Source organism: Streptomyces sp. NPDC127092, assembly GCF_042722475.1.
GTDB lineage: Bacteria > Actinomycetota > Actinomycetes > Streptomycetales > Streptomycetaceae > Streptomyces.
The window spans coordinates 311,169-366,888 of record NZ_JBHXFE010000001.1; the positions used below are offsets into that span (position 1 = coordinate 311,169).

51 protein-coding genes (1 of these 51 running past the window's edge) are annotated in these 55,720 nt (G+C 73.2%); 24 read left to right on the forward strand and 27 right to left on the reverse strand.

The annotated features are described in order from the left end of the window. Positions 1-121: 121 nt before the first annotated feature. From ACFWJO_RS01295 to ACFWJO_RS01315, 5 genes are all read right to left on the reverse strand, one after another. Positions 122-292: a hypothetical protein gene (locus ACFWJO_RS01295; RefSeq protein ID WP_386862752.1), complete on the reverse strand. Its 171-nt coding sequence runs from the start codon at positions 290-292 to the stop codon at positions 122-124. Between the two features lie 51 nt (positions 293-343). Further along, positions 344-652 carry a hypothetical protein gene (locus ACFWJO_RS01300; RefSeq protein ID WP_386862753.1) on the reverse strand — a complete coding sequence of 103 codons (309 nt, stop codon included), beginning with the start codon at positions 650-652 and terminating at the stop codon, positions 344-346. A 101-nt stretch (positions 653-753) separates the two neighbouring features. Next, positions 754-2,175: an amino acid permease gene (locus ACFWJO_RS01305; protein WP_386862754.1), complete on the reverse strand. Its 1,422-nt coding sequence runs from the start codon at positions 2,173-2,175 to the stop codon at positions 754-756. A gap of 66 nt (positions 2,176-2,241) precedes the next feature. Continuing rightward, positions 2,242-4,461 (reverse strand): phage holin family protein, encoded by a 2,220-nt coding sequence (locus ACFWJO_RS01310; protein WP_386862755.1) that lies wholly within the window; start codon positions 4,459-4,461, stop codon positions 2,242-2,244. Positions 4,462-4,662: 201 nt separating this feature from the next. Beyond that, the gene (locus tag ACFWJO_RS01315; protein ID WP_386862756.1) at positions 4,663-5,067 is read right to left on the reverse strand and encodes a hypothetical protein; all 405 of its coding nucleotides are present in this window, start codon (positions 5,065-5,067) and stop codon (positions 4,663-4,665) included. A gap of 227 nt (positions 5,068-5,294) precedes the next feature. Between ACFWJO_RS01315 and ACFWJO_RS01320 the strand changes: the two genes are divergently transcribed. Then, positions 5,295-6,068 (forward strand): MBL fold metallo-hydrolase, encoded by a 774-nt coding sequence (locus ACFWJO_RS01320; RefSeq protein ID WP_386862847.1) that lies wholly within the window; start codon positions 5,295-5,297, stop codon positions 6,066-6,068. 34 nt (positions 6,069-6,102) lie between these two features. Then, entirely contained in the window at positions 6,103-6,723 is a 621-nt protein-coding gene (locus ACFWJO_RS01325; protein ID WP_386862757.1) for a DedA family protein, read from the forward strand. A 94-nt stretch (positions 6,724-6,817) separates the two neighbouring features. Here the strand turns inward: ACFWJO_RS01325 and ACFWJO_RS01330 are convergent, their stop codons facing one another. The 3 genes from ACFWJO_RS01330 to ACFWJO_RS01340 all read right to left on the reverse strand — a co-directional run bounded on the left by ACFWJO_RS01330 (position 6,818) and on the right by ACFWJO_RS01340 (position 10,600). Continuing rightward, the gene (locus tag ACFWJO_RS01330; protein WP_386862758.1) at positions 6,818-7,855 is read right to left on the reverse strand and encodes an MBL fold metallo-hydrolase; all 1,038 of its coding nucleotides are present in this window, start codon (positions 7,853-7,855) and stop codon (positions 6,818-6,820) included. 206 nt (positions 7,856-8,061) lie between these two features. Next, positions 8,062-9,297: an aminotransferase class I/II-fold pyridoxal phosphate-dependent enzyme gene (locus ACFWJO_RS01335; RefSeq protein WP_386862759.1), complete on the reverse strand. Its 1,236-nt coding sequence runs from the start codon at positions 9,295-9,297 to the stop codon at positions 8,062-8,064. A 94-nt stretch (positions 9,298-9,391) separates the two neighbouring features. After that, complete coding sequence (locus ACFWJO_RS01340; RefSeq protein WP_386862760.1) at positions 9,392-10,600, reverse strand: sulfite oxidase; 1,209 nt, start codon at positions 10,598-10,600, stop codon at positions 9,392-9,394. Between the two features lie 263 nt (positions 10,601-10,863). Between ACFWJO_RS01340 and ACFWJO_RS01345 the strand changes: the two genes are divergently transcribed. Further along, positions 10,864-11,688 (forward strand): methyltransferase domain-containing protein, encoded by an 825-nt coding sequence (locus ACFWJO_RS01345; protein ID WP_386862761.1) that lies wholly within the window; start codon positions 10,864-10,866, stop codon positions 11,686-11,688. A 91-nt stretch (positions 11,689-11,779) separates the two neighbouring features. Here the strand turns inward: ACFWJO_RS01345 and ACFWJO_RS01350 are convergent, their stop codons facing one another. Next, positions 11,780-13,753 (reverse strand): DUF5107 domain-containing protein, encoded by a 1,974-nt coding sequence (locus ACFWJO_RS01350; RefSeq protein ID WP_386862762.1) that lies wholly within the window; start codon positions 13,751-13,753, stop codon positions 11,780-11,782. 136 nt (positions 13,754-13,889) lie between these two features. On the opposite strand from ACFWJO_RS01350, the gene ACFWJO_RS01355 reads away from it, so the two are divergent. Beyond that, positions 13,890-14,222, forward strand: coding sequence for a DUF6204 family protein (locus ACFWJO_RS01355; RefSeq protein WP_386862763.1), 333 nt, complete (start codon positions 13,890-13,892; stop codon positions 14,220-14,222). On the opposite strand, the gene ACFWJO_RS01360 is transcribed toward ACFWJO_RS01355, so the two are convergent. The 3 genes from ACFWJO_RS01360 to ACFWJO_RS01370 all read right to left on the reverse strand — a co-directional run bounded on the left by ACFWJO_RS01360 (position 14,210) and on the right by ACFWJO_RS01370 (position 15,737). Beyond that, positions 14,210-14,779: a GNAT family N-acetyltransferase gene (locus ACFWJO_RS01360; protein WP_386862764.1), complete on the reverse strand. Its 570-nt coding sequence runs from the start codon at positions 14,777-14,779 to the stop codon at positions 14,210-14,212. The two genes, ACFWJO_RS01355 and ACFWJO_RS01360, sit on opposite strands and share 13 nt — an antisense overlap. Before the next feature lie 356 nt (positions 14,780-15,135). Then, on the reverse strand, positions 15,136-15,498 hold the full coding sequence (locus ACFWJO_RS01365) for a hypothetical protein (protein ID WP_386862765.1): 363 nt from the start codon (positions 15,496-15,498) through the stop codon (positions 15,136-15,138). Then, a complete protein-coding gene (locus ACFWJO_RS01370; protein WP_386862766.1) occupies positions 15,495-15,737 on the reverse strand; it encodes a DUF1049 domain-containing protein in 243 nt (80 codons plus the stop codon). The genes ACFWJO_RS01365 and ACFWJO_RS01370 overlap by 4 nt, the downstream gene beginning before the upstream one ends. Before the next feature lie 177 nt (positions 15,738-15,914). On the opposite strand from ACFWJO_RS01370, the gene ACFWJO_RS01375 reads away from it, so the two are divergent. Next, entirely contained in the window at positions 15,915-16,664 is a 750-nt protein-coding gene (locus ACFWJO_RS01375) for a GntR family transcriptional regulator (protein ID WP_386862767.1), read from the forward strand. Between the two features lie 125 nt (positions 16,665-16,789). Next, complete coding sequence (locus tag ACFWJO_RS01380) at positions 16,790-17,869, forward strand: adenosine deaminase (protein WP_386862768.1); 1,080 nt, start codon at positions 16,790-16,792, stop codon at positions 17,867-17,869. A gap of 8 nt (positions 17,870-17,877) precedes the next feature. On the opposite strand, the gene ACFWJO_RS01385 is transcribed toward ACFWJO_RS01380, so the two are convergent. The 5 genes from ACFWJO_RS01385 to ACFWJO_RS01405 form a co-directional block, all read right to left on the reverse strand. Beyond that, a complete protein-coding gene (locus ACFWJO_RS01385; protein ID WP_386862848.1) occupies positions 17,878-19,641 on the reverse strand; it encodes a CocE/NonD family hydrolase in 1,764 nt (587 codons plus the stop codon). Between the two features lie 211 nt (positions 19,642-19,852). Continuing rightward, positions 19,853-20,812 carry an LD-carboxypeptidase gene (locus tag ACFWJO_RS01390; RefSeq protein ID WP_386862769.1) on the reverse strand — a complete coding sequence of 320 codons (960 nt, stop codon included), beginning with the start codon at positions 20,810-20,812 and terminating at the stop codon, positions 19,853-19,855. Beyond that, positions 20,809-22,809, reverse strand: coding sequence for an LpqB family beta-propeller domain-containing protein (locus tag ACFWJO_RS01395; protein WP_386862770.1), 2,001 nt, complete (start codon positions 22,807-22,809; stop codon positions 20,809-20,811). Before ACFWJO_RS01395 ends, ACFWJO_RS01390 begins: the two co-directional genes overlap by 4 nt. Before the next feature lie 58 nt (positions 22,810-22,867). Beyond that, entirely contained in the window at positions 22,868-24,202 is a 1,335-nt protein-coding gene (locus ACFWJO_RS01400; RefSeq protein ID WP_386862771.1) for a M20/M25/M40 family metallo-hydrolase, read from the reverse strand. Then, entirely contained in the window at positions 24,195-25,028 is an 834-nt protein-coding gene (locus ACFWJO_RS01405) for a M55 family metallopeptidase (RefSeq protein ID WP_386862772.1), read from the reverse strand. The genes ACFWJO_RS01400 and ACFWJO_RS01405 overlap by 8 nt, the downstream gene beginning before the upstream one ends. A 173-nt stretch (positions 25,029-25,201) precedes the next feature. Between ACFWJO_RS01405 and ACFWJO_RS01410 the strand changes: the two genes are divergently transcribed. Continuing rightward, a complete protein-coding gene (locus ACFWJO_RS01410; protein WP_384412167.1) occupies positions 25,202-26,266 on the forward strand; it encodes a hypothetical protein in 1,065 nt (354 codons plus the stop codon). A 61-nt stretch (positions 26,267-26,327) separates the two neighbouring features. On the opposite strand, the gene ACFWJO_RS01415 is transcribed toward ACFWJO_RS01410, so the two are convergent. Further along, a complete protein-coding gene (locus tag ACFWJO_RS01415) occupies positions 26,328-28,778 on the reverse strand; it encodes an MFS transporter (protein WP_386862773.1) in 2,451 nt (816 codons plus the stop codon). 318 nt (positions 28,779-29,096) lie between these two features. Beyond that, the gene (locus ACFWJO_RS01420) at positions 29,097-29,540 is read right to left on the reverse strand and encodes an SRPBCC family protein (RefSeq protein ID WP_384412163.1); all 444 of its coding nucleotides are present in this window, start codon (positions 29,538-29,540) and stop codon (positions 29,097-29,099) included. Positions 29,541-29,676: 136 nt separating this feature from the next. On the opposite strand from ACFWJO_RS01420, the gene ACFWJO_RS01425 reads away from it, so the two are divergent. From ACFWJO_RS01425 to ACFWJO_RS01435, 3 genes are all read left to right on the forward strand, one after another. Further along, positions 29,677-30,735, forward strand: coding sequence for an Rv2578c family radical SAM protein (locus tag ACFWJO_RS01425; RefSeq protein ID WP_386862774.1), 1,059 nt, complete (start codon positions 29,677-29,679; stop codon positions 30,733-30,735). Between the two features lie 94 nt (positions 30,736-30,829). Continuing rightward, positions 30,830-32,437 carry an alpha/beta hydrolase gene (locus ACFWJO_RS01430; protein ID WP_386862775.1) on the forward strand — a complete coding sequence of 536 codons (1,608 nt, stop codon included), beginning with the start codon at positions 30,830-30,832 and terminating at the stop codon, positions 32,435-32,437. A 76-nt stretch (positions 32,438-32,513) separates the two neighbouring features. After that, positions 32,514-32,930: a RidA family protein gene (locus tag ACFWJO_RS01435; RefSeq protein WP_386862776.1), complete on the forward strand. Its 417-nt coding sequence runs from the start codon at positions 32,514-32,516 to the stop codon at positions 32,928-32,930. Here the strand turns inward: ACFWJO_RS01435 and ACFWJO_RS01440 are convergent. After that, positions 32,927-33,496 (reverse strand): HEAT repeat domain-containing protein, encoded by a 570-nt coding sequence (locus tag ACFWJO_RS01440; RefSeq protein ID WP_386862849.1) that lies wholly within the window; start codon positions 33,494-33,496, stop codon positions 32,927-32,929. The genes ACFWJO_RS01435 and ACFWJO_RS01440 overlap by 4 nt on opposite strands. Here ACFWJO_RS01440 and ACFWJO_RS01445 point away from each other — a divergent pair. From ACFWJO_RS01445 to pssA, 10 genes are all read left to right on the forward strand, one after another. Further along, entirely contained in the window at positions 33,398-33,628 is a 231-nt protein-coding gene (locus ACFWJO_RS01445) for a hypothetical protein (RefSeq protein WP_386862852.1), read from the forward strand. The two genes, ACFWJO_RS01440 and ACFWJO_RS01445, sit on opposite strands and share 99 nt — an antisense overlap. Positions 33,629-33,867: 239 nt before the next feature. Further along, a complete protein-coding gene (locus ACFWJO_RS01450) occupies positions 33,868-35,649 on the forward strand; it encodes a 3-hydroxyacyl-CoA dehydrogenase family protein (RefSeq protein ID WP_386862777.1) in 1,782 nt (593 codons plus the stop codon). 124 nt (positions 35,650-35,773) lie between these two features. Then, on the forward strand, positions 35,774-36,646 hold the full coding sequence (locus tag ACFWJO_RS01455; RefSeq protein ID WP_386862778.1) for a TetR family transcriptional regulator: 873 nt from the start codon (positions 35,774-35,776) through the stop codon (positions 36,644-36,646). A 416-nt stretch (positions 36,647-37,062) separates the two neighbouring features. Continuing rightward, positions 37,063-38,400 carry a crotonyl-CoA carboxylase/reductase gene (gene ccrA, locus ACFWJO_RS01460; protein ID WP_386862779.1) on the forward strand — a complete coding sequence of 446 codons (1,338 nt, stop codon included), beginning with the start codon at positions 37,063-37,065 and terminating at the stop codon, positions 38,398-38,400. A 29-nt stretch (positions 38,401-38,429) separates the two neighbouring features. Continuing rightward, the gene (locus ACFWJO_RS01465; protein ID WP_386862780.1) at positions 38,430-40,466 is read left to right on the forward strand and encodes a protein meaA; all 2,037 of its coding nucleotides are present in this window, start codon (positions 38,430-38,432) and stop codon (positions 40,464-40,466) included. Then, positions 40,463-41,428, forward strand: coding sequence for an HpcH/HpaI aldolase/citrate lyase family protein (locus ACFWJO_RS01470; protein WP_384419704.1), 966 nt, complete (start codon positions 40,463-40,465; stop codon positions 41,426-41,428). The genes ACFWJO_RS01465 and ACFWJO_RS01470 overlap by 4 nt, the downstream gene beginning before the upstream one ends. Before the next feature lie 5 nt (positions 41,429-41,433). After that, a complete protein-coding gene (locus tag ACFWJO_RS01475) occupies positions 41,434-41,946 on the forward strand; it encodes a MaoC family dehydratase (RefSeq protein WP_128981445.1) in 513 nt (170 codons plus the stop codon). Positions 41,947-41,948: 2 nt separating this feature from the next. Then, positions 41,949-43,154 (forward strand): acyl-CoA dehydrogenase family protein, encoded by a 1,206-nt coding sequence (locus tag ACFWJO_RS01480; protein WP_384419701.1) that lies wholly within the window; start codon positions 41,949-41,951, stop codon positions 43,152-43,154. A gap of 169 nt (positions 43,155-43,323) precedes the next feature. Continuing rightward, positions 43,324-43,980 carry a phosphatidylserine decarboxylase gene (locus ACFWJO_RS01485; protein ID WP_384419698.1) on the forward strand — a complete coding sequence of 219 codons (657 nt, stop codon included), beginning with the start codon at positions 43,324-43,326 and terminating at the stop codon, positions 43,978-43,980. Next, the gene (gene pssA, locus ACFWJO_RS01490) at positions 43,973-44,851 is read left to right on the forward strand and encodes a CDP-diacylglycerol--serine O-phosphatidyltransferase (RefSeq protein WP_386862850.1); all 879 of its coding nucleotides are present in this window, start codon (positions 43,973-43,975) and stop codon (positions 44,849-44,851) included. The genes ACFWJO_RS01485 and pssA overlap by 8 nt, the downstream gene beginning before the upstream one ends. A 67-nt stretch (positions 44,852-44,918) precedes the next feature. Here pssA and ACFWJO_RS01495 read toward each other — a convergent pair whose 3' ends face one another. From ACFWJO_RS01495 to ACFWJO_RS01510, 4 genes are all read right to left on the reverse strand, one after another. After that, positions 44,919-45,515 carry a GNAT family N-acetyltransferase gene (locus ACFWJO_RS01495; RefSeq protein ID WP_386862781.1) on the reverse strand — a complete coding sequence of 199 codons (597 nt, stop codon included), beginning with the start codon at positions 45,513-45,515 and terminating at the stop codon, positions 44,919-44,921. Between the two features lie 63 nt (positions 45,516-45,578). Next, positions 45,579-46,541: a sigma-70 family RNA polymerase sigma factor gene (locus ACFWJO_RS01500; RefSeq protein ID WP_386862782.1), complete on the reverse strand. Its 963-nt coding sequence runs from the start codon at positions 46,539-46,541 to the stop codon at positions 45,579-45,581. A 21-nt stretch (positions 46,542-46,562) separates the two neighbouring features. After that, entirely contained in the window at positions 46,563-47,774 is a 1,212-nt protein-coding gene (locus tag ACFWJO_RS01505; protein ID WP_386862783.1) for an NAD(P)/FAD-dependent oxidoreductase, read from the reverse strand. Positions 47,775-47,936: 162 nt separating this feature from the next. Continuing rightward, positions 47,937-49,088, reverse strand: a complete 1,152-nt coding sequence (locus ACFWJO_RS01510; protein WP_386862784.1) for a glycerate kinase — start codon at positions 49,086-49,088, stop codon at positions 47,937-47,939. Positions 49,089-49,200: 112 nt separating this feature from the next. Here ACFWJO_RS01510 and ACFWJO_RS01515 point away from each other — a divergent pair, with 112 nt between their 5' ends. The 3 genes from ACFWJO_RS01515 (at position 49,201) to ACFWJO_RS01525 (ending at position 52,651) form a co-directional block, all read left to right on the forward strand. Continuing rightward, the gene (locus ACFWJO_RS01515; RefSeq protein ID WP_386862785.1) at positions 49,201-50,946 is read left to right on the forward strand and encodes a BCCT family transporter; all 1,746 of its coding nucleotides are present in this window, start codon (positions 49,201-49,203) and stop codon (positions 50,944-50,946) included. Between the two features lie 122 nt (positions 50,947-51,068). Next, positions 51,069-52,142, forward strand: coding sequence for an ADP-ribosylglycohydrolase family protein (locus ACFWJO_RS01520; RefSeq protein WP_386862786.1), 1,074 nt, complete (start codon positions 51,069-51,071; stop codon positions 52,140-52,142). Beyond that, the gene (locus ACFWJO_RS01525) at positions 52,139-52,651 is read left to right on the forward strand and encodes an NUDIX domain-containing protein (RefSeq protein ID WP_386862787.1); all 513 of its coding nucleotides are present in this window, start codon (positions 52,139-52,141) and stop codon (positions 52,649-52,651) included. Before ACFWJO_RS01520 ends, ACFWJO_RS01525 begins: the two co-directional genes overlap by 4 nt. Before the next feature lie 14 nt (positions 52,652-52,665). On the opposite strand, the gene ACFWJO_RS01530 is transcribed toward ACFWJO_RS01525, so the two are convergent. Next, entirely contained in the window at positions 52,666-52,869 is a 204-nt protein-coding gene (locus tag ACFWJO_RS01530) for a DUF2191 domain-containing protein (RefSeq protein WP_386862788.1), read from the reverse strand. 65 nt (positions 52,870-52,934) lie between these two features. Between ACFWJO_RS01530 and ACFWJO_RS01535 the strand changes: the two genes are divergently transcribed. Then, positions 52,935-53,651: an NAD-dependent deacetylase gene (locus ACFWJO_RS01535; protein ID WP_386862789.1), complete on the forward strand. Its 717-nt coding sequence runs from the start codon at positions 52,935-52,937 to the stop codon at positions 53,649-53,651. Here ACFWJO_RS01535 and ACFWJO_RS01540 read toward each other — a convergent pair. Together ACFWJO_RS01540 and ACFWJO_RS01545 are read right to left on the reverse strand one after the other, a co-directional pair. After that, entirely contained in the window at positions 53,648-54,151 is a 504-nt protein-coding gene (locus tag ACFWJO_RS01540; protein ID WP_386862790.1) for a methylated-DNA--[protein]-cysteine S-methyltransferase, read from the reverse strand. The genes ACFWJO_RS01535 and ACFWJO_RS01540 overlap by 4 nt on opposite strands. Positions 54,152-54,163: 12 nt before the next feature. Then, positions 54,164-55,720 carry the 3' portion of an AlkA N-terminal domain-containing protein gene (locus tag ACFWJO_RS01545; RefSeq protein WP_386862791.1) on the reverse strand. It continues 15 nt past the right edge of the window, so the window shows 1,557 of its 1,572 coding nt (coding positions 16-1,572); its start codon lies beyond the right edge, outside the window; the stop codon is at positions 54,164-54,166.

The following is a 55,720-nucleotide window of genomic DNA, read 5'->3' on the forward strand; positions in this document are numbered from 1 at the left end:
TGCGTTTGTGTGGGGGGGAAATGGGAGGGGGCGCGGCGTCCAGAAACCTCTCACCGCGCCCCGTCCCCCCCCCCCCCCCTCTCCCCCCCCGCGCCGGTCCACCGGCCCGGTCCGGGTCAGGTCACTCCGTGCGGGGCTCCTGCTCGGTGGTCCTCGGCGGGGTCGCGGGCGTGGCGGACCGTTCCGGTGCGCGTTCCGCGTCGCGGCGCGGGGTGCGGTGTTCTGCGGCGCGGTCGCGGGCGGCCTCGGCGCGCAGCAGGGCGTTGAGCACGGCGAAGTGGTCGACGGGCATGGTGATGCTCCTTGCGGTGGGGGGTGAAGGGGTACGGAGAGGCAGGGCCTCTCAGCACCGCATCACCGCCGACCGGGGAGCCGCGCCGGGTGCCGCCGGCACGGACGCGGGCGCGGGCGCGGGTCCGCCCGCGGGTGGCGCGGGGCGGGTGCGGCGGGGCGGCGCGGGCCGCCGTTCGGCGCGCACGGGTGCGGTCGCCTCGCCCTCGGCCGCCTCGTACGTCTCCGCGCCGAGGTCGGTCGCGGCGGAGACGTACCGGCTCTCGACCTCGGCGGCCGCGAGCTCGCCGCCGGCGCCCACGCCGAGCATCGCGGCGAGCACGAGCAGCACCGCGAGCGCGAACCGGGCGGGGGGCCTCATGGAGATCCGTACTGCCCCGCCGGGACACCGGTGCTCCGGCCCGAGCGGGAGATCCGCCCGCCCGGCCTACGCTCCGGGGCCGCTTTTCACCGCACCGGGTGTCAGGCGGCGGTCCCGGCGGCGCGTCCCTTGCGGGCCGCCATCGCCGCGTACACGAGCACGCCGGCGAAGAGGAAGAGCACACCCTGGTAGACGGCCGCGTAACCGGATCCCGCGACCAGCCACAGCGAGAAGCCGAAGGCGGCGAGGGCGAGGACTCCGTCGCGGGCGAGGCGGGCCCGCGAGACCTGGTCCGACCGGCCGGAGAGCAGGAAGTAGATCTGGGCGGCGGTGGAGAGCAGGTACGGCACGGTGGCGGTGAAGGTGGTGACGAGGACCAGGATCTCGAAGACGCCCTCGGTGCCGACCGTGTAGTTGTAGACCGTCAGGAGCGAGGCGAGCACCACGGTGACGAGCACGCCGACCGTCGGGACGCCGCGCCGCTTGACCGTGAACACCTTCGGGAACAGGCCGTCGCGGGCGGCGGCGTAGGGGGCCTGGGCGCTGAGCAGGGTCCAGCCGTTGAGCGCGCCGACCATGGAGACCAGGGCCATGCAGGCGACCGCGGCCCCGCCCCACGAGCCGCCGAACATGACGTCCACGGCGTCGGAGAAGGGCGCGGTGGAGTCGACGAGCTTGTCGTGGGCGACGGTGCCGAAGACCGCGAGCGTGCCGAGCAGGTAGACCGCGGCGGCGCCGAGGGTGCCGAGGACGGTGGCGCGGCCGACGTTGCGGCGCGGGTCGCGGACCTCGCCGGCGCTGACGGCGGCGGACTCGACGCCGAGGTAGCTGAAGAGCAGGATCGCGGCCGAGGCGGAGACGGCGCCGAGCGCGCTGCCGCCGCTCGCGTGGAAGGGCCCGAGGTTGGCGCTGTCGAAGAAGAACAGGCCGCCGACCGCGACGAGGATCAGCGGGACGAACTTGAGCACGGTGGCGACGATCTGCACCGCGCCGACGTAGCGGGTGCCAGCCAGGTTGGCGAGGGCCGGCAGCCACTGGATGAGCAGGGCGGCGGCGATCGTGGCGGCCTTGGACTCGTGGACCGGGACGAGCACGTCGAGGTAGCCGACGGCGGCGACGGCGAGGGCCGCGTTGGAGACCCAGGCGGTGATCCAGTACGACCAGGCGGCGAGGAAGCCGGCGAAGTCGCCGAAGGCGGCGCGGGCGTAGACGTAGGGTCCGCCGGTCTGCGGCAGGCGGTGGGCGAGCCGGCCGAAGACCAGGGCCAGGGCGATCGCGCCGAGGGTGAGGATGCCGAAGGCGACCAGGCTGATGGTGCCGAACGGAGCGACGGAGGCGGGCAGGAGGAAGATGCCGCCGCCGATGATGTTGCCCATGACGAGGGCGGTGGCGATCGGGAGCCCGAAGCGGCGGGCGTGCCTGGTGGACTGCGGGTCCTGCTCCTGGGCGGGGCCGGGGGCCACGGTGGGTGCGGGGGTGGGTGCGGGAGCCTGCGCGGGGGTCGCGGTGGGGGCCGTGCTCATGGGGGGTGGTGCGCCTCTCGTCGTACAAACGCCACCATGGTCCGGATTCCGAGACGACCTTCCAAATCACCCGTGTTTGTCCCGCATGACGGGCTCGTCGACCGGAAGAAACGCTTCCGCATGGCGCTTCGACGGAGAAATCTCCAGCGGCACCTGCGGCCCCTCGCCCTCCCGCAGCCAGCCGCGCAGCACCTGGTGCACCGCCTCCGCGCCGACCAGCCCGTCGGGCGGCGCCGGCAGGTCGCGCGGCCACAGCAGGAAGGGAAGCGCCTGGTCCCCGCCCAGACCGCCGTGCGAGCCGATCTGCTCCTCGAAGGCGTGGACGGTGCCGGTCTCCGGGTCGTACATCGAGTTGACCATGATGTCGGCGACGTGCGGGAAGCCGTCGGTGCGCCGCACGGCCGCGGCCGCGCCCGGACCGAAGACCGCGAGGGGGTCGCGGGGAGCGGCGACGCCGGTGCGGTCCGGGGCGTCAGGGGCGTCCGGGGCGTCAGCCTGATCGGCAGGTTCGGCGAGTTCGGCGATCGGCACCTCGACCCCGTCGCGGGCCAGCACCACCGAGCCGTGCTCCTCGCTCGCGACCAGCAGGAAGCCGATCCCGGGGTGGTGGGCGAGGGTGCGCAGCAGCGCCGGGTGGAGCCGGTCGATCTCCTCGCGGGTCATCCGGTGCGGCACGCCGGGGAAGGACACCAGGCCGAGGTTTCCCGAGGCCAGGACGACCGGCTCGGGCGCGCGGGCCGCGGCGACCGCCGCCGCCTCCGCGCCGTCCTGCCCGGCCTCCTCCGCCTCGTCCACGGGCCGGTGCAGCGCGCTGCGCAGCGCGTCCCGGGCCGCGTCCCTCGCCTCGGAGCCGCTGCGGGTCCGCCGCACCCGGCGGGACACCGGCAGACCGCAGCCGGCCCGCACCAGATCGCGCAGCGTGAGCCCGTACGCGGACTCGAAGGTCTCCCCCGGGCTCTGCCCGTGGTCGGAGAGCAGCACGATCCGGTACGGGCGGGGCGCGTGCTCGGCGACCTTCGCGATCAGCGCGATCGACCGGTCGAGGCGGGCCAGGACCTGGTCGGTGTCGCGTCCCTGGGGCCCCGAGTGGTGGGCGACCTCGTCGTAGGCGACCAGGTCGGCGTAGACGGCGGTGCGCCCGGCGAGCATGTCGCCCATGACGGCGGCGACCACCACGTCCCGCTCGACGACGGTGGCGAAGGCCCGGACGAAGGGGTAGAGGCCGCCGCGCGAGACCCGTGGGGACTCGCGGCGCAGCCGGGCGCCGGTCGACTGCCGCATCTCGCGCAGGACCTCGGCGACGAAGGACCCCGCGGTGCGGACCGCGTTGGCGGGGTCGGAGAAGTACGCGAAGTAGCCGGAGCGCGAGCGGTTGCGGCGGCCGCGCCGGGCGGCCACCGAGAGGACGAGCGCGAGCTGGTCGGCGCCGCCGCTGAACAGGTTGCCGCGCGAGGCCCCGTCGAGGGTGAGCAGCCCGCCGTCGCCGGTGCGCTCGACGGCGCGGCGCTGGAGTTCCACGGCGCTCGCGGGCCGGTTGGACACCATGAGCCGGCCGGTGTCCTTCTCGTACCAGCGGAAGGCGGGCACGTCCTCGTTGGAACCGTGCAGGATGCCGAGCTGGCTGGCGCCGGTCTGGCTCGACCAGTCGGTGCGCCAAGGGGTCAGCGTGTGGGTGGTGGCGAGCCAGTCGGCGACCGTCGACATCAGTCCGTCCGCGACGGCCTCGGACAGCACCCGGTGGCCGACGCCGTCGAGTTGGAGGAAGACGGTACCGGGTACGGGCTCGGCGCCGGCCCGGGCGGTCCGCGGCCGTGTGCGGTCGGTGAGGCGGTAGAGCCGGCGCCGGTACGCGTCGTCGTCGCGCACGGCGAGCGCGGTGGAGGTGGCGGAGGCGACGGCGGACATCACGGCGGCGACGACCACGGCGGTCTCGGGCGCGGCGGCGCCCCGTCCGTCGGGGATCAGCCAGAGCGCAACAATCAGCAGCGAACCGTTGAGGAAGAACACCAACAGGCCGAGGACGAGGGCCGGTACGAGCAGCAGGGCGCGCACGATCAGCGGCCACACGAGCGCGCTCAGCAGGCCGAAGGCGCCCGCGCCCAGGGCCGCGGTGAAGGCGATCGTGGTGAGGCTGTCCCCGTCGGCGGACTGGAGCTGGAAGTCGGGCAGCAGGCCGGCGAGGAGGAGCAGGGTGAGCGTGGAGACCGCCCAGACCGTGATCACCCGCAGCAGGGCGCGGGCCGCGCTCCGCCAGCGGGCGGGGATCCTTCCTCGCCGTTCGCCCACGCCTGGTTCACCTTTCGCCCGTTTCCTGCCTCAAGCGTGGCACAACGACGCCGGGGCGGGAGGCGGCGACAGGTGTTCGACGCAGGTCCGCCGGACGGTCACACCCGGGAGGCCGGACGGTCTGACCCGAGACGCCGGACGGTCGCACCCGCGAGCAACGGGCGGCCCGGGCCGGGCGTTCAGGAGCCGTCGTATCCGGGTTCAGGAGCCGTCGTATCCGGCGGTCGGCATGGAGAGTCTGCGGTGCACCCCGGCCTTCATCGGCGCGTCGTACGCCGGTTCGTCGAACCCGGCGGTCTCGAGCCGTACGCCGCGCCGCGCGCACTCGGCGTGGAAGGCGGGTACGTCGGTCAGCGCGCGGGCGAGCACCCGGTCGTTCGGCGCGACGAAGAGGTCCACGGCGCCCTCGTCGACGTCGGCCCACAGCGCGTCGTGGTCCGGCCTGATGCCGTAACAGAACAGCTGGCGCGTCACCACGTAGCCCTTGTCCCGGGCCCAGCGGACGCACATCGCGTGCTGGCTGCGGGTGTCGACCAGGAAGGGGTCGTCGTCGAGCTCTTCGAGCGGGGTGAGGCTGGCGATCGCCGCCACCCGAACGTCGTCCATGGACCGACCCTACTGTGTCCGGGGCGCACCGAGGAGGGGTTCGGTATACCAAGGAGGACGGTCCGGTGAAGTCCGGCCACACCCGCGGCCCCGGACATTTACCCTCGTTACGGATGGGGAACGGATGGAAACGGCGCGGACGGCCGTCCGACCGGGCCGGGCCGCCGGTCCGGGCCGCCGGTCCGGGTCATCCGGCCGTGCCACGACAGGAGAGGGGCGGCGGGCCGGTGGAGATCACCTGGTGGGGTCATGCCACGTGTACGGTCGAGGACTCCGGTGTCCGCCTCCTGACCGATCCGCTCTTCGCGCGCCGGCTCGCGCACCTGCGGCGCCGGCGCGGCGCGCTGCCGCCGCCCGAGGCCGCGCGGGCCGAGGCCGTCCTGGTCTCGCACCTGCACGCCGACCACCTCCATCTGCCCTCGCTCGCCGGGCTGGCGCCCGGAACGCTGCTGGTCGTGCCGGCCGGCGCGCCGTCGGCCGTACCGGCGCTGCGCCGCCTCCGCCGGCGGGGGCTGCGGCTCGCGGAGCTCGCGCCCGGCGAGGAGGTGTCCGTGGCCGGCGTGACGGTACGGGCCGTGCCCGCCCTGCACGACGGCCGGCGGCTGCCGCTCGGCCCGCACCGGTCCCCCGCGCTCGGCTACGTGGTGGAGGGCGAGGCCCGTACCTACTTCGCGGGTGACACCGGCCTGTTCGACGGCATGGCGGAGGCGGTCGGCCCGGTCGACGTGGCGCTGCTCCCGGTCGGCGGCTGGGGCCCGTACCTGGGTCACGGACACCTGGACGCGGGCCGGGCCGCGCAGGCGCTCGCCGCGCTGTCGCCGGCCGCCGCGGTCCCGGTCCACTACGGCACGTACTGGCCGATCGGCATGGACGCGGTCCGGCCGCACGAGTTCCACGCGCCGGGCGACGAGTTCGTCCGCCACGCGGCCCGGCTGGCCCCGAAGGTGGCCGTGCACCTGCTGGGCCACGGCGAGCGGGTGCGGCCGGAGGTGGCGCGGTGAGGCGGGTCCGTCCCGCGCGGCCGGAGGGCACCCGGTGATCGACCGGCTGATCACGGCGGTGCGGGAGCTGCCGCCGGAGTCGACGCAGCAGGCGGTCGGCTATCCCTCGCTGTTCCTGCTCGTGGCGCTGGGCGCGCTCGTGCCGGTGGTGCCGACGGGCGCGATCGTGAGCTCGGCGGCCGTGGTGGCCTTCCACCAGACGGATCCGTTCGCGCTCCTCTTCGTATTCCTGGTGGCGTCGTCCGCCGCGTTCCTCGGCGATCTGTCGCTGTACTGGCTGGGGCAGCGCGGGGTCCGCTCGCGCAACGGCTCGCGCTGGCTCGCCGCCCTGCGCGCCCGGGCGGCGCCCGACCGGCTCGCCCACGCCCAGGAGCGGCTCGACAGCCACCAGGTGCCGGTGCTCGTGCTCTCGCGCCTCGTGCCGGCCGGGCGGATCCCGGTGATGCTGGCCTGTCTGCTCGCCGGGATGCCGCTGCGGCGGTTCGCCCGGGGCGATCTGCCGGCCTGTCTGGCCTGGGCGGCCACGTACCAGCTCATCGGCATCCTCGGCGGTTCGCTCTTCCCGGAGCCCTGGCAGGGCGTGGTGGCCGCGGTGGCGCTCACGGTGCTGATCAGCGCGGTGCCGGCGCTGTGGCGGCGGCTGCGCGGGTCGTAGGGGATGTCTCGTGTCTCGTCGATCAGGCCGGATCGGCCGTGAGCCCGGCGTGATCGGCGAGACACCCCCCTGGCGCTGGTCGTGCCCGCCTCGCTCAGGTGGCGAGCACCCGTGAGGCGCCGATTGGCAGGTCCCACAGGTCCTCGCGGGGCAGGCCGGCGGCCTCCCAGGCGGCCCGGACGCGGATGAGCGGTTCGAGGACGGGCTCGGACGAGAGCACGAAGGTGGCCCAGTGCATGGGGGCCATGCGCCGGGCCCCCAGGTCCTGGAAGGCGCGGACGGCCTCCTCGGGGTCGGTGTGGACGTCGCTGAGCCACCAGCGCGGGTCGTACGCGCCGATCGGCAGCAGGGTGAGGTCGATGCCAGGGTGGCGGCGGCCGATCTCGGCGAACCAGTGGCCGTAGCCGGTGTCGCCGGCGAAGTGGACCCGCCGCCCGGCGCGGTCGGTGAGCACCCAGCCGCCCCACAGGGAGCGGCAGGTGTCGAACAGGGTGCGCTTGGACCAGTGGTGGGCGGGGACGAAGTCGAAGCGCACGCCGTGGAGTTCGGCCGCCTCCCACCAGTCGAGCTCGGTGACCCGGGTGAAGCGGCGCCGGGTGAACCAGCGGCCGAGTCCGGCGGGGACGAAGACGGGCGTGTGGCGGGGCAGCCGTTTCAGGGTCGGCGCGTCCAGGTGGTCGAAGTGGTTGTGGCTGATGACGACGGCGTCCACCGGCGGCAGGTCCTCCCAGCGGACGCCGACCGGGGTGAGGCGGGCCGGGGTGCCGAGGATGCGGCGGGACCAGACCGGGTCGGTGAGGACGGTGAGCCCGCCGATGCGCAGCACCCAGCTGGCGTGTCCGGCCCAGGTGACGGCGAGGGTGTCGGGCCCCGCATCGGGCAGCGGCCCGGGAGCGAAGGGCAGTCGCGGGATGTCGCGGAGCCCTTCGGGGCCGGGGCGGACGGCGCCTTCGCGGGCGAGCCTGGCCATCGCGCGGACGCCGGGCAGCGGCGCGGTGAGCCGGTCGGCGAAGCTCCGCGGCCAGTCGTGCCGCAGCCGGCCGAGGGGCTGCAGCGCGGGCACGGGCCGCGGGGCGTGGGGGGTACGGGCGGAGTGCGGGGCCCGGGCCGGCCGGGCCGTCTGTTCCGTCATCTCTGCGGCCTCCGTCTGTTCCGTCAACCGTCTGTTCCGTCTGCCGGTCCGTTCCGTCAACCGGTCCGTTCCGTCGACCGGTCTCTTGCGCCGACCGGCCTCTCCGTCAGCCGGTCTCTTCCGTCGACCGGCCTGTCTGCCAGCTGGTCCGTTCCGTCGACCGGCCTCTCCGTCTGCCGGTCCGTTGCGTCGGCCGGCCTGTTCCCTCAGTGCGCCAGTTCGTCGAGTGCCTCCCCGAACGAGCTCAACGCCCGCGCCACGTGCGGCAGTTCCTCGGGAGCGGGTGAGGCGAGGGCTTCGGTGCGTTCCTCTTCGGTGGTTCCCAGGAAGGCGGCGGTGTCGAACCGGGCGCGCAGCGCGCCGAGTTCGTCGCCGAAGCGGTGGCCGCCGGGCACCGGGGTGCCGAGGCGGGCGGTGAGGTGGTTCTCCAGTTCGAGGGAGTCGGTGACGCCGCGGGCGGCGAGCCCGGCGCGCAAGGGGCCGAGGTCGGCGTAGAGGTGCCGGCCGGCCTGCGGCGGGCGGGCGAGGGCGCCGGCCGCGAGCACCGCGCGGTGGGCGGCGGCGGCGACCCGGCCGTGCAGGGCGGCGGTGCGGCGGGCCCGTACGGTGACGTCCTCGGGTTCGTCGAGGGCGTGGGCGGCGGCGGGGGCGAGGGGGCCAGGGACCAGGGCGCCGAGCGCGGTGAGGATGTCGAGGGTGCGGGCCCGGTGGTCGGCGTAGCGGTCGGCGCGCGAGGGGGCGGAGGGCGGGAAGCGGGCGACGGCGCAGGGCCAGGCGGCGGGTGCGAGGGCGCCGGCGAGGTCGGTGAGGACGGTGACGTCGTCGGGGCACATCTCGGCCGGGCTGAGCAGCACGGTGTCCTGGGGCCGGTGGAGCGTGTCGCGCCAGGTCTCGTCGCTGATGATGTGGAGGCCCTCGGCGACGGCGGCCTCGCAGGCCTCGCGGACGAGCTCGGGCGGGGCGACGGTGGCGGTGGGGTCGTCGGCGACGGAGAGCAGCAGCAGCCGGGGGTTGCCGCCCTCGGCGCGGATCCGGCGGACGGTCTCCAGGAGGGCGTACGGGTCGGGGACGCCGCCGCATTCGGCGGGGGTGGGCACGTGGTAGGCGGGGCGGCCGATGAGCCGGGCCTGCGGGGTCCACCAGGCGGGGCAGGGCCGGGGCAGCAGCACGTCGCCGCCGTGCGCGGCGATCAGGGCGAGCAGCAGGGGCTGGGCGCCGGGTGCGGCGACGACGTCCTCCGCGTGGGTGCGCAGTCCGCGGCGCCACCAGTAGCCGGCGGCGGCCTCGCGCAGGACGGGGCCGCCGCCGGGCGGTTCTGGTCCGGTGCGGTCGACGGCCGCGGCGAGGAGCGCGGTCAGGCCGGGCAGCACGGGCAGGCCCGGTTCCGGCGCGGGCGGCCCGTAGCGCACCGGGCCTCGGCTCTCCGGGGCCGTCTGCCGCATGTCCGGAACCTCCTCCTGGCCGCGCGCGGGCACCGGGGCGCGCAGGAGCGGCGCCCCGGTGTCCTTTATACGGAGGTTTGCTGGTTTCCGCCCCTCACACGACGGTGACGGGGTGCCGGACGACCGCGTCGAAGAGGTATCCCTGGGTGTTGTGCACGGCCCGCTCCGGCTGGACGTTCCCGGCCGCGTCGGTGACCCGGGAGAGCAGGGTGGCGGGCCCGGTGTCGCGCGGCCGCCAGAACGTCGTCCAGCGCACCCAGCGGTGGGGCGCGGGGCGGTCGACGATCCGGGCGAGCCGCCAGTGGGCGCCGCCGTCGGTGGAGACCTCGACCTTCCGCACGGACGCGTGCGCCGACCAGGCCCGGCCGTCGAGCCGGTGCGTCGTGTCCGCCTCCAGGGCGGCACCGAAGGGCAGCTCGTAGGCGCTCTTGAGGGTCTGGAGGGTGATCGGGGCGCTGCCGCCGGGCGGGTGGGCCGCGCCGAACAGCCGGTAGTAGTCGGTGGACCAGGGCGAGGACAGCGGGGTGCGGGAGACCTGGATGTCGCCGAGCCACTTGATCGAGGCGATGCCGACCCAGGAGGGCACGACGAGCCGGACGGGGAAGCCGTGGTCGTACGGCAGGGGCTCGCCGTTCATCTCGTACGCGAGGATCACGTCGTCCAGGGCCTTGGCGACGGGCAGCGGACGGCGGACCCGGCCGAGGTCCACGCCCGCGGTGACGTACGGGTCGTCGAGGCCGCGCGGCATCAGGTCGACGGCGTCGGAGGCGAGGCCGGCCAGACGCAGCACGTCGGAGAGGCGCGCGCCGCGCCAGCGGGCGGCCCCGACGGCGCCGAGGGTCCACGGGGTGCCGCTGACGGGCTCGCCCTGCTGGGTGGTGTAGAGGCTGCGGCCGTTTCCGGCGCACTCGATCAGGGCCGTCCGGGTGACGGGCGGCAGGTCGCGCAGCTGCCCGTAGGTGAAGTGGACGGGCTCGCGGCCGTGCAGGCCGTCGCCCCAGACGGTGAGCCGCCAGTCGTCGGCGGCGAGGACGGGGGTGGAGGTGTGGTTGCGAACGAAGAAGCGGTCGGCGGGGGTGAGGAGTCCGGTGTCCCGGAGCGTCTCGTAGCGCGCCTCGGCGTTGGTGCCGCGAAGGGTGAAGTACTCGGGCGGGAGCGGCTTGACGATGCCGGGCGCGCCGGCGGCCGCGGAAGTGGCCCCGGTGCGGGGCGCGGCAGGGGCGGCCGCGGCGGACGGCGTCCCGATGGCGGAGAGCACGGGGGCGGCGGCGAGCGCCTTCAGCAGGGTGCGGCGGTCGGGCACGGGCGGGTCTCCTCGGCACGTCGGTGGCGGGTCGGCCACACCCTAGGCGTGGGGAGCGGGCGGCGACCGCCCGTTCACCGGCCTGTCATATGAGCATTCGTCAGGTCCGTTTCGCGAGGAGGGAGTCGACCGGGCCACGGCCGACGGGTTGCGGCTCACCCAGCTTCCCGATGTCCACATCTTGAGAACGGGGTCTCAGAATGCGAATGGTCGGCGTACGGTGAACACGAAAGCCGCACCCGCCGATACGAAGGAGTCCGGTCATGCCGTCGTCCACGCCTCCGCGCGAGACCGCTACGTACACCCACGGCCACCACGAGTCCGTGCTGCGGTCGCACAGTTGGCGCACCGTCGAGAACTCCGCCGCCTACCTGATCCCCGAACTGCGGTCCGGGATGGCCGTCCTGGACGTCGGCTGCGGGCCGGGCACGATCTCCGCCGATCTGGCGGAGCGGGTGGCGCCGGGCCGGGTGACGGCGGTGGACGCGGCCGAGGGCGTGCTGGCGAAGGCCCGGGCGACGGCTGCCGAACGGGGCCTGGACAACGTGGAGTTCGCGGTTGCCGACGTCCACGCCCTGGACTTTCCCGACGACTCCTTCGACGTCGTCCACGCCCACCAGGTACTGCAGCACGTGGGGGACCCGGTGCAGGCGCTGCGCGAGATGCGGCGCGTGTGCCGCCCGGGCGGCGTGGTGGCGGCCCGGGACAGCGACTACGGCGCCTTCACCTGGTTCCCCGCGTCGCCCGTCCTGGACCGCTGGCAGGACCTGTACCGGCGGGTGGCCCGTGCCAACGGCGGCGAGCCCGACGCGGGCCGCCGGCTGCTGTCCTGGGCCCGCCGGGCCGGGTTCACCGACGTCACCTCCTCCGCCGGCGTGTGGTGTTTCGCGAGCCCGGACGAGCGCGCCTGGTGGAGCGGCCTGTGGGCGGACCGCACCACCGACTCGGTCTACGCGGAGCTGACGGTCGAGGGCGGCCACGCGAGCCGTGCGGAACTGACGGAGATCGCCGAGGCATGGCGTGCCTGGGGCAAGGAGGACGACGCCTGGTTCATGGTGCCGCACGGCGAGATCCTGTGCCGGGTGTGAGGCGGCGCCGCCGCAGGGAACGCGCCGGGCGGCGCTGAGGGCCGGGGCGGCGCCCCGGTCCTCAGCGTGCCCGGCCCCCGGCGCGCCCTGCTCAGTTCGGGCGCATGCGGAAGTCGTAGGCGTACGGCAGGGGTTCGTCCGTCAGCTGGGACCACAGTTCGCCCAGCTCCTCCGCGCCCTCCTTCAGGTCGGCCACCTCGAAGCCCTCGTCGAAGACCGCGCGGGCCTCGGCGGCGCGGCCCTCCGCGAGCAGCAGGCGCGCCTCCAGGTAGCGGAAGGCGCCGCGCGACCGGACGTCCTCCGGCAGCCGGGACAGCACGGCGCGGGCCTCGGCGGGCCGGGAGGCGGCGAGCAGGACGGTGACGGTCTCGCGCCCGAGGGCGGCGGTCACCAGCGGGTCGCCCCCGTACTGGTCGTCGAACGCCTCGGCACAGCGCTCGGCGGCCCGCTCCAGGTGCCCGTCCTCCCGGTCGGCCACGGCCAGGCAGTAGAGCAGCGGCCAGCGCTCGGCCGCGTTCTTCAGGCCGCGCTCCCAGCTCCGTACCGCCTGGGCCAGGTCCCCCGCCGCCCACTGGGCGACGCCCAGGTGGTACTCGGTCACCGGGTCGGCCGGGGCGGTCTCCAGCATGTCCCGCCACGCGTCGGAGACCGGCGTGGGTACGGGTGCGGCGCCCGGTTCCGGGACGGGCAGGGCGCCCGTACGGAGCAGGTCGAGCCACGGCCGCTGCTCCTCGCCGAGCAGCGAGGGTTCGAACGGCGTGCCCGGCAACTCGTAGTGCCCGCGCAGCACTTCCAGCGCACCCCAGCCGGAGCCGATCGCGAGCCGCCGGCCCGGCTCGGTGTCGGCGGCGGCGGCGCGCCAGCGCTCGTAGGCCGCGTCGACCTCGGCGCGCGGCACGGCCGAGGCGAGGGCCTGCTCGACGCTCGCGCGGGCGGCGGCCCAGTCCTCGCCGTGCACCGTGGCCGGGTCGGCGGTCAGCGGCCCGTACACCTCCAGCCAGGACACCTCCTCCCCGCCCTCCAGGGTCGGGTGCTCCAGCTGGGTGCGGGCGAGGCCGGCCTGGATCTCGGCGTAGCCGGGTGTGCCGGGCTCGGTCAGCCACTCCTGCCAGCGGCGCCCGCCGCGCCCGGTCCCCCACACGAAGAGCTTGCGGCCGAGCAGGCCGTCGGTGGAGGTCTGCACCAGGCCGGCGCCGTGCTCGTCGAGCGCGGCGATCCATCGCCGCTGCCCGTCCGGCAGCGCGTAGAAGTAGTCGCCCGCGTGGGTGCTCTGCAGCGGGTACGTGCGGTCGGTGCCGTCGTCGGTGCGCGGCACCGGGACCCGGCGCAGGGCGTGGGTGTAGCCGATGGGGGTACCTCCCACGAAGTGGGGGAGCCAGGCCGTGTCGGCGGGTGCGAGGATCCTGCGGTCCTCGGGGACGGCCGTGTTCGACCACCAGTAGCAGGGGACGGCCCGCTCGTGCGGGTTGCGGATCCTGATCCCCACGCGCAGGTGCTCGGCGTCCGGGGGCAGCCACAGGTCGACCTGGAAGGGCAGGTCGCGCAGCCGCTCCCACTCCCACAGCCGCAGCATCTCGCCTCCGTCGGGCGCGGGGACGACCGCCGCGTGCAGCGGCGCGCAGGAGAGGGTGGTGTGGCCGCGGGCACCGATGTTCCACTCGATGCCGCCGGAGAACCAGGCGCCGTTGAGGGCGAAGGCGGCGGGCTGCAGCACCGGGTTGCGGTAGAGGAGTTCACGGCCGGTCGGCTTGTGGAGCAGCGAGTGCACGCGACCGCCGAGGCCGGGGAGCACGGTGACGCGCAGCCGGTCGTTCTCGATCTCGATCGCTTCGAGGGCGGTGGGGGTGCGCTCGCGCCCGTATCCGTCGCGCATCCGGGCGGGCAGCAGGGTGCGCAGCGGCGCGTGGCCGAGCTGCCGGGCCATGTCGCGGGGCAGCCCGGTCCGGTCCCGCTCGTCGACCGCGGGGGTTCCGGGCCCACCGAGGTGGTGGAGTGCGGGCAGGGGGTTGTCCGGGCCCAACTGCGCCGCGGGCAGGGTGAGTACGGCACGTCGTACGGTCGTCATGTCGACCATGGAACACGCCGGAACCATCCCTGGCCAGAGGGTGGACAACAGCCGTGGAGGGCGGGCCCGGGAAATTCCGTTGCACCCTGCACCGGTCGGCCTAGGGTGGTGTCGTCATCGAGGAAGGGCGCCAGGGATGGGCACGCAGCACACGTACCGGGTGATCGTGCGGGGCACGTTCGACGGACTGTCGGAGGAGGGCCGGAGCCGGCTGCTCGCCGAGGCCGACGAGCACGGCATGTCGGCGATGCGGTTCACGGAGGAGGGCTCGCTCGCCTACGACCGGACCCTCAAGCACTTCTCGTACCGCGTGATCGTCGTGTCCGACGCGGACGACGGCGAGGAGATGGCGGCGGCGATCGCGGAGGACCGGGTGGAGCGGGCCCTGAAGGAGCAGGGACACGGCTTCGCCGGACTGCGGAGTTCGGTCACCGACATGGACACCATGAAGATCAACTACAAGCGCTGAACCTCGCCTGCCGGGCCCTGGTGATCGGCGGTCCTGGCCCACCGCTCGTGGTCGCGCCAGGCGCCGTCGATGAACAGCATCGCGGGCGAGAAGCCCTCCAGACGGAAGCCGGCGCGCCGGACCAGGGCGCGGGAGGCGGTGTTGCGGGGCTGGATGTTCGCCTCCAGGCGGTGCAGCCCGAGCGGCCCGAAGGCGTACGAGAGGACGAGTCCGAGCCCTTCGGAGAGCAGCCCGCGCCCCGCGGCGTGCGCGAAGGCGCCGTAGCCGAGGGCCCCGGAGAGGAACGAGCCGCGGACGATGTTGTTGATGTTGACGAAGCCGGCGATGCCGCCGCCGTCCCGCTCGCACACCAGGAATCCGGCCCTGGCCGGATCCTCGATCAGCGGCCGCGCGTACGTCTCGTACGCCTCCGCCGTCTGCGGCGGGAACAGCCAGGGCGTGTGCAGCGCGCGGCTCTCCCGGGCGCGAGCGGTGAACTCGTCGGCGTCGTCGTAACGGAAGTGCCGCAGGCCGACGCGGGCCCCGCTGACGAGATACGGACCAAGATCGTCGGACATGGAGCCAGGCTACCGCCGCACGTGCCGGACAGGCCCGCCAAGGCCCACCGCAGGCCCGCACACGGGCCGGCACACGGGTAGGGACACGGGTCGGGACGCGGGCCAGCACAGAAAGCCGGCACAGAGGCCGGCACAGGGACCGGCCCGCCGGGCGAACGCTCCGGACGGGTCGGGGCGCGGGCCGGGGTCTCAGCGCCGGGCCGCCGGGCGGAGGCTCCGGACGGTCGGGGCGCGAGCCGGGATCTCAGCGCCGGGCCGCCGGGCGAAGGCTCCGGACGGGTCGGGGCGCGGGCCGGAGTCTCAGCGCCGGCCCGCCGGGGGAAGGCTCCAGACGGGGCGGGGCGCGGGCCGGGGTCTCAGCGTCGGGCCGCCGTCACGCGGGCCGGGCAGGTCTCGCCCTTCTTCACCACGCCCACCACCACCCGTCCTCCCGCCGCACGCTCCGCCCCCGGCGCCGGGTACTGGGTGCACACGAACCAGTTCGGCGGCCAGAGCACCCGCCGGTCCTGCCCGCCGACGTCGTGGACGTCCAGCCGCGTGCGCGGTGCCAGCACGGTGAAGACCCGCCACAGACGCCGGCCCAGCAGGTCGGGCATCGACTGCCGTCCGCCCCCGCGCTCCGCGCCCTCCTCCTCGACCGCCACCGGCTCCGCCGAACTCACGGCCACCGCCGCGAGCGCGAGCACGGCACCCGCGCCGAGCAGCGCCGCCCGCCTCACTTGCGCCTCCGGGCAGCCGCGTAGTACCCGCAGACGGCGCTGAGCAGGGCGGTCACGAGCAGCGCGACACTGAGCGCCATGGAGACCTCGGGGATCAGCAGTCTGATCCGCACCTGGCGGGTGTTCTCGAAGATGAACACGAGCAACAAGACGGCGAGGACCGCGATCGCGATCCGGCCGGGGGTGAGTGCCCCGCCCGCCCGGGGCCCGTCCGTACTCGATGTCTCCCTGCGACTCATGGCCGGCCCTCTCCTCCGTCGTGCGTCCCCCCAGGATGGGCCGATTCCGCGGGTTCGGCGGCGGCGAAGACAGCCGTACGAGTGACTTGTCAGACAAGAACGGGCGGCTACCGTAGTCACGGCGGACGTGACCGCGCACCTCACGGGTGCGCGCGCCAGCACGAGGAGGACCGATCCGTGGCAGCCGGCGGACAGCGACGACGGCCCGTCGTCGCACTCTACGAACGGATCGCGGACGCCATCCACGACGGCACCTACCCTCCGGGCTCCACGCTCCCCTCCGAGCCCAAGCTCGCGGGCGAACTCGGCGTGAGCCGGCCCGCGCTGCGCGAGGCGCTGCTGCTGCTCCAGGAGGACGGGCTTCTGACGGTGCGGCGCGGGGTGGGCCGTACGGTCAACGCCCACCCGCCGCGGCGCGGCTTCGAGCAGATCCAGGCGCTGGAGGAGCTGCTGGGCGCCGCCGCCCCGCTGCGGGTCCGAGGCCTGCTGCGCACCGTCGAGGAGCCCACCGACTTCACGACGCAGCACCTGCTCGCCCCGGCCGGCGCGGAGCTGCGCTTCTGGGAGTCCGTCCTGGTGGGCGAGGCGGGTCCGGCGGCCCTGAGCCACGAGTGGGCGGCGGCCGACGAGGTCCTGGAGCGGGCGCACCCGGCCTTCGCGGAGGCCCTGCGGGCGACGGCCGCGCCCGAGCGGACGTCCATGCTGGGCATCCTGGCGGCGGCGTCGCGGGGCGTGCCGCTGGCCGGGCACAGCGCGGTGACGGCGACGTTGCTCGGGCGGCGCAGGGGTGAGCAGCTGGGGCGGCCGGCGGACACGCCGGCGGTGCTGGTCACGCAGGTGGTGCGGGTCGAGGAGACGCCGGTCCTGGCGGCCAAGCACATGCTCCCGACGGGGGCGCCCGCACTGGCGGTGCTGCAGTCCAACTGAGCCGGGAGGGCATCCGGGGCGACGGGCGGTGGTGCGGGGCAGGAGGCGTGGCCTTGTCGCCGGCCGCAGGTCCTGTCGTCACCGTCACACCATCGGGTGCCCGCGGTGGCGTACACTTCCCCGCCATGCACTTGTCTGACAACCCTGCCTCCCCTGCCGTCGCCGACTGGATCCGCAAGGCTCCCAAGGCCGTCCTGCACGACCACCTCGACGGTGGGCTGCGCCCCGCCACCATCATCGAGCTGGCCCGTGCGTGCGGCTACACCTCGCTGCCCACCGAGGACCCCGCCGAGCTGGCGGTCTGGTTCCGGGACGCCGCGGACTCCGGCTCCCTCGAGCGGTACCTGGAGACCTTCGCCCACACCTGCGCGGTGATGCAGACCCGCGAGGCGCTGGAGCGGATCGCGGCCGAGTGCGCCGAGGACCTGGCCGCCGACGGGGTCGTCTACGCCGAGGTGCGTTACGCCCCCGAGCAGCACCTCGAGGCCGGCCTCACCCTCGACGAGGTCGTCGAGGCCGTGAACGCGGGCTTCCGCGAGGGCGAGCGCCGCACCGGCGGCCGGATCACCGTCCGCGCCCTGCTCACCGGCATGCGGCACACCGACCGCTCCCTCGAGATCGCGCAGCTGACCGTCGCCCACCGGGACAACGGCGTGGCCGGCTTCGACATCGCCGGCGGCGAGATCGGCAATCCGCCGGCCCGCCACCTCCCCGCCTTCCAGCACCTGAAGCGGGAGAACTGCCACTTCACCATCCACGCGGGCGAGGCCGTCGGCGCGGAGTCGATCCACGAGGCGGTGCAGGTCTGCGGCACTGAGCGGATCGGGCACGGCGTGCGGATCACGGACGACATCGCCGAGGACGGCACGCTGGGCCGCCTCGCCTCGTACGTCCGTGACAACCGCATCGCCCTGGAGGTCTGCCCGACCTCCAACCTCCAGACGGGCGCGGCCAAGGACTACGCCTCGCACCCGATCGACGAGCTGCGCCGGCTCGGCTTCCGGATCACGCTCAACACCGACAACCGCCTGGTCTCCGGCACCACCATGAGCGAGGAGTTCCAGCACATGGCGGACGCCTTCGGTTACGGCCCGGAGGTCTTCGAGGAGTTCACGGTCGCCGCCCTGGAGGCCGCGTTCCTGCCGCTGCCGGAGCGGCAGCGGCTGATCGACGACGTCGTCCGCCCGGGTTACGCCGCGCTCTGAGGCCGGCGTCAGTCCACGACGGGCAGCTCCAGCGTCCCCGTGTCCTCGGGGGCGCTGGTGACGGTCACCGGCTTGATGCCGCGGTTGCCGAAGTACGCGGTGTCGCTGCCGGCGATGACGAGCTGGAACCGGTGGCCGGTCTCGAACCGGTGCACGATGCCGGGCAGCTCGACCGTGAACGGCCGGGTGACGTCGGGCACCCGCACCGGTGCGACGAGCCGGTTGACCAGGGTCTTCGTGCCGTCCGGTGCGACGTCGTAGACCTTGGCGAAGAGGACCAGCTTGTCGGCGGCGTCACCGGAGTCCTGGACGGCCTCGGTGCGGGGGGACTCCACCCGCAGCCGGGCCTTCGGCGCGCCGACGACGTCGACCGGCTCGTTCAGCGGGCCGCTGGTCCAGGCGGCGTAGGTGCCGGCGGTGTCGTACGGCTGGGGGTCGGGCAGGCCGATCAGGCCGGCGAGCGAGCTGCTCGAATGGCTCGTGGGGACGAGCCAGTTGGCGTAGGAGCGGCTGCCGCGGGCGACCTTGCTGCGGTTGTCGACGAGTTTGCCGTCGCCGGACAGGTAGAGCTTCCGGTGCTGCTCGGGAAGGGTGTCGGCGGTGCCGTAGCCGCTCTGCCACGAGCGGTAGTAGGCGAACTCGGGGCCGGTGTCGGCCGTCGTGTCGCCGCGCAGGTGCCGGTCGAACCAGGCGAGGACGCGGCGGCCGACGTAGCTCGCCTCCAGGTCGCCGCCGCCCAGGTCCAGTTCGCCCGAGACGGAGCCGCCGCTGTGGCCCCAGGACTGCCAGATCATCTTGGTCTCGGTGCCCTGGGTCTGGAGCCGCCGGTAGGTGTCCGTGGCCTCGTTGAGGTTGAACAGGCTGTCGGACTGGCCCTGGACGACGAGGGTGGGTGCCGTGACCCGGTCGAGGTAGGAGACGGGCGAGACGCTGCGGGCGTAGGCGAGCATCTGCTCGGTGCCGGCCTGGGGGTAGCGGCCGGAGTTGAGCAGCCGGACGGTGTCGCAGGCGTCGGTGACGAAGTGCAGACAGCTGAGCGAGTTGATGCGGCTGGGGTCGAGGGAGGGCACGAGCAGCGGCTGCCCCTCCCCCATCAGGTAGAAGCCGTTCGCCCACTGCCATTTGAAGACGCCGGACGTGGCGCGGTCGGCGCTGTTCGGGGCGAGGGAGTAGGCGAGGTCGTTCCAGGTGATCAAAGGGACGAGGGCGTCCAGGCGGGGATCCGTGGCGGCGGTGGCGAGCTGGATGGCTCCGCCGTAGGAGCCGCCGATCATGCCGACCCGGGGGTCGCCGGCGCCGTCGCTGATGACGAAGTCGGCGCGGGTGCCGTCGTCGGCGGCGCGGGTGCCGGCGAGGAAGTCGACGAGCCGGGCCGCGGCCTGGCCGTCGATCCGCGGGTCGTCGAGGGAGATCAGGCAGCCGCTCCCGCCGAAGCCGAGCCCGGAGTAGACGAGTCCGACGTAGCCGCGGGCGGCGACGGCCCTGCCGATGGCGTCGGTGGAGCCGTCGTTCTTGCTGCCGCCGAAGCCGTTGGTGGCGAGGACGGCGGGCGCCGGGTGGCCGGCGTCCACTCCGGCCGGGCGGTAGAGGTCGGCGTCGACGGCGCAGGTCCTGCCGCCCGCCTGGACGGTGAAGCGGAGCGGGGTGACGGTGTACGGGGCGGGTTCGGCGCCCTGCGCGGGTGCGGCGAAGGCGAGCGGCGCCGCGAGCGCGGCCCCGGCCGCGAGCGCGAGGACCTTGCGGGATCTACGGGATCCACCGGTTCTGAGCAGGGCACGGGCACGGGTACGGGACACGGAGACCTCCACACCGAGGACGCGCGAACGACCTACCTACTGGTAGGTACGGGCGCGCTCATGGTGTGACACGTGTCAGAGAGCCGTCAACGCGCAGGACGAACGTTGTTGACGGAGATTCAGTGAAGGTGCCTCCGCCCGGTCGGTGCGCCTGGCGGCGGGGCAGGGCCGTCCGCCCCGCCCGGACTCAGGTCAGTGCCGGCACGTCCAGGGTGAGCGTCCCGGCGGACGCGTCGAGCACCGCCGGTATCCCCAGCGGCACGGTCGGCGCGCTCTCGTGGTGGCCGAAGCCCATGTTCTCGAGGACCGGGACGCCGAGGCCGCCCAGGCGGTCGGCGAGCACCGCGCGGACCTCGTCGTAGGGCCCGCACTCCTCCCAGGAGCCGAGGCCGATTCCGGCGACGCCGTCCAGCCATCCGGAGCGCAGCAGTTGGGTGAGCATCCGGTCCAGGCGGTACGGCTCCTCGCCCACGTCCTCCAGGAGGAGCAGCCCGCCTCGCGCGGAGGGCCGGGCGTGCGGGGTGCCGATGTCGGCGGCGAGCAGGGCGAGGCAGCCGCCGAGGGTGACGCCGTGGGCGCGGCCCGGTGCCAGGGCGGTGGCGGTGTCCAGGACGAGGGTGCGGACCGACTCGGGCTCGAAGAGGGTGGCCCGCAGGGACTCCTGGGTGCGGGCGTCCTTGAGGAAGGCCGCGGCGGCGACCATGGGGCCGTGCAGGGTGGCGAGACCGAGGCGGACGGCGAAGGCCTCGTGGAGGGCGGTGACGTCGCTGTAGCCGACGAGCACCTTGGGGCCGGCGGCCCGTATCGCGGTCCAGTCGAGCAGGTCCACCATGCGCTGGGCGCCGTAGCCGCCGCGGGCACACAGCACCGCGGAGACGTCCGGGTCGCACCAGGCCTCGGTGAGGTCGCGGGCCCGGTCGGCGTCGGTGCCGGCCAGGTGGGCGATGGCGGGATGGGTGTCGAGGACGTGCGGGGCCACGACCGGGTCGAGGTCCCAGCCGCGCAGGATGTCGAGCCCTGCCTGGAGGCGGTCCTCCGGTACGGGTCCGCTGGGCGCGACGACGGCGACGCGGGCGCCGGGCCGCAGCCGGGGCGGCCGGACAAGTCCGTGGGGTGGAAGTCCCTGGGGCGGAAGTCCGTGGGTCATGACCTGACCTCCAGTTCGGCGACGTCGGCCCGGTCGATGCCGAAGGTCCTTACGTACAGCGCGAGTTCGGCTTCGAGCGCGCGGGTCATGGTGTCGGCTCGGCGGAAGCCGTGCCCTTCGCCGTCGAAGGCGAGGTACGCGTGCGGGACGCCGCGCCCGGCCATGCGGGCCAGGAACCGCTCGGCCTGGGCGGGCGGACAGATGACGTCGTCGAGTCCCTGGAGCAGGAGGAAGGGCGCGGTGATCTTCTCGGCGTGCTCCAGCGGGGAGCGGTCCCGGTAGCGGGCGGGGACCTCGTCGAGCGGTCCGACGAGGGAGCGCATGTACTGCGACTCGAAGTCGTGGGTCTCGTCGGTGGCCCAGGCGGTGGGGTCGAGGATCGGGTAGATGATGGTGCCGCAGGCGTAGACGTCGTTGTGGGTGAGGGAGGCGGCGGCGGTCCAGCCGCCCGCGCTGCCGCCGCGGATGGCGAGCCGTGCGGGGTCGGCGGTGCCCTCGTCGGCGAGGGCGCGGGCGACGGCGGCGCAGTCCTCGACGTCGACCACGCCCCACTGCTCGCGCAGTCGCTCGCGGTACTCCCGGCCGTAGCCGGTGGAGCCGCCGTAGTTGACCTCGGCGACGCCGATGCCCCGGGAGGTGAAGTAGGCGATCTCCAGGTCGAGGACGAGCGGTGCGTGGCCGGTGGGGCCGCCGTGGGCCCAGATGACGTAGGGCGGGAGTTCGTCGCCCGGCGGGGTGCGGTCGGGGTTGTGCGGCGGGTAGACGTGGGCGTGGATCTCGCGGTCGTCGGGTCCGGTGAAGGTGCGGATCTGGGGTTCGGGGTAGTAGGCGGGGTCGACCGGGTCGTGGTGCGGGGAGCCGATGACGCGGGCGCGGCCGGTGCGGGTGTCCAGCTCGACGACTTCGTAGGCGCTGCGCGGGCTCGCGGCGACGCCGACGATCCGGGTGCCGTGGACGGCGAGGGTGGCGGCCCATTCGGTCCAGGGTCCCGCGGCGTCGACGAGTTCGCCGCTGTCGGGGTCGAGTATGCCGAGGGCGGTGGTGCCCCTGCCGTGGACGACGGCGACGAGCCCGCTGTCCAGGGGCTGGAACCAGGCGAGGCCGATCTTCCACAGCGGCCCGCCGAACTCCTCGGGCCGGGGACAGAGCGGGACCGGTGCGGCAGTGGGCTCGCCGTCCTCGCCGGTGGTGCGGTAGAGGTTCCACCAGCCGGTGCGGTCGCCGAGGTGGAGGAGGTGTCCGTCGGCGGTCCAGGCGATCTGGGGCACGGACTCGTCGGGGCCGCCGGCGACGACGCGCGGGGCCTTGAAGGTGCCTTCGGCGGTGATCTCGGCGAGCAGGACCTCGGTGCCGTCCCAGGGCATGCGCGGATGGTCCCAGGCGATCCACGCGGCCCGCCGCCCGTCCGGCGAGACGCGTGGCGCGGTGACGAACCGATGGGCGTCGTCGGTGAGTTCGCGGACGCGCGAGCGGTCGTCGGCGGCGGAGCCGTCGAGCGGCACGGCGGCGATGACGCGGCGCACGTCGGTGGGGGCGGGTCCGGTGAACTCCTCCAGGACGCACCAGACCTCACCGCGCTCGGGCAGCAGCACGGGGTCGGCCCAGCGCAGTCCCTCGCCGGTGGCCGAGACGGGCGTGAGCGGGCGCGGCGCCGGGCCGCCGGGCGCGTCGGGCTCGCAGGCGTAGAGCCGCTGGTCGGGGTGGTGGCAGAAGACGACGAGCGGGGTGCCGTCGGCCCGTACCGTGCCGGCCCAGGGCTGTCCGCCGTACTCGATGACGCGGCTGCGGACGTTCCACGGGGCCGGCAGCACCGACTCCTCGGTGCCGTCGGAGCGGCGGCGCACCAGGGCACGCCGCCCGCCCTCGGCGGGTCGCGGGGCGGTCCACCACACCTCGTCGCCGACGAAGCCGACGTACTCGGGCCGTCCGTCGTGTGCGGCGGCGAGCGCGGCGCCGATGGGTGACGGCCAGCTGCCGTAGGTGGCCGTGGGTGCCATCAGGATCCCCCCTGTACGGGTCGTGCGGGTGTGACGGGTGGAGCGGGGCGGGCTGCCGTCAGGCGTCCCTCAGGTAGTGGTCGAGGACGCGGACGCCGAAGTGCAGGGCGTCGACGGGGACCCGCTCGTCGACGCCGTGGAACAGCGCGCCGTAGTCGAGGCCGGGCGGGAGCCTCAGGGGCGAGAAGCCGTAGCCGGTGATGCCGAGGCGGGAGAACTGCTTGGCGTCGGTGCCGCCGGACATGGAGAAGGGGATGACATGTCCGTCCGGGTCGAAGTGCTCGACGGCCGCGCGCAGCCTGGCGAAGGTCGGCGAGTCGACCGGGGCCTCCAGCGGCACTTCGCGGTGGTGGAACTCCCAGTCGACGTCCGGTCCGGTGAGCAGGTCCATGGTCTCGGCGAACTCCTCCTCGCCGCCGGGCACCATGCGTCCGTCGATGTAGGCGACGGCCTGTCCCGGGATGACGTTGACCTTGTAACCGGCGTCCAGCATCGTCGGGTTGGTGCTGTTGCGCAGGGTGGGTTCGACGAGGGCGGCGGCCGGTCCGAGCTTCTCCAGGAGCCGGTCGGCGTCGAACTCGGGGGCGTCGAGGTCGGCGTCGATGCCGTACAGCGATGCGAGTCGGGTGAGGGCGGCCCGCACGGTCGGGGTGATCCGGACCGGCCATTCGTGGGCGCCGATGCGGGCGACGGCCGAGGCGAGGCGGGTCACCGCGTTGGCCGTGTTGACCTTGGAGCCGTGGCCGGCCCGGCCGCGGGCGGTCAGCTTGACCCAGGCCGTGCCGCGCTCGCCGGCGGCGATCGGGTAGAGCCTGGTGGCCGGGTCGGGGTGGAAGCTGAAGGCGCCGGACTCGCTGATGCCTTCCGTGCATCCCTCGAAGAGGGCCGCGTGGCGGTCGGCGAGGAAGCCGGAGCCGTCCTCGGCGCTGGCCTCCTCGTCCGCGGTGTAGGCGAGGACGATGTCGCGCCGCGGCCGGAGGCCCTGCCTGGCCCAGGACCGGACGACGGCGAGCACCATCGCGTCCATGTTCTTCATGTCGACGGCGCCACGGCCCCAGACGATCCCGTCGCTGACCTCCCCGGAGAAGGGGTGCACGGTCCAGTCGGCGGGCTCGGCGGGCACGACGTCGAGGTGGCCGTGGACGAGGAGGGCGTCGGCGGTCGGGTCGGTGCCGGGGATGCGGGCGACGACGTTGGTGCGGCCCGGGGCGCGCTCCAGGAGGGTGGGCTCGATCCCGGCGTCGGCGAGCCGCTCCGCGACGTACTCGGCGGCGGGCCGCTCGCGGCAGTCGCCGCCGCCCCGGTTGGTGGTGTCGATCCGGATCAGCTCGGAGGTGAAGGTGACGACCTCGTCGAGGGCCGTCCCGTCCGGGCCGTGGTGCTGCTCAGCCATACTGTTCCTCCACGGCGGCGGACACGATCGTGGTCACCGCCTTGAACGTGCGGATTGCCTCGTACATGGTCTCGCTGGTGTAGGCCGCCCGCCGCTCGCCACTCCGCTCGGCGCCGGGGACCACCGTGGCGGCGGCGGCCAGGTGTTCGGCGTCGAACTCCAGCTCCACCGTGAACGGCCCGCCCCGCACCGGCTCGTGCCGCACGGCCAGCGCGGTGGCCTCCTTGGCGGCGGCGCGGATGTCGGCGGCGGTCCTGGCGGGTGTGCGGCACACCGCCGCGTACCGCGACACGTGGTCCTTGACCGCGACCTTGTGCGCCTCCGGCGCGTATCCGAGGGCGTCCTCGCAGGTCAGGTCGTCGCCGGTGACGAGGATGACGGGGACCCCGAACTCGGCCACCACACGCGCGTTGAGCAGGCCCTCGCTCGCGCGCACCCCGTCGAGCCAGACGCCGGTGATGGAGTTGGCGAGATAGGTGTGGGCGAGGACGCCGGCGGCGCCCGCGCCGGTGTGGTAACCGACGAAGGCGATGCCGTCGACGTCCCCGTGCTGCACGCCCTCGACCATGGAGAGCGACTTGTGGCGGCCGGTGAGCATCTCGGCCCGCTCGTCGAGCCGTTCCAGGAGCAGGTTGCGCATGGACCAGTGGGCCTCGTTGATGAGCACCTCGTCCGCGCCGCCGTCGAAGAAGCCGAGCACCGCCGCGTTCACGTCCGAGGTGAACATCGAGCGGCACCGCTCCCACTGCGGGGTGCCGGGCAGCACGTCGGCGGGCCACGTCACGCCCGTGGCCCCTTCCATGTCGGCGCTGATGAGGATCTTCATGCCTGGCACCGTACGCGCCGCGCCGTGACCCCCACCACCCCTGTGGAAAAGTGTCGGAGGCGTGGACCGGTGGCGGTGACGGACGCCGGTGATTCGGGCGAATCCTTTCATCACGTACGTATAGGCTGACGGCCGCAGTTTTCGTCGTCCCGCGTACCCCAGGAGACCCCTCGGTGACCACCTCGATCGCCCCGTCCGGCATCCCCGCTCCCGTCGACACCGGCGAGTGGGTCGAACCCGCCGCGCAGTCCGTCGCCGAGGCCGTGGTGCGCGACGCCCGTGACTTCGGGGTGTACGCGCGGACCGGAGGCTGGGCCTTCGCGCTCAAGGTGGCCCGCAGCGTGCGGCCCGGCGGCCAGCCGGCCGAGGGCTCCGAGAAGGTCTCGGCGAAGGCCTTCGCCGAGCTCGCCGGCTGCTCCGCCGAGCGGGTCATGCGCTACTACAAGGCCTGGGACATGGCCGCGGACGACGGCCTGGTGCCGCAGTTCGAGGCGCTGCTGCCCGGCGAGGACGTCGAGCTGCCGGACGCCGACGTCTGGCTGTCGTACTACTCCTCCCGCAACAGCGCGACCTCCGTGCGGGGCCACGCGATCACCGCGGCCGCCGAGGCCGAGGGCATCAAGGCGACCAAGGCGCTGGAGGTGGCGGAGAACCCGACCGCGCTGCGCGCCGCGATCCTCGCCGACCCGGGCACCGCCGAGGCCGCGCGGGGCGCGCTGCTCGACCGCATGAAGCAGGACCCGGCGCTGCAGACCGAGATGGCCCGGGCCATCGCCCGCACCGGCGACCTGAAGAAGGCGGTGGCGCAGGAGGCGAAGGCCGCGGACCGGATCGAGTACGTCCGGCAGATCGCCGAGGGCGGGCAGATCAGGACGCCCGCGGGGCAGACGGTGGCGGCGCCCGCGGAGCTGCGCGCCGAGGCCGAGCGGCACCTGTCGCTGATCGACGAGCTGGACGACTCGGAGGAGGCCGGCGAGTGGGCCGGCGAGGCCTACGACACGGTGCGGACGATGGTCGCCCGGGCCGTCGAGGCGGATCCGGAGCTGCGCGTCCAGGAACGCCGGACGAAGTTCTACAACAGCCTGCAGAAGGCGACGAAGGTCTTCGAGGAGCTGACCCTGGACGAGGTCCTGGAGGAGGACGTCGTCGAGGAGGACATGCTCCAGCGCCTGGAGGCCCTCCAGGAGGCGATCGGCGCGTGCATCAGCGCGCTGCGCAAGGCGACCGCCTCCTCCTGACCCCCGTCGCGGGACTCAGGGCCTGTCCGGCAGGACCCGGCCAAGATCCGGAAGAGACGGCCTAGTCCTCGTGGCCGAGCTGGAGGTCGCGTTCGGTGCGGCCGCCGCCCGCGAGCTGGAGGACCGTGGCCATGGGCGGGTAGCCGGCGGCGATCACCGTGTACTCGCCGGAGGACAGGTCCACGAAGCGGAAGGTGCCGTCGGTGCCCGTGGTGAGGGTGTCGACGACGTTGCCCGCCGCGTCGAGGAGGGTGACCCGGGCGTCCTCGACGGGGCGCCCGCCGCCCGCCCGTACCGTGCCGCGGAGCACCGCGCCGCCCGCCAGTTCGATGTCCTGGCGGGTCTCGCGGGAGGACTGCACGCTGACCGGGAGCGCGGCGGGCCGGAAGGCGGGGGCGCTGGCCGCCAGGGTGTACTCGCCCGCGACCAGTTCGCCGATCACGTAGCCGCCCTCGCGCCCGCTGCGCGTGGAGGCGACGACCTCGCCGCGCACGTCGGTGAGGGTGACGGCCGCGTCCCGTACGGGTGTGCCGTCGGCGGTGACGACGGTGCCGGCGAGCCGTCCCGCGCCGCCGAGGACGACGTCGAGCTCGACGGGGCGCTCCCCCACGGTGACCGAGACCGCCTGCGGCTGGTGGCCGCCCGCGGCGGCGATCAGGACGTACGGGCCGGGGCCCGGCACGCTGAGCGCGTACCGCCCGTCGTCGCCGCTCCCGCCGCGGCCGATCTGGCGGCCCTGGACGTCGATGAGGGTGAGGGCGGCGCGCGGGACGCAGCTGCCGTCGTGGTGCTGGACGGTGCCGCAGACGGGGACGCCGGCGGTCGGCTGGGCGGCAGGCCGGCCGGTGGCGGTGGCCGTCGCGGCGCGGGCGTGCGGGACGGGAGGGGCGGGGGCCTCGGTGGCGGGGGTGTGGTGGGACACCAGCGGTTTCTCCTTGAGAAGGAAGGCGAGGACGAGACCGAGCGCGAGGACCGGCACGAGGTAGAGGAAGATCCAGGGCATCGCGTCGGCGTAGGCCTCGACGAAGGCGTCGCGCAGGGCCGGTGGCAGCGCGTGGACCGTCTGCGGGGTGACGGAGTCGGCGGGCGGCAGCGCCGCGGCGCCGGCGGCGGGCAGCCGTTCGGCGAGGGCGTCGTCGAGGCGGGCGGCGAAGAGGGTGCCGAAGACCGCGGCGCCGACGCTGCCGCCGATCTGCCGGAAGTAGTTGTGGGCGCTGGTCGCGGTGCCGAGGTCGGAGGGGCGCACGGAGTTCTGCACGGCGAGCACGAGCACGGGCATGACCAGGCCGATGCCGACCCCCAGGACGGCCTGCCAGAGGCTGTGCTGGAGACGCGGCGTGTCGGTGTCCATGCGGGAGAGGAGCCACATGCCCAGGGTGGAGACGGCGCCGCCGGCGATCGGATAGGCCTTGTAGCGGCCGGTACGGCTGATGAGCCGGCCGGAGACGACGGAGGCGACGACGATGCCGCCCATGAGCGGGAGCATCAGCAGACCGGACTCGGTGGCGGTGGCGCCCTCGACCATCTGCAGGAAGGTGGGCAGATAACTGGCCGCGCCGAACAGCGCGATGCCGACGACGGCGCCGACCAGGCTCGTGACGGTGAAGACGGAGTCGCGGAACAGCCGCAGCGGGACGAGGGGTTCGGGCGCGAAGCGCTCGACGACGAGGAAGAGGACGGCGGCCGCGGCGGCGCCCGCGCCGAGACCGAGGACGACCCGGGAGTCCCACGCGTACGTGGTGCCGCCCCAACTGGTCAGCAGCACCAGGCAGGTGGAGGCGGCGGCGAGCAGCAGCGCGCCCAGCACGTCGAAGCGGGCGCGGGTGACGGGCTTGGGCAGCTTGAGGACGGCGGCGACGACGGCGAGGGTGACGAGGCCGAAGGGCACGTTGAAGTAGAAGCACCAGCGCCAGGAGACGTGGTCGGTGAAGAAGCCGCCGAGCAGGGGTCCGGCGACGGAGGCGAGTCCGAACGCCGCGCCGATGAGGCCCATGTAGCGCCCGCGTTCGCGGGCGGGCACGATGTCGGCGATGATCGCCTGGACGCCGATCATCAGTCCGCCGGCGCCGACGCCCTGGAGGGCGCGGAAGGCGATGAGCTGGTCCATGGTGCGCGACCAGCCGGCGAGGCCGGAGCCGATGACGAAGACGACGATCGCGAAGAGGAAGACGCCCTTGCGGCCGAGGAGGTCGCCGAGCTTGCCGTAGACGGGCAGGCCGATGGTGGCGGTGAGCAGGTAGGCGGTGATCGCCCAGGACATCCGGTCGAGGCCCTGGAGTTCGCCGACGATCTTCGGCAGGGCGGTGGCGACGATCATCTGCTCGAGCGCGGCGAGCAGCAGGGCGAGCATGAGGCCGCAGAAGACGAGGCGGACGCGGCGCGGGTCGAGGGCGGCCGGGGGCTCCTTGGGAGGTGGCGTCGAGTGGCCGGGCGGGTCGCCGGCGAGGAGCGGAGCGGTGCCCTCGGCGGCCGCCGCGCCCTCGGTGTGCTCGGCCAGCGTGATCGCACCCATGTGCTGCTCCCCTCGTCGCGGCGTCTGCGCGCGTCATTCTTCGCATTGGGCGCGAAGGGGGAGCAAGTCGGGCGGTACGGGAGGAGGGTGGGCCGTCCGGTGCCGAACGGGCCTAGGGGGCGGCGCACTTGGGGCGCTCATCAGGGCATTTGCCGGGTGGCGCGCGACCCCCGGGTGCGCCGGGCACTCTTGCGGAGGTCGCGCGGAAACCACTCGAATCGGTGAGGGATCCGGGCGTTACTTCCCGGTTCCGGTTTCCCGAGGCTACTTCCCGGGAGGGTTTTCCCCGGGCTGCCTTCGCGGGAGGGTCTCCCCGGGCTACTTCTCGACCTCGGCGGCGAGCTTGTCGAGCACCGCGTCGTAGATGCGGCCGAGGCCCTTGGGGGCGAAGGTCCTCTCGAAGAAGCCGCCGATGCCGCCGGCGCCGTTCCAGACGGTGCTGACGACGGCCTTGGACCTGCCCTCGCCGGCCGGCGTGACGGTCCAGGTGGTGACCATGGAGGAGTTGCGGTCCTTCTCGACCAGCTGCCCGTCGGTGGGCTCGGTGACCTCCAGGAGGCAGTCGCGGACGCGCTTGCTGGTGGCCTGGAGCTTCCAGTGGACGAGGGTGCCCTCGCCGTCGCCGCCCTCGCGCACCTCGTACTCGCTGAAGTGCTCGGGGAGCAGCTTCGCGCGCGTCCCGGAGTAGTCGGCGAGGGTGTCGAACACCGTCTCCGCGTCGGCGGCGATGATCCGCTCCGTCGTGGCCTCGACCTGCGCCATTGCACTTCCTCCAGCTTGGTATCTCGGGGATGTGCCCCAAGCCAATCACCTGGGGGCCGGGGCGCGAAATCCGGGTTGCGGCGATCAAGGGAACATGTGTTCTAATCTGGGACCACCCGTCACCGAGGAGGCGTCCATGCGCTGGGACCATCTGGCCGACACTCCCGCGGCCCCCGCCGCTCCCGCCGACATCGCGCTGTTCGGCACGGACGCGGTCACCACCCGTACGTTCGACACGCCCGAGTTCCGCGGCATCACGTTCCACGAGGTGCGGGCCCGGTCCATCGTCAACCGCGTGCCCGGCGCCTCCCGCATGCCGTTCGAGTGGACGGTCAACCCGTACCGCGGCTGCACGCACGCGTGCGTGTACTGCTTCGCCCGCAAGACGCACAGCTATCTGGACCTCGACACGGGGATCGGCTTCGACTCGCAGATCGTCGTCAAGGTGAACGCGCCCGAGCTGCTGCGCACCCAGCTCGCCTCCCGGCGCTGGCAGGGCGCGCACATCGCGATGGGCACCAACGTCGACTGCTACCAGCGGGCCGAGGGGCGCTACCGGCTCATGCCGGGCATCCTGGAGGCGCTGCGCGACCACGCCAACCCGTTCTCGATCCTCACCAAGGGGACGCTGATCCTGCGCGACCTGGAGCTGATCCGGCAGGCCGCCGACGTCACCGAGGTCGGCGTCTCCGTCTCCGTCGGCTTCACCGACCACGAGCTGTGGCGGACGGTCGAGCCCGGCACCCCGGCCCCCGAGCGCCGCCTGGACGTCGTGCGCACCCTCGCCGGGCACGGCATCGGCTGCGGGGTCCTGATGGCCCCGGTGATCCCCTTCCTCGGCGACCGGCCCGAGCAGCTGCGCGCCACCGTGCGCGCCATCGCCGAGGCCGGCGCCACCTCCGTCACCCCGCTCGTGCTCCATCTGCGGCCCGGCGCCCGTGAGTGGTTCATGACCTGGCTGGGCCGCCACCATCCCGGCCTGGTCGGCCGCTACGAGCGCATGTACGCGGGTGGGGCCTACGCGCCGACCTGGTACCAGCGCCGGATCACCCGTCAGGTGCACGAGTTCGCCGACGAGTTCGGCATAGGGCCCGGCAGGCGGGAGGCCTCGCGGTCGCACCGCGGGACGCCCCTGCCCGACCACCACGCGCGCGTGCCGGAACCCTCCGGGCCGGAGCAGCTCACCCTCCTGTGAGCGCCACTCCCTTGACGGCGCGTCACGTCCGCCGAACGGGTCAACTCTCGCCGGAAACGGTCCTGATGCTCCGCGCACGGGGCACGGACGCCGTATGAGACCCCGCGCAGGAATGCTGATCGCCGCTGGGGCGCTGGTCGCCGGGACGGTCACCGTCCTGCCCGCCACCGCCACGGCCACCGCCGCGACCGGAACCGGGCCGGCCGCCCGCCCCGTCACCCCGCTCGCCTGGACGGACTGTCCGACCAAGGCCTATCCGAAGCTCCAGTGCGCCACCCTGAAGGTGCCGCTGAACCACGACGACCCGGCCGGGCGGAGCATCACGCTCGCCCTGACCCGCGTCGCGCACACCGCGCGGACCTTCCAGGGCCCGCTCCTGGTCAACCCCGGCGGCCCCGGCGGCAGCGGGCGCGGCATGGCGGGTTACGTCGCCGCCGCGCTGCCCGCGAAGGTGGCCGCGCAGTACGACGTCATCGGCTTCGACCCGCGCGGCGTCGGCAAGAGCGAACCCGCCCTGAACTGCCTCCCCGGCCACTTCGACCCGGTGCGGCCCGACTCCGTGCCCGGCAGCGCCGACGGCGAGCGGGCGGGCGTCGAGCGCGCCCAGGCCTTCGCCAGGGCCTGCGGCGAGAAGTACGCCGACGTCCTGCCGTACATCGACACCGTCTCCACCGCCCGCGACATGGACGCGATCCGCGCGGCGCTCGGCGCGCCGAGGCTCAACTACCTCGGCTACTCCTACGGCACGTACCTCGGCGCCGTGTACGCGCGGCTCCACCCGGAGCGGGTGCGGCGCATGGCCCTGGACTCCGTCGTCAACCCGCACGGCGTCTGGTACGAGGACAACCTCGCCCAGGACTACGCCTTCGACACCCGGCACAAGGACTTCGCCGCCTGGGTGGCCCGCAACGACGACGCCTACCGGCTCGGGACCGACCCGGCCGCCGTCGAGGCCGCCTGGTACGGGATGCGGGAGGAACTGCGCACCAGGCCCGCGAGCGGCAAGGTCGGCCCCGGCGAGCTGGAGGACACGTTCCTGCCGGGCGGCTACTACAACGGTTACTGGCCGAAGCTCGCCGCCGCGTTCTCGGCGTACGTCAACGAGCGGGACGGCGCTCCGCTGGTGAAGGCCTACGAGGACTTCGCCGCCGCGGACACCGCCGCCGAGAACGGCTACTCGGTGTACGCGAGCGTCCAGTGCCGCGACGCGGCCTGGCCGCGGGACTGGAACGTCTGGCGCAAGGACAACTGGGACACCCACGCCAAGGCACCGTTCTCCACCTGGAACAACGCCTGGTACAACGCGCCGTGCGCGTTCTGGCCGGTCGAGTCGCTGACCCCGCCGGACGTCACGAACGACCGGCTGCCGCCGGTGCTCGTCCTCCAGGCCACCGACGACGCGGCCACTCCGTACGAGGGCGGGGTCGCACTGCACCGGATGGTCCGCGGCTCCAGCCTGGTCGTCGAGGAGGGGGGCGGCAACCACGGCGTGACGCTCGCCGGGAACGACTGCATGGACGAGCACCTCGCCGCCTACCTCTCCACCGGAAAGGTGCCGCGCGGCACGGAGGGCTCGGAGGCGGACGCGGTCTGCGAGACCCTGCCGGAGCCGGAGCCCGCCAAGGCCACGGCCAAGGCGGCCCGTGGCACCGCCGCGGACGCCGGCGCCACCCTGCACGGGATGCTCGGGCACGTGCGCTGAGACTCCCCCGGAGTCGTCGCCAGGCCGGCGGCAGGCGGGGGCGGGGTTGTCAGTGGCGTGGGTGAGGATGTGGGCCATGAGCACGCACCTGACCCATGTCCCCGCCCCCGACGGCCTCGCCCCCAGCCCGCAGTACAGCCACGTCGTGTGGGGCACCGGCCGGTTCGTGGCCGTGTCCGGCCAGATCGCCCTCGACCCGGAGGGCGCGGTCGTCGGCGCCGGGGACGCGGCCGCTCAGGCCCGCCAGGTGTTCGCGAACCTCGGCCGCTGTCTGGCCGCCGCCGGCGCGGACTTCGGGGACGTCGTGAAGCTGACGTATTTCGTCACCGACATGGCGCACCTGCCCGCGGTCCGCGCGGCGCGCGACGCCGCTTTCGGCGCGCTTCCCCTCCCGGCGAGCTCGGCGGTCCAGGTGACCGCCCTGGTGCGGCCGGAACTCGTCCTCGAGATCGAGGCGTTCGCGCTGATACCCGAGGACCGGCGGACAGTCTAAGGCCTGCCGCCGAGGCGCCCCAGCGCCTCCCGTGCCGCTCCCCCGAACCTCGGGTGCGGCAGGGCCGCCTCCAGGACCTCGCGGGCGGCCGGGTCGCCCAGCGTGCCGAGGCCCTCGACGCAGGCCAGGCCGACCCGCCAGTGCGGGTCGCCGGGCGCGAGCCTGCGGCGGAGGACCGTGACGAGGGCCGGGACGCTCTCCGGAGCCCGCAGGGCGGCGAGGAGGCGGACCGGCAGCAGGGCGTAGGCGACGCGGAGTTCGTTGGTGGCGAGCGCCTCGGCGGCCCGCGCGGTGCGGGGGTCGCCGAGGCGGGTCAGGGCGTGGGCGGCGGAGACGCAGCGCTCCGGGTCGCGGTGGTTGAGGAGGAGGACGAGCGCCTCGAAGGCGCGCGGGTCACCCGCCAGGCCGAGCCGGAAGGCGGCGATCTCGCGGGCCCAGAGCGGCTGCCCGGGCGCGGTGAGCACGCGGTGGAGTTCCTCCGCGCCGAGTGGCCCGGCGAGTTCTTCGAATGCGGCGGGAACGGCCCCTTCGGCATTCCCGATCTCTTCACGCAAACGATCGATCATCGAGCAGAATTCGGGATCCTCGGGAAGTTCCGCGGCGATTTCCATGAATCCGAGGCTATCCGCGATCCAGATCACACTTTCCCAACTTCCCAGGACTGGCGTGCTCGTTACCCGGCAGTTAATCTCGGGTGAGCGGGCCACCCCCCGCACTTCTCATGACGGCCTGGTGACGCAGCCGTCGTGGGGGCACCCCCATGCCGATGGCTTGGGGAGTCCGTTCGGTTCGGCAGTTTTCGACGTGACTCCGGGACAGGGTCCGTCTCCTTCATTTCCCACGCCCTCCGGGCTCTCTTCCGCCCTCCGGGCCCTCGCGCCTTCCCCTTTTCCGCGCGCTGCCTTCAGTCGTCACTCTTCCTCCCAGGAGTCCCCTGATGGACACCCCTCTCTCCACCATCGCCGTCGTCGGTCTCGGCACCATGGGCACGGGCATCGCCGATGTCCTGGCCCGGGCCGGCCGCGAGGTCATCGGCATCGACATCGACGAGACGGCGGCCGCCAGGGCCGTCGCCGCCCTGGAGGCCTCCACCGCCCGCGCGGTGGCCCGTGAGCGCATCACGGAGGAGGAGCGGCAGGACGTCCTCGCCCGGTTCCGTACCTACTCCGAGCTCCAGGCCGCGGCGGACGCCGACCTCGTGATCGAGGTCGTTCCCGAGTCGTACGAGACCAAGCAGGAGGTCTTCCGGGCCCTGGACGGCATCGTCCGGCCCGGCACCATCCTCGCCACCGGCACCAACGCGCTCTCGGTGACCCGGCTCGCCGCCGACTCCGCGCACCCGGAGCGTGTCCTCGGACTCCACTTCTTCACGCCGGTCCAGGCGATGAAGCTGGTCGAGGTCGTCTCCTCGGTGCTGACCGACCCCCGGGCCGTCGACGCCGTCACCCGCCTCGCGCAGGATCTCGGCAAGGAGCCCGTCGCGGTCGGCGACCGGCCCGGTTTCGTCGCCGACGGCCTGCTCTTCGGCTATCTCAACCAGGCCGCCGCCATGTACGAGGCCAAGTACGCCTCGCGCGAGGACATCGACGCGGCCATGCGGCTGGGCTGCGGCCTGCCGATGGGCCCGCTGGCGCTGCTCGACCTGATCGGCGTCGACACCGCCCGTACCGTCCTGGAGGCGATGTACGCCTCCTCGCGGGACCGGCTGCACGCCCCGGCCCCGATCCTCAAGCAGCTCAGCGAGGCGGGCCTGACCGGCCGCAAGTCCGGCCGCGGCTTCTACACCTACGAGGCTCCCGGCTCGGCCACCGTGGTGCGCGACGCGCTCACCCCGCTGGACTCGGTCGCCACCGCCGGCGGCCGTGAGGTCCGCTCGGTCGGCGTCGCCGGCTCGGGCACCATGGCCTCCGGCATCGCCGAGGTCTTCGCCAAGGCCGGTTACGAGGTCGTCCTGGCGGCCCGCTCGCAGGAGAAGGCCGACACCGCCAAGGCCCGGATCGCCAAGTCCCTGGCCCGCTCCGTGGACAAGGGCCGGATGACCGGCGAGGCCCGCGACGAGACGCTGGCGCGGATCCTCCCGGCCGGCTCGCTCGACGCCTTCGCCCAGGTGGACCTGGCGGTCGAGGCGGTCGCCGAGGACCTGGAGATCAAGCAGGACCTGTTCGCCCGCCTGGACAAGATCTGCAAGCCGGGCGCGGTGCTCGCCACCACCACCTCCTCGCTGCCGGTCGTCGCGTGCGCCAGGGCCACCTCGCGCCCGCAGGACGTCATCGGGATGCACTTCTTCAACCCGGCGCCGGCCATGAAGCTGGTGGAGATCGTCCGTACCGTCCTGACCTCGGACGACGTCCACGCGACCGTCCGCGAGGTGACGGCGAAGATCAAGAAGCACGGCGTGGACTGCGGCGACCGGGCCGGCTTCATCGTCAACGCGCTGCTCTTCCCGTACCTCAACAACGCGATCAAGATGGTCCAGGAGCACTACGCGAGCCTGGACGACATCGACGCCGCGATGAAGCTGGGCGGCGGCTACCCGATGGGCCCGTTCGAGCTCCTGGACGTGGTCGGCCTGGACGTGTCGCTCGCCATCGAGAAGGTGCTGCACCGCGAGTTCCGCGACCCGGGTCTGGCCCCGGCGCCGCTGCTCGAGCACCTGGTGGCCGCGGGCTGCCTGGGCCGGAAGACGGGGCGTGGCTTCCGCGAATATGCCCGCCGCTGAGGCCGCCGACGGGTCGTACGGGGGATGGGGAGGGCTGCTCAGCCCGCCGGGCACCGCGGGTGCCGGGCCGGGCTCCCCTCCCCCACCTGGGCACACTCCCGCTCCGATGCAGTACGTTCGGGACATGTCCAAGGCCGCGAAGACACCCCGTGCCACGTCCACGCCCGACTCCCCGGAGAGCGCGGCGGGGACCCGTGCCGCCGCGCAGCGGCTGAAAATGCGCCGGGAGCTGGCCGCCGCGGCCATGGAGCTGTTCGCCTCCAAGGGCTACGAGGCCACGACCGTCGACGAGATCGCGGCCGCGGCCGGGGTGGCCCGGCGGACCTTCTTCCGGCACTTCCGCTCCAAGGAAGAGGCGATCTTCCCGGACCACGACGACACCCTGGTGCGGGCCGAGGCGGTGCTGAACGCGGCCCCGCCGCACGAGCACCCGCTCGACACGGTGTGCCGGGGCATCAAGGAGGTCATGAAGATGTACGCGGGCTCGCCCGCGGTCTCCGTGGCGCGGTACCGGCTCACCCGTGAGGTGCCGACGCTGCGGGAGCGCGAGATCGCCTCGGTGGCCCGCTACGAACGCCTCTTCACCCGCTATCTGCTCGGCCACTTCGACGAGCGCGACCACCACGACGGCAACGACGACCCGCTGCTCGCGGAGGTGGCCGCCTCCGCGGTGGTCACCGCGCACAACCACGTGCTGCGTCGCTGGCTGCGCGCGGGCGGCCAGGGCGACGTCGAGGCCCAGCTGGACCACGCCTTCGCGATCGTCCGGGAGACCTTCGGCACGGGCATAGGCGCGCGGCCGGCGACGCCCGGGAGCCCGGCCACCGCCGAGCCGGCCGCCCCGGCCGCCTCGGCCGCCTCGGCCGCCTCGGCGGCCGCGCCGGTAACGGCCGCCACCGCGTCCACGACGGGCGACGTGGTGGTCGCCGTCGCCCGGACGGACGCACCGCTCGACGAGGTCATGCGGACCATCCAGGAGGCACTGAAGAAGGGCTGAACCGCCCGGCACCGCGCTCCATGACGAGGGCCGCCCCCGATTCCGGGGGCGGCCCTCGTCATGTCCGGAGACGCATACGCCCAGTTCAGGCGCATTTTCGATCGATCATCGCTCATCCGTGACCACCAGATTGCATCTGAGTGAAATTGTTGGCACGCAGTGCCTTGTCAGGTGACACGGCGTGCCATACGTTGATGCTGTCCGGGCGGCCGGCGCGCAGAGATCACCTCGTGCGCCGGCTGTCCCCACGGGCGATCCTGCTCGTGCGCCCGGACGCCTGCGTCACAGGCACCCTCGCGCCCACCACGGCGCCGCCACAGCACCACCACGCCGAACCGACGGCACACCTCCACAGCAGCAACCCGACGTAACCCTCAGCGCGTCCCCCTCAGACGCCGCACCGCCGGAGGCATCCCGTGAAGGACATCCTGGACGCGATCCAGTCGCCCGACTCCACCTCGGCCGACTTCGCCAACATCAAGCTCCCCGAGTCGTACCGGGCCGTGACCGTCCACAAGGACGAGGCGGAGATGTTCGCCGGAGTGGCCAGCCGCGACAAGGACCCGCGCAAGTCGCTCCACCTGGACGAGGTCCCGCTGCCCGAACTGGGCCCGGGCGAGGCCCTGGTCGCCGTCATGGCCAGCTCCGTGAACTACAACTCGGTGTGGACCTCGATCTTCGAGCCCGTGTCGACGTTCGGCTTCCTGGAGCGCTACGGCCGCCTCTCCGAGCTCACCAAGCGCCACGACCTGCCGTACCACGTCATCGGCTCCGACCTCGCGGGCGTCGTCCTGCGCACCGGCCCGGGCGTCAACGCCTGGCAGCCCGGCGACGAGGTCGTCGCGCACTGCCTCTCGGTCGAGCTGGAGTCCTCGGACGGCCACAACGACACGATGCTCGACCCCGAGCAGCGCATCTGGGGCTTCGAGACCAACTTCGGCGGCCTCGCCGAGGTCGCCCTGGTCAAGTCCAACCAGCTGATGCCGAAGCCCGAGCACCTGAGCTGGGAGGAGGCCGCGGCCCCGGGCCTGGTGAACTCCACCGCGTACCGCCAGCTGGTCTCCCGCAACGGCGCCGGCATGAAGCAGGGCGACAACGTCCTGATCTGGGGCGCGAGCGGCGGCCTCGGCTCGTACGCCACGCAGTTCGCACTGGCCGGCGGCGCCAACCCGATCTGTGTCGTCTCCTCCCCCGAGAAGGCCGACATCTGCCGGTCCATGGGCGCCGAGGCGGTCATCGACCGCAACGCCGAGGGCTACAAGTTCTGGAAGGACGAGCAGACCCAGGACCCGCGCGAGTGGAAGCGCTTCGGCTCCAAGATCCGCGAGCTGACCGGCGGCGAGGACATCGACATCGTCTTCGAGCACCCCGGCCGCGAGACCTTCGGCGCGAGCGTCTACGTCACGCGCAAGGGCGGCACCATCACCACCTGCGCCTCCACCTCGGGCTACATGCACCAGTACGACAACCGCTACCTGTGGATGTCGCTGAAGCGCATCATCGGCTCGCACTTCGCCAACTACCGCGAGGCGTGGGAGGCCAACCGCCTCATCGCCAAGGGCAAGATCCACCCCACCCTGTCGAAGGTCTACTCCCTGGAGGAGACCGGCCAGGCCGCCTACGACGTCCACCGCAACCTGCACCAGGGCAAGGTCGGCGTGCTCGCCCTCGCCCCGGAGGAGGGCCTCGGCGTCCGCAACCCGGAGATGCGCGAGAAGCACATCGACGCCATCAACCGCTTCCGCAACATCTGACACCTCAACCTCTGACCCAGGGACCATAGATGACAGAGCGTCAGAAGGATCGGCCGTGGCTCATGCGGACCTACGCCGGCCACTCGACCGCCGAGGCGTCGAACGAGCTCTATCGGCGGAACCTCGCCAAGGGCCAGACCGGCCTCTCGGTCGCGTTCGACCTGCCCACGCAGACCGGCTACGACCCGGACCACATCCTCGCCCGCGGCGAGGTCGGCCGCGTCGGGGTGCCCGTCTCGCACGTCGGTGACATGCGGCGGCTGTTCCAGGACATCCCCCTGGAGCAGATGAACACCTCGATGACCATCAACGCCACCGCCATGTGGCTGCTGGCGCTCTACCAGGTGGTCGCCGAGGAGCAGGGTGCCGACATCACCCGGCTCCAGGGCACCACCCAGAACGACATCGTGAAGGAGTACCTGTCGCGCGGGACGCACGTCTTCCCGCCCGGTCCCTCGCTCCGCCTCACGACGGACATGATCGCGTACACGGTCAACCACATCCCGAAGTGGAACCCGATCAACATCTGCAGCTACCACCTGCAGGAGGCGGGGGCCACCCCGGTCCAGGAGATCGCGTACGCGATGTCCACCGCGATCGCCGTCCTCGACGCCGTCCGCGACTCGGGCCAGGTGCCCGAGGAGCGGTTCGGCGAGGTCGTCGCCCGCATCTCGTTCTTCGTGAACGCGGGCGTCCGCTTCATCGAGGAGATGTGCAAGATGCGCGCCTTCGGCCGCATCTGGGACACGATCACCCGCGAGCGCTACGGCATCGAGGACGCCAAGCAGCGCCGCTTCCGTTACGGCGTCCAGGTCAACTCGCTCGGTCTGACCGAGGCCCAGCCGGAGAACAACGTCCAGCGGATCGTCCTGGAGATGCTGGCCGTGACGCTGTCGAAGGACGCACGCGCGCGTGCCGTCCAGCTGCCGGCCTGGAACGAGGCGCTCGGACTGCCGCGCCCCTGGGACCAGCAGTGGTCGCTGCGCATCCAGCAGGTGCTCGCGCACGAGTCCGACCTCCTGGAGTACGAGGACATCTTCGCCGGCTCGCACGTCATCGAGGCCAAGGTGGACGCCCTGGTCACCGAGTGCCTGGCGGAGATCGAGCGGATCCAGGAGATGGGCGGCGCCATGGCCGCCGTCGAGTCCGGCTACCTGAAGGCGCAGCTGGTCTCCTCGCACGCCGAGCGCCGCGCCCGCATCGAGTCGGGCGAGGAGAAGATCGTCGGCGTCAACATCTTCGAGACGACCGAGCCCAACCCGCTCACCGCCGACCTGGACACCGCGATCCAGACGGTCGACCCGGCCGTCGAGGCCCGCGTCGTGTCCGCCCTGCGGACCTGGCGCGACACCCGCTACCAGCCGCCCTTCAACCACCCGCGGCCCTGCAAGGCCCTGGAGCGGCTGAAGGAGGCCGCCAAGGGGACCGACAACCTCATGGAGGCCACCCTGGAGTGCGCCCGCGCCGGCGTCACCACCGGCGAGTGGGCCGGGGCGCTGCGCGAGGTCTTCGGCGAGTTCCGGGCCCCGACCGGCGTCTCCTCCGCCCCGGTGGCCGTCCCGGCCGAGGCGGGCTCCCCGCTGGCCGAGGTGCGCCGCAAGGTGGACCGCACCGCCCAGGACATGGGCGTCGGCAAGCTGCGCTTCCTGGTCGGCAAGCCGGGCCTCGACGGCCACTCCAACGGCGCCGAGCAGATCGCCGTGCGGGCCCGCGACGCCGGGTTCGAGGTGGTCTACCAGGGCATCCGGCTGACGCCGGAGCAGATCGTGGACGCGGCCCTGGAGGAGGACGTGCACGCCGTCGGCCTGTCGATCCTCTCCGGCTCGCACGCCCAGCTCGTGCCGGACGTCCTCGAACGTCTGAAGGCCGCCGGGGCGGCCGACATCCCGGTCGTCGTCGGTGGGATCATCCCGAACGCCGACGCCGAGGAGCTCAGGGCGGCGGGCGTGGCCGCCGTCTTCACCCCGAAGGACTTCGGCATCACCGGGATCATCGGCCGTATCGTCGACGAGATCCGCAAAGCCAACCAGCTCAGCCCGCTCGAAAGTACGGAGGTCCCCGCATGACCAGCCCCGTGAACCGCCTGCGCCCGCGTCGTTCGTGCCTCGCGGTGCCCGGCTCCAACCCGCGGTTCCTGGAGAAGGCCCAGGGCCTCGCCGCCGACCAGGTCTTCCTGGACCTCGAGGACGCCTGCGCGCCGCTGGCCAAGCCGGAGGCCCGGCACACCATCGTGAAGTTCCTCAACGAGGGTGACTGGACCGGCAAGACCCGCGTGGTCCGCGTCAACGACTGGACGACCCACTGGACGTACCGCGACGTCGTCACGGTCGTCGAGGGCGCCGGCCAGAACCTCGACTGCATCATGCTGCCGAAGGTGCAGAGCGCCGAGCAGATCGTCGCGCTCGACCTGCTGCTCACCCAGATCGAGAAGACCATGGGCTTCGAGGTCGGCAAGATCGGCATCGAGGCGCAGATCGAGAACGCCCAGGGCCTGACCAACGTCAACGCGATCGCCCAGGCCTCGCAGCGCGTGGAGACGATCATCTTCGGCCCGGCCGACTTCATGGCCTCCATCAACATGAAGTCCCTGGTCGTCGGCGAGCAGCCGCCCGGCTACCCGGCGGACGCGTACCACCACATCCTGATGAGCATCCTGATGGCCGCCCGCGCCAACAACCTCCAGGCGATCGACGGCCCCTACCTGCAGATCCGCAACCAGGAGGGCTACCGCGCGGTCGCGCAGCGCGCCGCCGCCCTGGGCTTCGACGGCAAGTGGGTGCTGCACCCGGACCAGGTCGCCGCGGCGAACGAGATCTTCTCGCCCTCGCAGGAGGACTTCGACCACGCCGAGCTGATCCTCGACGCGTACGACTACTACACGTCCGAGGCTGGCGGGAAGAAGGGCTCCGCGATGCTCGGCGACGAGATGATCGACGAGGCCTCCCGCAAGATGGCCCTGGTCATCTCGGGCAAGGGCCGTGCCGCCGGCATGCAGCGCACCAGCAAGTTCGAGATCCCGGAGGCCTGATCCCGATGCAGTTCGGCCGCACCTACGAAGAGTTCGAGATCGGCGCCGTCTACAAGCACTGGCCTGGAAAGACGGTCACCGAGTACGACGACCATCTCTTCTGTCTGCTGACGATGAACCACCATCCGCTGCACATGGACGTGAATTACGCGGAGAACACGACGGACTTCAAGAAGAACGTCGTCGTCGGCAACTACATCTACTCGCTGCTGCTCGGCATGTCCGTGCCGGACGTCTCCGGCAAGGCCATCGCCAACCTGGAGATCGAGTCGCTGCGGCACGTGGCGCCGACCTTCCACGGCGACACCATCTACGGCGAGACCACCGTCCTCGACAAGACGCCGTCGAAGTCGAAGAGCGACCGCGGCATCGTCTACGTCGAGACCAAGGGCTACAAGCAGGACGGCACCCTGGTGTGCGTCTTCCGCCGGAAGGTCATGGTCCCGACCGCCGAGTACATCGACGCGCGCGGCGGCGAGCAGCCCGGCCGCCCCGAGCTGAAGGAACAGGGGAAGTAGTCATGGCGCGACTCGCCCAGACCCACGGTCTGACCGACGTCCAGCAGGAGATCCTCTCCACGGTCCGGGACTTCGTGGACAAGGAGATCATCCCGGTCGCCACGGAGCTCGAGCACCGTGACGAGTACCCGCAGCAGATCGTGGACGGGCTCAAGGAGCTCGGCGTCTTCGGCCTGATGATCCCCGAGGAGTACGGGGGCCTGGGTGAGTCGCTGCTCACCTACGCGCTGTGCGTGGAGGAGATCGCGCGCGGCTGGATGTCGGTGTCCGGCATCATCAACACCCACTTCATCGTGGCGTACATGCTGAAGCAGCACGGCACCCAAGAGCAGAAGGAGTACTTCCTTCCGCGGATGGCGGCCGGCGAGGTGCGCGGCGCGTTCTCGATGTCGGAGCCGGGTCTCGGCTCGGACGTGTCGGCGATCACGTCGAAGGCGGTGAAGGACGGCGACGAGTACGTCCTGAACGGCCAGAAGATGTGGCTGACGAACGGTGGCACGTCAACGCTGGTGGCCGTTCTCGTCCGAAGTGACGAAGGACACCCCGAGGGCACCGCCCCGCACAAGTCGATGACGACCTTCCTCGTCGAGAAGGAGCCCGGCTTCGGAGAGGTCCGCCCCGGCCTCACCATCCCGGGCAAGATCGAGAAGATGGGTTACAAGGGCGTCGACACGACCGAACTCATCATGGACGGACTGCGCATTCCGGCCAATCGTGTCCTCGGCGGGGTCACCGGCCGAGGGTTTTACCAAATGATGGACGGCGTCGAGGTCGGTCGCGTGAACGTGGCGGCCCGTGGTTGCGGCGTCGCACAGCGTGCCTTCGAGCTGGGCGTCCAGTATGCCCAGCAGCGTCACACTTTCGGAAAGCCGATCGCCCAGCACCAGGCGATTCAGTTCAAGCTGGCCGAGATGGCTACCAAGGTCGAGGCCGCTCATGCCATGATGGTGAACGCAGCGCGCAAAAAGGACTCCGGGGAACGAAACGACCTCGAAGCAGGGATGGCGAAGTACCTCGCCTCCGAGTACTGCAAGGAGGTCGTCGAGGACGCCTTCCGTATCCACGGCGGCTACGGGTTCTCGAAGGAGTACGAGATCGAGCGCCTCTACCGTGAGGCACCGATGCTGCTCATCGGCGAAGGTACCGCCGAGATCCAGAAAATGATCATTGGTCGTCGGCTGCTCGAGGAGTACCGCTTCCAGGGTTGATTGTCGCATTTGGGTCGGTATGGCCGCGAAGAAGATCACACCCTGTGTTCGGCTTCCGGCCTCCGACTCGGCTTCTGGCTTGCCCAGTTGCGGCCCGCAACCGATAGCATCGCCGGAAAGCCGCCGTCCCCCGTTGCCAGTGCGGCATCATCCGCTACGAAGGTCATCCATGCCCCACAGCCAAACCTCTGCACACCGCGACAGCCTCAAGGGCGCACGCATCGCACGCGGAGCATCGCCGTGGCTTCTGCCGACCGTCGCCACCGCGGCGCTGAGCCTCGCGCGCGCGCGCAAGTCGACCGCCGCCAAGGCCATCGCCGTGCCGGCCACCGCTCTCGCGGCCGGCATGCTGTGGTTCTTCCGCGACCCCGAGCGCGAGATCGCTCAGGGTCGGGTCATCTCGCCCGCCGACGGCGTGGTGCAGAGCATCATGCCGTGGAAGGACGGACGCACCCGCGTCGCCATCTTCATGAGCCCGCTGAACGTCCACGTCAACCGCGCGCCGCTGGCCGGCACGGTGACGTCCGTGGAGCACGTCCCCGGCGGCTTCGTGCCGGCGTTCAACAAGGAGAGCGAGAACAACGAGCGCGTTGTCTGGCACTTCGACACCGAGCTCGGTGACATCGAGATGGTCCAGATCGCGGGCGCCGTGGCCCGGCGGATCGTGCCGTACATCCCGCAGGGGACGAAGGTCGAGCAGGGTGACCGGATCGGACTGATCCGCTTCGGTTCGCGCGTCGACATCTACCTGCCGGAGGGTGTCGAGGTCGCGGTCGAGGTCGGTCAGCCCACGACCGCGGGGGTGACTCGCATTGACCGTGATTGATCCCGACACACGGGCGGCCGACTGGGTCGCCGAGGCGGAGGCGGACGGCGTCGACGAGGCCGAGGAGATGCCGCTGTCGATGAGGCTGTCCATAGCGGACGCCCTCACGCTCGGTAACGCCACGTGCGGCTTCATGGCGGTGTACTTCACCACCACCGGCATCCTCATCCCGCACCTCACGGGCAGCGGCGTGGAGACCGGCATGGCGCGGCACTCGGCCGCGACCGCCGTGATCCTGATGCTGGGAGCGGCGATCTTCGACCTGTTCGACGGGATCGTCGCGCGCAAGCTGCGCAGCTCCCCGATGGGTGCCGAGCTCGACAACCTGTCGGACCTGATCAGCTTCGGTCTGGCGCCGGCGTACTTCGTGCTGGTGTACGGCATGGTCGCGGACGACGCGCACCAGAAGGTCTCGGCGGTGGCCGCGATCGTGGTGCTGCTCGCGGTGGTGCTGAGGCTCGCGCGGTTCTCGTGCGTGACGATGAAGGACGGCATGTTCCAGGGCATGCCGAGCCCCTTCGGCGCGCTGACGGTCGTCTCGATCATCCTGCTCGAGCTGCCGTTCATCCCGACCCTGCTCGCGATCATCGGCACGGCGTGGCTGATGGTGAGCCGGGTGGAGTACCCGAAGCCGCGGGGTGTCCTCGCGGTGGCGATGCTCAGCTGGATCGTCGGAGCGATGGGCATGCTGGCGGCCTGGGCGTTCGACGCCCCGGGCGGACAGCTCCTGCTCCAGACCGGCTGCGCGCTGCAGGTGGTGCTGGGCGCCGTGATCCCCCTCTTCGCGACGGCCCGGCGAGTGAACACCTTCCGCGACAACCGGCGTGAGAGCCGGGAGGCGCGGCAGGCGCAGGCGGCGCAGCTGCCGTAGCACGACCTCTGGGAAGGCCCCGGACGCGGAACCGCGTCCGGGGCCCTTTCGTGTGCCCTCCCGTGGGTCAGCGGCCCAGGCGCTTGTAGTAGAGGGTCGTGGGGCGGAGGGTGCCGCCCGGGTCGGCGGCGAAGTCGGGGATGACGCCCGCCGGGGTCCAGCCGGCGGCTCGGTAGAGCCGCTCCGCGGGGCTGTCGGTCTCGGTGTCCAGTACGAGGAGGCTGAGGCCGGTCGCGGCGGCGTGCGCCTCGGCGGTGGCGAGCAGCCGGGCGCCGAGGCCCCGGCCGCGGGCGTCGCGGTGCACCACGAGCCGGGCGATCTCGCCGCGGTGCCGTCCGTTCGCCTTGGCGTCGCGCACGAGGGTCACGACGCCGAGGACCCCGCCGTCGGGTCCGTACGCCGCCCAGATCTCGCGCGCGTCGGCCACCTCGTTCCACCAGGCGGCGGCCTCGGCCGGGTCCAGGGGCGCCAGGAAGCCGATGGAGGCTCCGCCGGCCACCGCGTCCACCAGGAGCGCGCCCAGGCCGTCGGAGGCCCGCTCACGGACCTCCTGGGGCGTCAGACGCCGGATCTCCGCCCCGCCGCCGTCCCGCGTCTCCCCGAGCGGCTTCTCCCCCGCGCGCTCCTCGCCGAGCCGCTTCTCTTCACTGCGTACGTCGTTCATGCGTCCGAGGCTCGCACCGGCGTGTTACGCGGGTGTGTCGCCGCGCGCCGGTCGGGTCGTGGGTCACCACTGGGCGACGAGCGGCGGCGCGTCCGGTTCGTGGTGCCGCCAGGCCTCGGCGAGGCGGGTGAGCCGGGCCGGCGCGGCGATGCCCCGTACGGTCGCGATCCTGCCGTCGGCGATGTCGAAGGTGACGGCGCCGATGACCTGGTCGTCGAGCACGAAGAGCACGGCGGCGGCGCCGTTGACCAGTGCGAAGTGGACGGTCGGCGTGCCGCCGGCGAGGCGCCGCTTCGCTTGCGTGGGGGTGAAACCGGCCCGTGCGACGGCGGCGACGCGCTCCGGGGTCTCGAACCGCACCAGCTTCGCGGTCAGGCCCGCGCCGTCGGAGACCGCGGTCACGTCGTCGGTGAGGAGCGCCACGAGCCGTTCGGTGCGGCCCGAGGTGGCCGCGGCGAGGAACTCCTCGACGATCCGGCGGGCGGAGGCCGGATCGACCTGGCCGTCGCCGCCGCGGCGGCGCGCGCCGGCGACGTGCCGCCGGGCCCGGTGGAGGTGCTGCTGGCTCGCGGCCTCGCTGACGTCGAGGATGCCGGCGATCTCGGCGTGGCTGTACGAGAACGCCTCGCGCAGGACGTACACGGCCCGCTCGAAGGGCGACAGGCGCTCCATCAGCGTCAGCACGGCCAGGGAGACCGATTCGCGCTGCTCGAACGTGTCGGCGGGGCCGAGCATCGGGTCGCCGTCGAGGAGCGGTTCGGGCAGCCAGGCGCCGGCGCTGCGTTCGCGGCGGGCCTGGGCCGAGCGGAGCCGGTCGAGGCACAGGTTGGTGACGACCTTGGTCAGCCATGCCTCGGGCACCTTGATCCGCTGCCGGTCGGCGGCCTGCCAGTGCAGGAACGCGTCCTGCACGACGTCTTCCGCGTCGACGGCGGAGCCGAGGAGACGGTACGCCAGCGAGGCCAGCCGGTTCCGGCTGGCCTCGAACCGGCTGGTGTCGAAGCGATCGGCGGTGGTGCTGTCCACGATGATCACCTTAGTGGGTGGCTACGCGGCCGCCTGCTCGGCAGGGGTCAACACGGGCGCGGCGAGGCGGTGTTGGCGCTTGGGGATGCCGAAGGTGGGGTGCGAGGTGGTCCACAGCGACATCCTGAGGATGCCCGCCTTGATCCGGGCGGCCTTCCGGCCGCCGAGGAACGTCGGCTTCGCGATCCCCTCCCCGTCGACCATCTGCAGGATCCCGTCCCGCCGTCCGAGGCTGATGTGGTTGCCGTGGTAGGTCAGGCTGGTGTGACCGGTCTTGCGGCCGGTCAGGTGCCGGAGGATCGCGTCGGTCGCCCGCATGCCGGTGTAGCCGGCCGAGGCGCAGGACATCGGCAGCGGCAGGCCGTTGTCGCCGATGGCGTACGCGGCGTCGCCGGCGGCGTAGACGTCGGGGTGCGAGACCGACCGCATGCTGCCGTCGACGACGATCCGGCCGTCGTCGGTGACTTCGAGGCCGCCGGCCGCGGCGATGGGGTCGACGGCGAAGCCGGCCGTCCACACGATCGCGTCGGACGCGAGGAAGGTCCCGTCGGCGCAGCGCACCCGGGTCGGCTCGACGGCTTCGACGACGGTGTGCTCGACGACGGTGATGCCCAGTCGGTCGCAGGCCCGGCGCAGGTGGCCGCGGGCTCCGGCGGAGAGCCGGGCGCCCAGCTCGCCGCGGGCGACGAGCGTCACCGACAGGCCGGGCCGGGACTCGGCGACCTCGGTGGCGGTCTCGATGCCGGTCAGCCCGTCGCCGACGACCAGCACGCTCCGGTCCTCGCCCCGCCCGGCCTGGTGCTCCAGCTCGTCCAGGCGCTGCCGCAGGCGCAGCGCCGAGGGCCGGCCGGTGACGTCGAAGGCGTGCTCGGCGACGCCGGGGACGCCGTGGTCGGCGACGCGGCTGCCGAGGGTGTAGACGAGCGTGTCGTAGCCGAGCTCGCCCTCTTCTCCGTCGGCGCCGGCCACGGCGACCACCCGGCGTGCGGGGTCGACGGTGGTGACCCGGCCCACGCGCAGCCGTACCCCCGTTCCCGCGAAGACGTCGGCGAGCTTCGGAGCGTCGATCTCCTGGCCGGCCACGAACTGGTGCAGCCGCAGGCGCTGCACGAAGTCCGGTTCGGCGTTGACCACGGTGATCTCGGCGTCCGCCGGGGACAGCCGGCGGCCCAGGTTCCCTGCCGCGTAGGCCCCGGCGTAGCCGGCGCCCAGGACGACGATGCGGTGCTTCATGCGTCTTCTCCTGTCGTTTCGCTTGCTTCCCGGAGGTTGAGCGGGACAGCGAGGCGATTCCTGACAGGAAGGAGGTGTGACGTGGGTCACATGACATGAGAGGCGGCGGGGCGGGCCGTCCGCCGGGCGGCGGACGGTCCTCGCCCGGTGCCGCTGCCGCGGCTACGCCAGGAAGTCCCGGGCGATGTCCGAAGCGACCTGCTCCAGGAGCGGGCCCGCGTTCGGGATGGACTTCGCGGGGTCGGGCTCCAGGGCGGAGAGCGGGTAGGCGCGGCGGATGCCGGCGGCGCCCAGGGCCTCGGGGGCGAGCGCGAGGCGGCCGCAGACCGCGACGACGTCCTTGCCGGCCGCGCGGGCCGCCGCGGCGACGCCCGCCGGGGCCTTGCCGTGCAGGGTCTGCTCGTCGAGGGAGCCCTCGCCGGTGATGACCAGGGTGGCGCGCTCCAGGGCCGGGGCGAAGCCCAGGACGTCCAGCATCAGCTCGATCCCGGGGCGGAAGCTCGCGCCGATCAGCAGCGCGCCGTAGCCGATGCCGCCCGCACCGCCCGCGCCCGGGGAGGCGGCGAGCTCGGCGGCCCTGGGGCCGATCGCCTTCTCCAGGATGCGCGCGTAGTGCGCGAGGGCCGCGTCGAGGGTCTCGACGTCCTCCGGGGTGGCGCCCTTCTGCGGGCCGTACACGGCGGCGCAGCCCTTCGGGCCGGTCAGCGGGTTGTCCACGTCGCTGGCGAGGACGAGGTCGACGTCGGCGAAGCGCGGGTCGACGTCCGACAGGTCTGCGGAGGCGAGCCCGGCGAGGGCTCCGCCCCCGGGGCCGACCGGCTCGCCGTCGGCGTCGAGGAAGCGGGCGCCGAGCGCGGCGAGCATGCCCGCGCCGCCGTCGGTCGTGGCGCTGCCGCCGACACCGAAGACGATCGAGGTGGCGCCCGCGTCGAGGGCGGCACGCAGCAGCTCTCCGGAGCCGTACGTGGTGGCGGTGAGCGGGGCGAAGACGCCGGCCGGGAGCAGCTGGAGCCCGGAGGCCTCCGCCATCTCCACGACCGCGGTGGTCCCGCGCAGCGCGAAAGCGGCCGTGACGGGCTCGCCGACCGGCCCGGTCACGGTGACCTCGCGCCGCTCGAAACCGGCCGCGACCGCCGCCGCCACGGTGCCGTCGCCGCCGTCCGCGACGGGCAGCGTCTCCACTTCGAGCTCCGGGACGACCCGTCGCAGTCCAGCTGTGACCCGCTCCGCGACCTGTACGGCCGTGAGCGAACCCTTGAACTTGTCGGCCGCGACGAGCACGCGTGCGACCTCAGTTACTGCTCCGTCCGTCACCTTGCATCCCTTGCTTTCGAACAGGCAGTCGCGCCGAGGCCGACCCTATCCGTACCGGAAGACGGCGTGCCACCCCCTGATAAGGCGATATTCCGCACCATAGTGGGGCCACATGAGCACGGAACCGATCGATCAGAGCACCGGAACGAGCCCCAGGCCGGACCCCGGACCCGACCGGAAGGTCATCGGCGTCGGGATGGCTGCCGTCGTCGCGGTGGTCGGCTGGGCGGCGCTCGGCAAGGACTCCTTCGACGAGGCCTCCTCCACGGCCCTCCGCTGGGTCCTCGGCAACTTCGCCTGGCTGTTCGTGACCGCGGCGGACGTCTTCCTCGTGCTGTGCGTGGTGATCGCGCTGAGCCGCTTCGGCCGGATCCGGCTCGGCGCGGACGACTCCGAGCCGGAGTTCACCAACCTGGCGTGGATCGCGATGATGTTCAGCGCGGGCATGGGCATCGGCCTGATGTTCTACGGGGTGGGCGAACCGCTCCAGCACTATCTGAGCCCGCCGCCCGCGACCGGCGTCGAGCCGGGGACCGGCGCCGCCGCCCGGACGGCGATGGAGTACTCGTTCTTCCACTGGACCCTCACGCCGTGGGCCATCTACGGCATGGCGGGCCTCGCCCTCGCCTACGCGGGCTTCCGCAAGGGCCGCGGCAACACGCTGAGCGCCGCGTTCGTGCCGCTGATGGGCGAGCGCCGGGCGCGGTCCTGGCCGGGCAAGGCGATCGACCTGCTCGCGGTGTTCGCGACGGTCTTCGGCACCGCGACCAGCCTGGGCCTCGGCGCGCTCCAGGTGGCGGAGGGCCTGAACCTCACCATGGGCGTGAAGGACTCCACCGCCACCGAGCTGATCATCATCGTGTCGCTCTCCGCGGCGTTCGTCCTGTCGGCGTTCTCGGGCCTGCACAAGGGCGTGAAGTGGCTCTCGACGCTGAACATCGTGCTCGCCGCCGCGCTGATGCTGTTCGTCTTCCTGCTCGGCCCGACGGTGTACGTCCTGGACACGATCCCCGCCTCGGTGGGCGGCTATCTGCACCAGCTGCTGCCGATGGCCAGCCGGACGGGCGCGTTCTCGGACCGCGCGTGGCTCGGGGCCTGGACGATCTTCTACTGGGCGTGGTGGCTGTCCTGGGCCCCGTTCGTGGGCACCTTCATCGCCCGGATCTCCCGGGGCCGTACCGTGCGCGAGTTCCTCTTCGGGGTGCTGCTCGTGCCCTCCGGCGCCACCGTGATCTGGTTCTGCGTCATGGGCGGCACGGCGATCCGGCTCGACTCGACGGGCGCCGCCGACCTGGCGGGCGCGGTGAAGGACGGCGCGGAGGCCTCGCTCTTCGCGATGCTGGACGCCCTGCCGATCGGCACGGTCACCTCGTACGTCGCGATGCTGCTGGTCATGACGTACTTCGTCACCAGCGCGGACTCGGCCTCGCTGGTCATGGGCTCGCTCACCAGCCGCGGCGCGCTGCACCCGCCCACCTGGCTCGTGGTCACCTGGGGCGTCCTGATGGCCGCGGTCGCCGCCGTCCTGCTGCTCGCCGGCGGGCTGAACTCGCTGCAGACGGCGACGATCCTCGTGGCGCTGCCCTTCGTGCTCGTCATGCTGGGCCTGTGCTGGTCGCTTCTGAAGGAGCTGCGCGAGGACCCGGGCGCGGGCCCGGCCCGGCACCACGCGCTGCACGGCGTCCGGGACGCGGTGCGGGCGATGGTCGGCGAGGCGGTCGGCGAGCAGGGCCCCGGGACGGGCGCGGCCCGCCACCACCGGCTGCGCCGCGCGGCGGCGCGGTCACGCGCCGTGGGTGACGAGGAGCGGGAGCGGGGAGAGGTGCGGGCGGGAAGGGGCGAGGGCGGGGAGGAGTGAGGGGAAGGAGCGGGCGTGGCGCGGCGTGCGAGCGGGAAGGGCCGGCGGGGGACGAGTGATCGCGGGGAGCCGGGCGGGCGGGTCGGCGCGCGGCCCGGCGTCCCGTCGGTTAGACCGGTGTCATGGGTCAGCTCAGACACAGTGAACTCGCCGACCGGATCCTCGGCGGCTGGACGGGGCGGATCGCCGGGAACATGCTCGGCAAGCCGGTCGAACGGGGCGACCACTGGACGACCGAGCGGATCGACGACTACCTGCGGCTGACCGACGCCCTGCCGCTGACCGACTACCTGCCTCCGCCGCCCGCCGCCGGAGCCGACGGTTTCGAGCTGCGCCCCGAGTGGCCGCAGTGCGTGCGCGGCCGGATCAACGGCAGCTGCCGGGACGACGACATCGACTACACGATCCTGGGCCTGCACCTGCTGGAGACCCGCGGCTTCGCCTTCAGCACCGAGCAGGTCGGCGAGCACTGGCTGCTGCGGCTGCCGTACCTGCAGACGTTCACGGCCGAGCGGGTGGCCTACCGCAATCTCGCCAACGGCCTGAAGCCCCCGCTGACCGCCACCTACGACAACCCGTACCAGGAGTGGATCGGCGCCCTGATCAGGGCGGACGTGTACGGCTGGACCTCGCCGGGCGACCCGCGCCGGGCGGCCTCGCTGGCCCGCCGCGACGCGGTGCTCTCCCACACGGGCAACGGGGTGTACGGCGCGATGTGGGCGGCGGCCCTGATCGCCGCCGCGTTCACGGCGCCCGACGCGCGCTCCGCGCTGTCCGTGGCCCTGGAACGGGTCCCGGCGAGCAGCCGCCTCGCCAGGACCGTGCGGCACACGATGGCCCTGTACGAGGCGGGAGTGGAGTGGTCCGAGACGCTGGCCGAACTGTCCCGGGAGACCGGCTCGCTCGGCTGGATCCACACGATCCCGAACGCGGCGGTGCTGACCGCCGGGCTCCTGTACGGCGAGGGCGACTTCACCCGTACGATCGCGCTGACCGTGCGCGGCGGCCTGGACACCGACTCCAACGGCGCCACCGCCGGCTCGGTCGCCGGGGTGCTGTGCGGCGCCGCGGCGATCCCGCCCCAGTGGTCGGAGCCGCTGCGGGACCGGGTGCGCAGCGCGGTGGCGGGTTTCGACGGGTCCCGGATCAGCGAGCTGGCGGAGCGGACGGTACGGCTGGCTACGCTGACGGGATGACGACCTCCGACTACGCCACGTACATCGCCGGCCTGCCCCGGATCCTGGCCGGTGCCGCGGCCCTCTTCCGGGACGCGGGCGGCCGTGTCCTGATCGTCGAGCCGAACTACCGGGAGGGCTGGGCGCTGCCGGGCGGCACGATCGAGTCCGACGCGGGCGAGACGCCCCGTGCGGGCGCCCGGCGCGAGACGGCCGAGGAGATCGGGCTCGACGTGGAGCTGGGCGCGCTGCTCGCGGTGGACTGGGTGCCGGGCCCGGACCGGCCCCCGCTGGTGGCGTACCTGTACGACGGCGGGGTGCTGTCCGCCGGGCAGCTCGCGGCGATCCGGCTCCAGGAGGAGGAGCTGATCTCCTGGAAGCTGGTGGACCCGGCGGAGCTGCCCGCGTATCTGCCGGTCGGCCTGGGTCTGCGGGTGGCCGCGGCCCTGGCCGCGCTGGACGGCGGCCGCGGCCCGGTGGAACTGGAGAACGGCCGCCCGGTGCGGGTCGGGACGCTCCCTGGCGCCTGAGGACCTGGAAGGCGTCAGCCCTGCTCGGGCTCGGGCGGGGTGAGCCGGCCGGTGCGCGCGGACTCGTCGCGGGAGGCGGTGCGGGCCTCGGTGCGGTGGCCGTGGGCGATGTAGTCGCGGACGACGGCCTCGACGGCGTCCTGCGGGCTGCCGATGCCGGCGAGGACCATGACCTCGACCACGAGTTCGGCGTCGAGGGAGATGCTGACCTTGGCCATGCGGGCGAACCTAGCACCAGGAAATGGCGTCGCGGGAGGTCTGCCGGTCCGCCTACGCTCCCCGCATGACCATGGTGGCGATTCTCAGCGGAGCCGGTATCTCCACGGACTCGGGCATTCCCGACTACCGCGGGCCCGACGGGTTGTGGCGGCGCGACCCCGAGGCCGAGCGGCTCGTCACCTACGGGCCCTACATGGCCGACCCGGAGGTCCGGCGCCGCTCGTGGCTGATGCGGCTCGACGCGCAGCTCCTCCGCGCCGAGCCGAACGTCGCGCACCACGCCATCGCCGCGTACGAGAAGAGCGGCAACGCGCTGCGGGTGATCACCCAGAACGTCGACGGGCTGCACCAGGCCGCCGGGGTGTCCGAGCGGAAGGTGCTCGAACTCCACGGCTCGGCGCGGTCGGTGGTGTGCACGGCCTGTCACGCCCGTTCGTCGATGGACGAGGCGCTGGAGCGGGTGAAGGCCGGCGAGGACGACCCGGCGTGCCGGACGTGCGGCGGGATCCTGAAGGCGGCGACGGTGATGTTCGGGCAGCGTCTCGACCCGAAGGTGCTGGGCGACGCGATGTCGATCGCGAAGGCCGCGGAGGTGTTCGTCGCCGTCGGCAGCAGCCTTCAGGTGCAGCCCGCCGCCTCGCTCGCCGGGATGGCGGCCGAGCACGGCGCCCGGCTGATCATCGTGAACGCGGAGCCGACGCCGTACGACCCGCTCGCGGACGAGATCGTGCGCGAGCCGATCGGCACGGCGCTGCCCGCACTGCTCGAACGGCTCCGCTAGAACAGGGCGTCGGCGGCGGCGCCGCCCGATTCGAAGGCCAGCAGGCGCTGCTTGCGGTCGAGGCCGCCGCCGTACCCGGTGAGTCCGCCGCCCGCGCCGATCACACGGTGGCAGGGGACGACGATGCTCACCGGGTTCCTGCCGTTGGCGAGGCCGACCGCGCGGGAGGCGGCGGGATTGCCCAGGGCCTCGGCGAGTTCGCCGTACGTGCGGGTCTCGCCGTACGGGATGCTGCGCAGCTGCTCCCAGACGCGGAGCTGGAACTCGGTGCCGACGAGGTGCAACGGCAGGTCGAACTCGGTGAGTTCGCCCGCGAAGTACGCGTCGAGCTGCCGCACCGCCTCGGTGAAGGGCCGCGGGTCGGGGCTGCCGAACGTCTCCTCGGGCGGGCGGTGGCGCTGGCCGGTCATGTGGATGCGGCTGAGGACGCCGTCGACGGCGACCAGGGTCAGCGCGTCGTAGGGGCTGTCCACGACCGTGTGCCGGACGGTGGGGGGCATGGCGTGACTTCCTTAGGCGGGCAGGTGGTTGATCGGGTGGTCGTCGGTGGCCCACAGGTACTGGACGGCGTAGGCCCGCCAGGGCCGCCAGCGGGCCGCGCGGTCGGTCAGCGCGGCGGGCGTGGCGGGCAGCCCGAGTCCCTGGGCGGCGCGGCGGACGCCGAGGTCGCCGGGGAGGAAGGCGTCGGGGTCGCCGAGCGCCCGCATGGCGATGACCTCGGTGGTCCAGGGGCCGAAGCCGGGCAGGGCGAGGAGCCTGGCGCGGGCCTCGGCCCAGTCGCTCTCGGGTCCGAGGGCCAGGCTTCCGTCCGAGAGGGCCGCGACCAGGGTGGTCAGGGTCGTGCGGCGGCTGCGCGGCAGGGCGAGGGTCTCCGGGTCGAGCCCGGCGAGGGCCTCGGGTGTCGGGAAGAGGTGGGTGAGGCCGCCTTCCGGGTCCTCCACGGGGACGCCGTGCGCGGCGACCAGGCGGGCCGCGTGGGTGCGGGCGGCGGCGGTGGACACCTGCTGGCCGAGCACGGCCCGTACGGCGAACTCGGCGGCGTCGACGGTACGGGGCACCCGCCGGCCGGGCCCGGCGTCGACGAGCGGCGCGAGCAGCGGGTCGGCGCGCAGCTGCTCGTCGACGGCGACGGGGTCGGCGTCGAGGTCGAGGAGCCGGCGGCAGCGGCTGATGGCGATCGTGAGGTCGCGGGGATCGGTGAGCGAGAGCCGGCACAGCACGTGGTCGGGGCGCGGGGCGAGCGCGACGATGCCGTAGCCGTACGGGAGGGAGAGCGTTCTGCGGTAGGCGCCGTCACGCCACTCCTCGACGCCGGGGACGGCGGTCGCGGCCAGGTGGCCGAAGAGGTTGGAGGGGTTGAGCGGGGCGCGGAACGGCAGCCGGAGGGTGATGGTCCCGGGCGTGGCGGGCGGGTGGGATCCGTCGGGGGTGGAGCCGTCGAGGCGTGAGCCTTCCGCACGGGAGCCGTTGGCGTGGGGGCTGTTGACGTGGGAGCCGTCCGCGCGGGAGCGGTCGGCGTGGGAGCCGGCGCGGGCGCGCAGCTCGCCGGGGGTGAGCGCGAAGACCTCGCGGACGGTGTCGTTGAAGGTGCGGATGGAGGAGAAGCCGGCCGCGAAGGCGATCTGCGCCATGGGCATGGCGGTGGTCTCGATGAGCAGCCGGGCGGTCTGGGCGCGCTGCGCGCGGGCGAGCGCGAGGGGACTCGCGCCGAGCTCGGTGAGCAGTTGCCGCTCGATCTGCCGGGTCGAGTACCCGAGCCGCGCGGCGAGGCCGGGCACGCCCTCGCGGTCGACGACCCCGTCCTGGATCAGCCGCACGGCCCTGGCGACGGCGTCGGCCCGTACGTGCCAGTGGGGCGAGCCGGGGCTGGTGTCGGGCCGGCAGCGCTTGCAGGCGCGGAAGCCCGCGCGCTGGCAGGAGGCGACCGTGGGGTGGAACTCCATGTTCTCGGGCTTGGGCGGGACGGCCGGGCAGCTGGGCCGGCAGTAGATCCGAGTCGTCCGGACAGCGGTGAAGAAGACGCCGTCGAAGCGGGCGTCCTTCGACCGGACGGCCCGCACGCAGCGCTC

Coding starts and splice junctions, on each gene's coding strand:
- ACFWJO_RS01295 (WP_386862752.1), bottom strand. CDS start 292: ATGCCCGTCGACCACTTCGCCGTGCTCAACGCCCTGCTGCGCGCCGAG.
- ACFWJO_RS01300 (WP_386862753.1), bottom strand. CDS start 652: ATGAGGCCCCCCGCCCGGTTCGCGCTCGCGGTGCTGCTCGTGCTCGCC.
- ACFWJO_RS01305 (WP_386862754.1), bottom strand. CDS start 2,175: ATGAGCACGGCCCCCACCGCGACCCCCGCGCAGGCTCCCGCACCCACC.
- ACFWJO_RS01315 (WP_386862756.1), bottom strand. CDS start 5,067: ATGGACGACGTTCGGGTGGCGGCGATCGCCAGCCTCACCCCGCTCGAA.
- ACFWJO_RS01330 (WP_386862758.1), bottom strand. CDS start 7,855: ATGACGGAACAGACGGCCCGGCCGGCCCGGGCCCCGCACTCCGCCCGT.
- ACFWJO_RS01335 (WP_386862759.1), bottom strand. CDS start 9,297: ATGCGGCAGACGGCCCCGGAGAGCCGAGGCCCGGTGCGCTACGGGCCG.
- ACFWJO_RS01345 (WP_386862761.1), top strand. CDS start 10,864: ATGCCGTCGTCCACGCCTCCGCGCGAGACCGCTACGTACACCCACGGC.
- ACFWJO_RS01350 (WP_386862762.1), bottom strand. CDS start 13,753: ATGACGACCGTACGACGTGCCGTACTCACCCTGCCCGCGGCGCAGTTG.
- ACFWJO_RS01355 (WP_386862763.1), top strand. CDS start 13,890: ATGGGCACGCAGCACACGTACCGGGTGATCGTGCGGGGCACGTTCGAC.
- ACFWJO_RS01360 (WP_386862764.1), bottom strand. CDS start 14,779: ATGTCCGACGATCTTGGTCCGTATCTCGTCAGCGGGGCCCGCGTCGGC.
- ACFWJO_RS01370 (WP_386862766.1), bottom strand. CDS start 15,737: ATGAGTCGCAGGGAGACATCGAGTACGGACGGGCCCCGGGCGGGCGGG.
- ACFWJO_RS01380 (WP_386862768.1), top strand. CDS start 16,790: ATGCACTTGTCTGACAACCCTGCCTCCCCTGCCGTCGCCGACTGGATC.
- ACFWJO_RS01390 (WP_386862769.1), bottom strand. CDS start 20,812: ATGACCCACGGACTTCCGCCCCAGGGACTTCCACCCCACGGACTTGTC.
- ACFWJO_RS01395 (WP_386862770.1), bottom strand. CDS start 22,809: ATGGCACCCACGGCCACCTACGGCAGCTGGCCGTCACCCATCGGCGCC.
- ACFWJO_RS01400 (WP_386862771.1), bottom strand. CDS start 24,202: ATGGCTGAGCAGCACCACGGCCCGGACGGGACGGCCCTCGACGAGGTC.
- ACFWJO_RS01405 (WP_386862772.1), bottom strand. CDS start 25,028: ATGAAGATCCTCATCAGCGCCGACATGGAAGGGGCCACGGGCGTGACG.
- ACFWJO_RS01415 (WP_386862773.1), bottom strand. CDS start 28,778: ATGGGTGCGATCACGCTGGCCGAGCACACCGAGGGCGCGGCGGCCGCC.
- ACFWJO_RS01420 (WP_384412163.1), bottom strand. CDS start 29,540: ATGGCGCAGGTCGAGGCCACGACGGAGCGGATCATCGCCGCCGACGCG.
- ACFWJO_RS01425 (WP_386862774.1), top strand. CDS start 29,677: ATGCGCTGGGACCATCTGGCCGACACTCCCGCGGCCCCCGCCGCTCCC.
- ACFWJO_RS01430 (WP_386862775.1), top strand. CDS start 30,830: ATGAGACCCCGCGCAGGAATGCTGATCGCCGCTGGGGCGCTGGTCGCC.
- ACFWJO_RS01435 (WP_386862776.1), top strand. CDS start 32,514: ATGAGCACGCACCTGACCCATGTCCCCGCCCCCGACGGCCTCGCCCCC.
- ACFWJO_RS01440 (WP_386862849.1), bottom strand. CDS start 33,496: ATGATCGATCGTTTGCGTGAAGAGATCGGGAATGCCGAAGGGGCCGTT.
- ACFWJO_RS01450 (WP_386862777.1), top strand. CDS start 33,868: ATGGACACCCCTCTCTCCACCATCGCCGTCGTCGGTCTCGGCACCATG.
- ACFWJO_RS01455 (WP_386862778.1), top strand. CDS start 35,774: ATGTCCAAGGCCGCGAAGACACCCCGTGCCACGTCCACGCCCGACTCC.
- ACFWJO_RS01465 (WP_386862780.1), top strand. CDS start 38,430: ATGACAGAGCGTCAGAAGGATCGGCCGTGGCTCATGCGGACCTACGCC.
- ACFWJO_RS01470 (WP_384419704.1), top strand. CDS start 40,463: ATGACCAGCCCCGTGAACCGCCTGCGCCCGCGTCGTTCGTGCCTCGCG.
- ACFWJO_RS01475 (WP_128981445.1), top strand. CDS start 41,434: ATGCAGTTCGGCCGCACCTACGAAGAGTTCGAGATCGGCGCCGTCTAC.
- ACFWJO_RS01480 (WP_384419701.1), top strand. CDS start 41,949: ATGGCGCGACTCGCCCAGACCCACGGTCTGACCGACGTCCAGCAGGAG.
- ACFWJO_RS01485 (WP_384419698.1), top strand. CDS start 43,324: ATGCCCCACAGCCAAACCTCTGCACACCGCGACAGCCTCAAGGGCGCA.
- ACFWJO_RS01495 (WP_386862781.1), bottom strand. CDS start 45,515: ATGAACGACGTACGCAGTGAAGAGAAGCGGCTCGGCGAGGAGCGCGCG.
- ACFWJO_RS01505 (WP_386862783.1), bottom strand. CDS start 47,774: ATGAAGCACCGCATCGTCGTCCTGGGCGCCGGCTACGCCGGGGCCTAC.
- ACFWJO_RS01515 (WP_386862785.1), top strand. CDS start 49,201: ATGAGCACGGAACCGATCGATCAGAGCACCGGAACGAGCCCCAGGCCG.
- ACFWJO_RS01520 (WP_386862786.1), top strand. CDS start 51,069: ATGGGTCAGCTCAGACACAGTGAACTCGCCGACCGGATCCTCGGCGGC.
- ACFWJO_RS01525 (WP_386862787.1), top strand. CDS start 52,139: ATGACGACCTCCGACTACGCCACGTACATCGCCGGCCTGCCCCGGATC.
- ACFWJO_RS01530 (WP_386862788.1), bottom strand. CDS start 52,869: ATGGCCAAGGTCAGCATCTCCCTCGACGCCGAACTCGTGGTCGAGGTC.
- ACFWJO_RS01535 (WP_386862789.1), top strand. CDS start 52,935: ATGACCATGGTGGCGATTCTCAGCGGAGCCGGTATCTCCACGGACTCG.
- ACFWJO_RS01540 (WP_386862790.1), bottom strand. CDS start 54,151: ATGCCCCCCACCGTCCGGCACACGGTCGTGGACAGCCCCTACGACGCG.